Source organism: Butyrivibrio sp. AE2015 (assembly GCF_000420825.1).
Taxonomy (GTDB): domain Bacteria; phylum Bacillota; class Clostridia; order Lachnospirales; family Lachnospiraceae; genus Butyrivibrio.
Genome location: NZ_ATVR01000001.1, coordinates 115,343 through 173,013, shown reverse-complemented (window position 1 = coordinate 173,013; position 57,671 = coordinate 115,343). Strand labels below are relative to the sequence as shown.

52 protein-coding genes, 3 tRNA genes and 1 other annotated feature (2 of these 56 running past the window's edge) are annotated in these 57,671 nt (G+C 41.0%); of the genes, 13 read left to right on the top strand and 42 right to left on the bottom strand.

What is annotated here, in order from left to right; all coding sequences use genetic code 11:
• Nucleotides 1–876: the 3' portion of a glycoside hydrolase family 28 protein gene (locus tag G585_RS0100805; protein WP_022772292.1), read on the top strand. The gene continues 690 nt to the left of window position 1, outside the view; 876 of the gene's 1,566 nt are visible here — the last part of the coding sequence; the start codon falls outside the window, past its left edge; its stop codon occupies nt 874–876.
• Nucleotides 877–932: 56 nt separating this feature from the next.
• On the opposite strand, the gene G585_RS0100800 is transcribed toward G585_RS0100805, so the two are convergent.
• Both G585_RS0100800 and G585_RS0100795 read right to left on the bottom strand, forming a co-directional pair.
• On the bottom strand, nt 933–2,018 hold the full coding sequence (locus G585_RS0100800; protein WP_022772291.1) for a threonine aldolase family protein: 1,086 nt from the start codon (nt 2,016–2,018) through the stop codon (nt 933–935).
• A gap of 70 nt (nt 2,019–2,088) precedes the next feature.
• Nucleotides 2,089–2,559 carry a GAF domain-containing protein gene (locus tag G585_RS0100795; RefSeq protein ID WP_022772289.1) on the bottom strand — a complete coding sequence of 157 codons (471 nt, stop codon included), beginning with the start codon at nt 2,557–2,559 and terminating at the stop codon, nt 2,089–2,091.
• 165 nt (nt 2,560–2,724) lie between these two features.
• Here G585_RS0100795 and G585_RS0100790 point away from each other — a divergent pair, with 165 nt between their 5' ends.
• Complete coding sequence (locus G585_RS0100790) at nt 2,725–3,432, top strand: YoaK family protein (protein ID WP_022772288.1); 708 nt, start codon at nt 2,725–2,727, stop codon at nt 3,430–3,432.
• Between the two features lie 20 nt (nt 3,433–3,452).
• Entirely contained in the window at nt 3,453–3,914 is a 462-nt protein-coding gene (locus tag G585_RS0100785) for an RpiB/LacA/LacB family sugar-phosphate isomerase (protein WP_022772287.1), read from the top strand.
• A gap of 47 nt (nt 3,915–3,961) precedes the next feature.
• Here the strand turns inward: G585_RS0100785 and G585_RS0100780 are convergent.
• The 3 genes from G585_RS0100780 to G585_RS0100770 all read right to left on the bottom strand — a co-directional run bounded on the left by G585_RS0100780 (nt 3,962) and on the right by G585_RS0100770 (nt 7,670).
• Nucleotides 3,962–4,034 (bottom strand) — tRNA-Gly (locus tag G585_RS0100780).
• Between the two features lie 100 nt (nt 4,035–4,134).
• Entirely contained in the window at nt 4,135–6,405 is a 2,271-nt protein-coding gene (locus tag G585_RS0100775; RefSeq protein WP_022772285.1) for a glycoside hydrolase family 3 C-terminal domain-containing protein, read from the bottom strand.
• A gap of 29 nt (nt 6,406–6,434) precedes the next feature.
• The gene (locus G585_RS0100770) at nt 6,435–7,670 is read right to left on the bottom strand and encodes a class I SAM-dependent rRNA methyltransferase (protein ID WP_022772284.1); all 1,236 of its coding nucleotides are present in this window, start codon (nt 7,668–7,670) and stop codon (nt 6,435–6,437) included.
• Between the two features lie 101 nt (nt 7,671–7,771).
• Here G585_RS0100770 and G585_RS0100765 point away from each other — a divergent pair.
• Nucleotides 7,772–7,844: transfer RNA gene (locus G585_RS0100765), tRNA-Gly, on the top strand.
• A 124-nt stretch (nt 7,845–7,968) separates the two neighbouring features.
• Here the strand turns inward: G585_RS0100765 and G585_RS16625 are convergent.
• Nucleotides 7,969–9,129: a GTPase domain-containing protein gene (locus tag G585_RS16625; RefSeq protein WP_022772283.1), complete on the bottom strand. Its 1,161-nt coding sequence runs from the start codon at nt 9,127–9,129 to the stop codon at nt 7,969–7,971.
• A 284-nt stretch (nt 9,130–9,413) separates the two neighbouring features.
• Between G585_RS16625 and G585_RS0100755 the strand changes: the two genes are divergently transcribed.
• Nucleotides 9,414–9,487, top strand: a tRNA-Pro gene (locus G585_RS0100755).
• 144 nt (nt 9,488–9,631) lie between these two features.
• Complete coding sequence (locus G585_RS0100750; protein ID WP_022772281.1) at nt 9,632–10,489, top strand: CPBP family intramembrane glutamic endopeptidase; 858 nt, start codon at nt 9,632–9,634, stop codon at nt 10,487–10,489.
• 68 nt (nt 10,490–10,557) lie between these two features.
• Here G585_RS0100750 and G585_RS0100745 read toward each other — a convergent pair whose 3' ends face one another.
• The 3 genes from G585_RS0100745 to pdxR all read right to left on the bottom strand — a co-directional run bounded on the left by G585_RS0100745 (nt 10,558) and on the right by pdxR (nt 12,426).
• Nucleotides 10,558–10,749, bottom strand: a complete 192-nt coding sequence (locus tag G585_RS0100745; RefSeq protein WP_022772280.1) for a helix-turn-helix transcriptional regulator — start codon at nt 10,747–10,749, stop codon at nt 10,558–10,560.
• Nucleotides 10,736–11,266: a hypothetical protein gene (locus G585_RS0100740; protein WP_022772279.1), complete on the bottom strand. Its 531-nt coding sequence runs from the start codon at nt 11,264–11,266 to the stop codon at nt 10,736–10,738. Before G585_RS0100740 ends, G585_RS0100745 begins: the two co-directional genes overlap by 14 nt.
• A 92-nt stretch (nt 11,267–11,358) precedes the next feature.
• On the bottom strand, nt 11,359–12,426 hold the full coding sequence (pdxR, locus tag G585_RS0100735; RefSeq protein WP_022772277.1) for a MocR-like pyridoxine biosynthesis transcription factor PdxR: 1,068 nt from the start codon (nt 12,424–12,426) through the stop codon (nt 11,359–11,361).
• 88 nt (nt 12,427–12,514) lie between these two features.
• Between pdxR and G585_RS0100730 the strand changes: the two genes are divergently transcribed.
• Complete coding sequence (locus G585_RS0100730; RefSeq protein ID WP_022772276.1) at nt 12,515–13,135, top strand: ECF transporter S component; 621 nt, start codon at nt 12,515–12,517, stop codon at nt 13,133–13,135.
• Nucleotides 13,136–13,195: 60 nt separating this feature from the next.
• Here the strand turns inward: G585_RS0100730 and G585_RS16620 are convergent, their stop codons facing one another.
• From G585_RS16620 to G585_RS16610, 16 genes are all read right to left on the bottom strand, one after another.
• The gene (locus G585_RS16620; RefSeq protein ID WP_022772275.1) at nt 13,196–14,215 is read right to left on the bottom strand and encodes an AAA family ATPase; all 1,020 of its coding nucleotides are present in this window, start codon (nt 14,213–14,215) and stop codon (nt 13,196–13,198) included.
• 72 nt (nt 14,216–14,287) lie between these two features.
• Complete coding sequence (locus G585_RS0100720; protein WP_022772273.1) at nt 14,288–15,940, bottom strand: DUF5722 domain-containing protein; 1,653 nt, start codon at nt 15,938–15,940, stop codon at nt 14,288–14,290.
• 78 nt (nt 15,941–16,018) lie between these two features.
• A complete protein-coding gene (locus tag G585_RS0100715; RefSeq protein ID WP_022772272.1) occupies nt 16,019–17,212 on the bottom strand; it encodes an FprA family A-type flavoprotein in 1,194 nt (397 codons plus the stop codon).
• 67 nt (nt 17,213–17,279) lie between these two features.
• Nucleotides 17,280–20,372, bottom strand: coding sequence for an ATP-binding protein (locus G585_RS18610; RefSeq protein ID WP_022772271.1), 3,093 nt, complete (start codon nt 20,370–20,372; stop codon nt 17,280–17,282).
• 24 nt (nt 20,373–20,396) lie between these two features.
• Complete coding sequence (locus G585_RS0100705) at nt 20,397–21,734, bottom strand: ABC transporter substrate-binding protein (protein ID WP_022772269.1); 1,338 nt, start codon at nt 21,732–21,734, stop codon at nt 20,397–20,399.
• A gap of 40 nt (nt 21,735–21,774) precedes the next feature.
• The gene (locus tag G585_RS0100700; RefSeq protein ID WP_022772268.1) at nt 21,775–22,290 is read right to left on the bottom strand and encodes a flavin reductase family protein; all 516 of its coding nucleotides are present in this window, start codon (nt 22,288–22,290) and stop codon (nt 21,775–21,777) included.
• Between the two features lie 11 nt (nt 22,291–22,301).
• Nucleotides 22,302–22,805 carry a transcription elongation factor GreA gene (gene greA / locus G585_RS0100695; protein ID WP_022772267.1) on the bottom strand — a complete coding sequence of 168 codons (504 nt, stop codon included), beginning with the start codon at nt 22,803–22,805 and terminating at the stop codon, nt 22,302–22,304.
• A gap of 81 nt (nt 22,806–22,886) precedes the next feature.
• Nucleotides 22,887–23,750: a class II fructose-1,6-bisphosphate aldolase gene (gene fba, locus G585_RS0100690; protein WP_022772265.1), complete on the bottom strand. Its 864-nt coding sequence runs from the start codon at nt 23,748–23,750 to the stop codon at nt 22,887–22,889.
• Nucleotides 23,751–23,840: 90 nt separating this feature from the next.
• Entirely contained in the window at nt 23,841–25,934 is a 2,094-nt protein-coding gene (locus G585_RS0100685) for an alpha-glycosidase (RefSeq protein WP_022772264.1), read from the bottom strand.
• A 213-nt stretch (nt 25,935–26,147) separates the two neighbouring features.
• A complete protein-coding gene (gene ftsH, locus G585_RS0100680; protein WP_022772263.1) occupies nt 26,148–28,007 on the bottom strand; it encodes an ATP-dependent zinc metalloprotease FtsH in 1,860 nt (619 codons plus the stop codon).
• Between the two features lie 24 nt (nt 28,008–28,031).
• Nucleotides 28,032–28,556 carry a hypoxanthine phosphoribosyltransferase gene (gene hpt, locus G585_RS0100675; protein WP_022772261.1) on the bottom strand — a complete coding sequence of 175 codons (525 nt, stop codon included), beginning with the start codon at nt 28,554–28,556 and terminating at the stop codon, nt 28,032–28,034.
• Nucleotide 28,557: 1 nt separating this feature from the next.
• On the bottom strand, nt 28,558–29,976 hold the full coding sequence (gene tilS / locus G585_RS0100670; protein ID WP_022772260.1) for a tRNA lysidine(34) synthetase TilS: 1,419 nt from the start codon (nt 29,974–29,976) through the stop codon (nt 28,558–28,560).
• A gap of 72 nt (nt 29,977–30,048) precedes the next feature.
• Entirely contained in the window at nt 30,049–30,360 is a 312-nt protein-coding gene (locus G585_RS0100665) for an FtsB family cell division protein (protein WP_022772259.1), read from the bottom strand.
• A gap of 71 nt (nt 30,361–30,431) precedes the next feature.
• Nucleotides 30,432–30,671: an RNA-binding S4 domain-containing protein gene (locus tag G585_RS0100660; protein WP_022772257.1), complete on the bottom strand. Its 240-nt coding sequence runs from the start codon at nt 30,669–30,671 to the stop codon at nt 30,432–30,434.
• Complete coding sequence (locus G585_RS0100655) at nt 30,672–32,483, bottom strand: PEGA domain-containing protein (protein WP_022772256.1); 1,812 nt, start codon at nt 32,481–32,483, stop codon at nt 30,672–30,674.
• Nucleotides 32,484–32,497: 14 nt separating this feature from the next.
• Complete coding sequence (locus G585_RS16610; protein ID WP_022772255.1) at nt 32,498–33,841, bottom strand: CCA tRNA nucleotidyltransferase; 1,344 nt, start codon at nt 33,839–33,841, stop codon at nt 32,498–32,500.
• A 97-nt stretch (nt 33,842–33,938) separates the two neighbouring features.
• Between G585_RS16610 and G585_RS0100645 the strand changes: the two genes are divergently transcribed.
• A complete protein-coding gene (locus G585_RS0100645) occupies nt 33,939–35,660 on the top strand; it encodes a GGDEF domain-containing protein (protein ID WP_022772253.1) in 1,722 nt (573 codons plus the stop codon).
• Nucleotides 35,653–37,335 carry a GGDEF domain-containing protein gene (locus G585_RS0100640; RefSeq protein WP_022772252.1) on the top strand — a complete coding sequence of 561 codons (1,683 nt, stop codon included), beginning with the start codon at nt 35,653–35,655 and terminating at the stop codon, nt 37,333–37,335. The genes G585_RS0100645 and G585_RS0100640 overlap by 8 nt, the downstream gene beginning before the upstream one ends.
• A gap of 58 nt (nt 37,336–37,393) precedes the next feature.
• On the opposite strand, the gene G585_RS0100635 is transcribed toward G585_RS0100640, so the two are convergent.
• The 3 genes from G585_RS0100635 to G585_RS0100625 form a co-directional block, all read right to left on the bottom strand.
• Nucleotides 37,394–38,398, bottom strand: a complete 1,005-nt coding sequence (locus G585_RS0100635; protein ID WP_022772251.1) for a pectinesterase family protein — start codon at nt 38,396–38,398, stop codon at nt 37,394–37,396.
• 14 nt (nt 38,399–38,412) lie between these two features.
• Nucleotides 38,413–39,846, bottom strand: coding sequence for a proline--tRNA ligase (gene proS, locus G585_RS0100630; protein WP_022772249.1), 1,434 nt, complete (start codon nt 39,844–39,846; stop codon nt 38,413–38,415).
• Nucleotides 39,847–39,915: 69 nt separating this feature from the next.
• Nucleotides 39,916–40,147: a binding site (T-box leader), on the bottom strand.
• 45 nt (nt 40,148–40,192) lie between these two features.
• Complete coding sequence (locus G585_RS0100625) at nt 40,193–41,215, bottom strand: sugar kinase (RefSeq protein ID WP_022772248.1); 1,023 nt, start codon at nt 41,213–41,215, stop codon at nt 40,193–40,195.
• Between the two features lie 490 nt (nt 41,216–41,705).
• Here G585_RS0100625 and G585_RS0100620 point away from each other — a divergent pair, with 490 nt between their 5' ends.
• Nucleotides 41,706–42,662, top strand: coding sequence for a succinylglutamate desuccinylase/aspartoacylase family protein (locus tag G585_RS0100620; RefSeq protein ID WP_022772247.1), 957 nt, complete (start codon nt 41,706–41,708; stop codon nt 42,660–42,662).
• Between the two features lie 18 nt (nt 42,663–42,680).
• Here the strand turns inward: G585_RS0100620 and G585_RS0100615 are convergent, their stop codons facing one another.
• Genes G585_RS0100615 through G585_RS0100585 form a run of 7 tightly spaced genes read right to left on the bottom strand, consistent with a single transcriptional unit; the run spans nt 42,681 to nt 49,039 of the window.
• Nucleotides 42,681–43,421 carry a DUF4198 domain-containing protein gene (locus G585_RS0100615; protein WP_022772245.1) on the bottom strand — a complete coding sequence of 247 codons (741 nt, stop codon included), beginning with the start codon at nt 43,419–43,421 and terminating at the stop codon, nt 42,681–42,683.
• Between the two features lie 20 nt (nt 43,422–43,441).
• Entirely contained in the window at nt 43,442–44,203 is a 762-nt protein-coding gene (locus tag G585_RS0100610) for a class I SAM-dependent methyltransferase (protein ID WP_022772244.1), read from the bottom strand.
• A gap of 38 nt (nt 44,204–44,241) precedes the next feature.
• A complete protein-coding gene (locus G585_RS0100605; RefSeq protein ID WP_013282131.1) occupies nt 44,242–44,982 on the bottom strand; it encodes an ABC transporter ATP-binding protein in 741 nt (246 codons plus the stop codon).
• Between the two features lies 1 nt (nt 44,983).
• Nucleotides 44,984–45,706: an ATP-binding cassette domain-containing protein gene (locus G585_RS16605; RefSeq protein ID WP_022772243.1), complete on the bottom strand. Its 723-nt coding sequence runs from the start codon at nt 45,704–45,706 to the stop codon at nt 44,984–44,986.
• Between the two features lie 3 nt (nt 45,707–45,709).
• The gene (locus G585_RS0100595; RefSeq protein WP_022772241.1) at nt 45,710–46,528 is read right to left on the bottom strand and encodes an ABC transporter permease; all 819 of its coding nucleotides are present in this window, start codon (nt 46,526–46,528) and stop codon (nt 45,710–45,712) included.
• Complete coding sequence (locus G585_RS0100590) at nt 46,528–47,451, bottom strand: ABC transporter permease (RefSeq protein ID WP_022772240.1); 924 nt, start codon at nt 47,449–47,451, stop codon at nt 46,528–46,530. Before G585_RS0100590 ends, G585_RS0100595 begins: the two co-directional genes overlap by 1 nt.
• Nucleotides 47,444–49,039: an ABC transporter substrate-binding protein gene (locus G585_RS0100585; RefSeq protein WP_022772239.1), complete on the bottom strand. Its 1,596-nt coding sequence runs from the start codon at nt 49,037–49,039 to the stop codon at nt 47,444–47,446. Before G585_RS0100585 ends, G585_RS0100590 begins: the two co-directional genes overlap by 8 nt.
• A 266-nt stretch (nt 49,040–49,305) precedes the next feature.
• Here G585_RS0100585 and G585_RS0100580 point away from each other — a divergent pair, with 266 nt between their 5' ends.
• Nucleotides 49,306–49,653 (top strand): hypothetical protein, encoded by a 348-nt coding sequence (locus G585_RS0100580; RefSeq protein WP_022772237.1) that lies wholly within the window; start codon nt 49,306–49,308, stop codon nt 49,651–49,653.
• Nucleotides 49,654–49,743: 90 nt separating this feature from the next.
• On the opposite strand, the gene nrdG is transcribed toward G585_RS0100580, so the two are convergent.
• The 3 genes from nrdG to murI all read right to left on the bottom strand — a co-directional run bounded on the left by nrdG (nt 49,744) and on the right by murI (nt 53,593).
• Entirely contained in the window at nt 49,744–50,295 is a 552-nt protein-coding gene (gene nrdG / locus G585_RS0100575) for an anaerobic ribonucleoside-triphosphate reductase activating protein (protein WP_022772236.1), read from the bottom strand.
• A gap of 81 nt (nt 50,296–50,376) precedes the next feature.
• Nucleotides 50,377–52,611 carry an anaerobic ribonucleoside-triphosphate reductase gene (gene nrdD / locus G585_RS0100570; protein ID WP_022772235.1) on the bottom strand — a complete coding sequence of 745 codons (2,235 nt, stop codon included), beginning with the start codon at nt 52,609–52,611 and terminating at the stop codon, nt 50,377–50,379.
• A 160-nt stretch (nt 52,612–52,771) separates the two neighbouring features.
• Nucleotides 52,772–53,593: a glutamate racemase gene (gene murI, locus G585_RS0100565; RefSeq protein ID WP_022772233.1), complete on the bottom strand. Its 822-nt coding sequence runs from the start codon at nt 53,591–53,593 to the stop codon at nt 52,772–52,774.
• Between the two features lie 30 nt (nt 53,594–53,623).
• Here murI and G585_RS0100560 point away from each other — a divergent pair, with 30 nt between their 5' ends.
• Complete coding sequence (locus G585_RS0100560; protein WP_155827689.1) at nt 53,624–54,073, top strand: hypothetical protein; 450 nt, start codon at nt 53,624–53,626, stop codon at nt 54,071–54,073.
• Here G585_RS0100560 and G585_RS19645 read toward each other — a convergent pair.
• The 3 genes from G585_RS19645 to trmB all read right to left on the bottom strand — a co-directional run bounded on the left by G585_RS19645 (nt 54,059) and on the right by trmB (nt 55,866).
• A complete protein-coding gene (locus G585_RS19645) occupies nt 54,059–54,820 on the bottom strand; it encodes a hypothetical protein (RefSeq protein WP_022772231.1) in 762 nt (253 codons plus the stop codon). The two genes, G585_RS0100560 and G585_RS19645, sit on opposite strands and share 15 nt — an antisense overlap.
• 72 nt (nt 54,821–54,892) lie before the next feature.
• Nucleotides 54,893–55,213 (bottom strand): thioredoxin, encoded by a 321-nt coding sequence (gene trxA, locus G585_RS0100550; RefSeq protein WP_022772230.1) that lies wholly within the window; start codon nt 55,211–55,213, stop codon nt 54,893–54,895.
• Entirely contained in the window at nt 55,213–55,866 is a 654-nt protein-coding gene (gene trmB / locus G585_RS0100545) for a tRNA (guanosine(46)-N7)-methyltransferase TrmB (RefSeq protein WP_022772228.1), read from the bottom strand. The genes trxA and trmB overlap by 1 nt, the downstream gene beginning before the upstream one ends.
• Nucleotides 55,867–56,048: 182 nt before the next feature.
• Between trmB and G585_RS0100540 the strand changes: the two genes are divergently transcribed.
• Nucleotides 56,049–57,434, top strand: coding sequence for a D-alanyl-D-alanine carboxypeptidase family protein (locus G585_RS0100540; RefSeq protein WP_022772227.1), 1,386 nt, complete (start codon nt 56,049–56,051; stop codon nt 57,432–57,434).
• 53 nt (nt 57,435–57,487) lie between these two features.
• On the opposite strand, the gene G585_RS0100535 is transcribed toward G585_RS0100540, so the two are convergent.
• Nucleotides 57,488–57,671, bottom strand: the 3' portion of a protein-coding gene (locus G585_RS0100535) for a glutathione peroxidase (RefSeq protein ID WP_022772226.1). 359 nt of this gene lie beyond the right edge of the window; 184 of the gene's 543 nt are visible here — the last part of the coding sequence; its start codon lies beyond the right edge, outside the window; its stop codon occupies nt 57,488–57,490.

Below are 57,671 nucleotides of genomic sequence, written 5' to 3'. Positions count from 1 at the left end.
GGGGAGCGCTTAAAAGACTACATCGCATCTCTCGGAGATAAGATAAAAGAATATGAAAAGCCGGAGACCATTGCCAGCAGATTTCGCGGAAGACTCATCAACATGAGCAACTGTCAGAACATTTGGATCCATGGCCTCACCCTTGGATACGGACCTTCCTGGAATCTCCACTTCATCTATTCCGACAGAGTCGTAACTGACCACTGCATTTTGAAATCTGAAGGCGTCTGGAATGGAGATGGCTGGGACCCCGATTCATCAACAAACTCAACGCTATATGCCTGCGAGTTCTACACAGAGGATGATTCAGTAGCTATCAAATCAGGCAAAAATCCTGAAGGAAACGTAATAAACAGACCTACCAAACACATTCGAGTTTTTGACAGTATCTGTCACTTTGGCCATGGCCTTTGCATAGGAAGTGAAATGTCCGGAGGCGTTGAAGATGTAAGGCTTTGGGACTGCGATATGGGGCCCACCTGGTCTGGAATTGAGATTAAAGCCACAAAAAAGCGAGGCGGATATGTTAAAAATGTCCTTGTAAGAGATATAACTGCTTCTCACATTCAAATGCATTCTGTTGGCTACAACGATGATGGCGAAGGCTCAAAAGTACCTCCGGTACTAGGCTTTTGTCACTTTGAAAGACTCCATATCCTAGGGCGCTATCTCGACAACAATGCCGGCAAAAATGAGTGGCACGACTGCCCATCAATTCTCCTGTGTGGATTTGATGAGCCCGGTTACGAGATAAAAAATATCTCTTTCAAAAATATAACTATGGAAAATCCTGCAGAAGGTGCAGACAGCATTCATATGGAATACTGTGAGAATGTTTCTTTTGAAAATATAAAAAGCGTTCCACGCATTAAATAATAAATAGAAAAAAGCTTACCTATGTGACAAGGTAAGCTTTTTTATTTATTGACTCATCATAAATACTTAAAAAGTGTATCAATATCTTCTTCCGTTGTTGCCCAGTCTGTAGCAAATCTCGCAACGGTATGGGTATCATCAAGTTTCTCCCAGAATCCGTAACCTACATGCTCTGAAAGCTCTTTTAACTTATTATCTTCCATAACAACAAACTGCTGGTTTGTTGGGGAGTCGATATATATCTGATAACCTCTCTCAACAAGCTTTTTTCTGAGGATCTCAGCCATTTCTATTGCATTCTTGCTGATCTTCATGTAGAGATCATCTGTAAAAAGAGTGTCGAACTGAAGGCCAAGAAGCCAGCCCTTTGCAAGAAGCGCGCCGTGCTGCTTTATCACAGGAACAGGATGCTTAACAGGGACACCCTTTGGAAATACAACTGCTTCTCCAAACAATGCTCCAACCTTGGTTCCGCCCACATAGAAAACATCTACAAGTCTGGCTATGTCCTCTATTGTGACGTCAGTTCTTTTGCTCATAAGACCATAGCCAAGTCTTGCTCCGTCGAGGAACAGTGGGATTTTGTACTCTCTGCAGATTCCTGATATCTCCTCGAGTTCAGCCTTGGAGTACAATGTGCCATATTCCGTGGGATGGGAAATGTAAACTGCCCCTGGGAAAACCATGTGCTCATGATTGTCGTCGGCGTAAAAGTCCTCAATGAGTTTCTTTAGATCAACGCCTTTTATCTTGCCGACCTGGTCTGAATAACATGGCTTTTTCTTATCTGTAAACTGAGGCTCTTCATTAAAACTTGGAAGAGTCAGGACTTTATGCCCTGAAAATTCAATAGCTCCGGCTTCATGGGCGGCAACATGACCCGTCTGCGCAGCAACAACGCCCTCGTATGGCTCAAGAAGCATATCGATGACCGTTTGGTTTGTCTGAGTACCTCCGACTAAAAAGAACACATCTGCATCTTTTACATTGCAGCTCTTCTTGATTTTATCCGCTGCCTGCTTGCAATAATCATCTGTTCCATACCCAACAATCTGTTCAAAATTTGTCTCCTGCAAACGCTGCAAGATCAGTGGGTGAGCGCCCTTTGTGTAATCACTGGAAAAAGAAATCCTATCCTTCATATCGTTATTTTACCCCTTATTGTTCCTGCATTTTATGATTATAAACAAACAATTAAGCGTTTATAAACTGTTATTCAAAGGATACTCCACTAAAATCCACTACTTCTTCGAGCACCTTTACAAAGTCCTCAAGACCAGTTTTGTCTTCCTCTGTAAATCTGCCAAGGCTGGGGCTGTCGATATCAAGTACAGCTACCACCTTTCCATCTTTGTGGATCGGTACGACGATTTCAGAATTGGACGCGCTGTCACAGGCAATATGTCCAGCAAACTCATGAACATTTTTTACAAGCTGTGTCTCATCATTTCCTGCTGCTGTTCCGCAAACGCCTTTTCCAAGCTCGATTCTGATGCAGGCCACCTTTCCCTGGAATGGTCCCAGCAAAAGAGATCCTTTATCCATAAGGTAAAATCCCGCCCAGTTGAGGTCCTCCATGTTTTCATATAATAATGCTGATGCATTGGAAAAAACAGGTAAAAAATTGGGTTCATCCTCTGCCAGCACTTTGATCTGCTGTGCAAGTAAATTATAATCTGTCATAACTGTGCTCCTTAATGTTATTATCAAAATCTTTATGGGAAAGACTCCCACTGCTCATTAGCACGATTCTATCATCATTTTGTCTTGTGTACAATCTATTAATAATGGTGACCGGAACAAAAGTTTTCACATGAGTGCTATAATAGTGAATTATAGAGGAGCACTATGATTAACAGAAATAAGATCAAAAACAGGATCACCAACCAGGAACAAATCTCAAATTCTTTATTTTTAAACCTTATATTAGCCTTCAGCGGAGGTTTTCAAGACGCTTATACATATATAGTTCGTGATAAAGTCTTTGCCAATGCACAGACAGGAAACATCGTACTAATGAGCACTTATCTTATGGAAGGACACTTAGCCAGAGGTCTTAAATATCTTTTCCCACTTCTCTCTTTTGTGAGCGGAATATTTATTGCAGATATTGTGAAAAGCAAATATAAGAATGCAAAAGCGCTTCACTGGAGACAGGGTATCGTCCTTGCAGAAATCGCAATAATGATCGTGGTAGGTTTTCTTCCACAAAATACTAATACATTGGCAAGCTGTATGATCTCTTTTGCCTGCGCATTACAATTATATTCATTCCAAAAAGTTCATAAAAACCCTTACGCCAGCACCATGTGTATCGGTAATATGAAAAGTGGCACCACTGCTTTTGCAGCCTTTTTAAGAAGCAGAGATAAACAAGATCTGTTCAAAGCTTTTGATTATATGGCTGTGGTCTTTACCTTTGCTTGTGGAGCAGGCATCGGCGGTAATTTTTCGCAATTATTTGGTGAGGTAACAATATGGACATCTGCGGTACTGCTTTTTGTCTGCTTCCTTATAATGGATCTGGACAGAAAGGCCGGAGATAATGCATTTTAAAATTATATGAGGTAAGTACTATGAAAATTGCAATGGCTAATGATCATGCTGGAACCCAGATGAAAGAAGAGATAAAGGCATACCTTATCTCTCAGGGACACGAAGTTAAGGACTTTGGCACTTACGATAACAACTCATGTGATCTGTCCGACTTTGTTTATCCTGCTGCCCTGGCAGTTGCCAAAGGCGAATGCGACCGAGGTATTTTTTGCGACGGAGTAGGCTATGGCAGCGCTCTTATCGCCAATAAAATAAGCGGATGCTACGCAGCAGTTTGTCAGGATCCTCTTTGCGCCAAGCTCGCAAGAGAGCACACAGATTCTAACATCCTGTGCCTCGGAGCTAAGATCATCGGCGGCCTTATGTCCATGGAAATCGTTAAGACATGGCTGTCAACTGATCCTCTCATGGAGGAAAAATACAGAAGAAGAGTTCAGAAGGTCTGCGACATAAACGACAAGCACTGCGTCCCTTTAAAATAAAGAGCATAAAAAACCTCAGACATTGTCTGAGGTTTTTTTCTTACAAGAGCGATAGACGGGGCTCGAACCCGCGGTCTCGACCTTGGCAAGGTCGCGCGTTACCAACTACGCCACTATCGCATATATGTAAAGTCGCTTTCGCGACAGCAAAAATAATATTAAAGCATTATGCGATAGATGTCAATATTTTTTAACAAATTATATGAAAATTATTTCCTTCTTATTGATCTGCAGCCCTTTGCAGTGTCGCCACTAATGTCTCCAGATCTATGTCAACGCCAAAGCTTGCAAGACTCTTAAGCGGCATTCCTTTTATCATTTCAACAAGCATCATATCAGGATTTTCTTTGTCTGTAGCTGCAGCGAACATTCCGGACTTTTGGGCAAGTTCGTTCATCATCTTCTTATATGCCTTTGCAGTTCTCGGATCAGTAGCCAGTTCCTCAATAGTAGTTGCTCCATCAATCTTAAATGGTGGCAGTACTTTTGTTTCATTCTGCACAGAAGCGCTGCACACAATATGGTCGCTGGAATCTCCAACCAGGATTTCATAATCTCCTGAAGGCGCATACCATCCCTTCATATCACTGTTCCAGTAAGCCAGGCTGCGACTATCGATTGTTATACTAACCGTCTTTGTTTCTCCCGGATTTAAAGAAACTTTCTTAAAGCCCTTTAGCTCTTTTACCGGTCTACCGAAAGTACCTGTGTGGTCGCTTACATACAGCTGAACAACTTCTTTTCCTGCCATGTTTCCTGTATTTGTTACATCTACAGAAACTTCTATTTCAGAATTGTCAGTCATTGTGCTGCTGGAAAGCTTCAGATTATCAATCTTAAATGTTGTATAGGACAGACCATGCCCAAATGCCCATCTGACAGGCATTTTCTTGGTGTCGTAATATCTGTATCCGATGTATACACCCTCAGCGTAATCAATTGTTCTTCCATCTCCGGGGAAATTCAGATAACTTGGGTTATCCTCAAGATGGTAAGGAAAACTCTCTGCAAGGTGTCCGCTTGGACTTATCTCACCAAACAAAAGCTTGTCTGTAGCCACACCAACTCCCTGTCCACCAAGGTACATTTCAAGGATTGCTCCCACATTTTCTGCCCAATCTGCCTCGATAGGGCTTCCGTTATGAAGAACAACTACAGTATTCTTCTGAACTTTTGCTACCTCTTCGATAAGCTTTATCTGGACTGCAGGAAGCTTCATATCCGCTCTGTCATATCCTTCAGACTCTATATAGTCCGGAAGGCCTGCAAATATTACCGCAACATCTACAGATTTTGCCAGCTCAATTGCATCTGCCAGATCTTTGTCTGTTATGCTATCCGCATCAATTGGAAATGCAGGAGCAAATTCAACATTTCTGCTTCTTTTTGCCGCTTCATCAAGAGCACTTACTACTTTTGAAGAATTTATATGGCTGGAACCGCCGCCCTGGTATCTTGGTGTTTTGGCAAATCCGCCAATGTAGGCTACCTTTTTGTCTGCAGCAATAGGAAGTACTCCGTTATTCTGCAAAAGAACTGCACATTCACCTGCAATCCTGACAGCCTTATCATGATCTTTATCTCTGTCAAATACAGCGTCAGCGTATTTGCCATGGTTATCCACAAATCTGTAGACTATCTCCATTATCTTTTCCACAGCTGCATCAAGCTTGTCCTCTTCGAGCGCACCGCTCTTTACCGCTTCTACAATTTTTTTATCATTGAGCGTTCCTGGCCCCGGCATCTCAAGCTCAAGACCAGCCTTTATTCCCTGTACTCTATCATCTACAGCGCCCCAGTCAGTCATGACAAAGCCTTCAAAGCCCCACATATCTCTGAGGACATCTGTCAAAAGATATTTATTATCCGAAGCATATGTGCCATTTATCTTGTTATAGCTGCACATAACCGTCCAGGGCTGAGACTTCTTCACTGCTGTTTCAAAGGCAGGAAAATAAATCTCATGCAGCGCCCTTTCGGAAACCTCTGCTGAGGTGCTCATTCTACGATATTCCTGATTGTTAACTGCGAAATGTTTGATACTGGTTCCTACATCTTTTGACTGTACGCCATTTATATATGACGCAGCCATCTCACCAGCTAAAAATGGATCTTCAGAAAAGTATTCAAAATTACGCCCGCACAAAGGACTTCTTTTGATATTAACAGCAGGACCAAGGACGACACCTACATTTTCAGCCTGGCACTCATTGCCGATTGTTTCTCCCATCTCTCTGATAAGATCCACGTCGAAGCTTGCAGCTGTTGCACAAGCAGCAGGAAAACAAACGGCTGAGATACTGTCATTGATTCCAAGATGATCAGCTTCTTCTGCCTGTTTGCGCAGACCATGAGGTCCATCAGACACCATGATTGCAGGTACTCCCAAGCGTTCCACTGCCTTGGTATGCCAAAAATCAGCTCCTGAACACAGACTTGCCTTTTCCTCTAGTGTCATATCCTTGATTATATTTTTTATCGAATTAGACATTTTATTACCCCTACAATAAAAAAACGCTGTTACATCTCATCACAGACCTGATAGATTACGAATTTTAAATAATAAGATGAAGTTCCGCCAACCAAAATCGGGTGATCTGCCGCCTGCTGCCTGAACTCAACCTGCTTTATTCTCTTATGAGCATCATGGGCTGCATCAGCAATTGTCTTAAGGAACAACTCTTCATCCATAAAATGTGAGCATGAACATGTAGCCAAAAATCCGCCGTTTTTAACGAGCTTCATGCCACGCATATTTATCTCTTTATATCCTGTAGCTGCCTTTTTAATTGACGCTCTGGACTTTGTAAACGCCGGAGGATCAAGGATTACCACATCAAAGAGCTCTCCCTTTTTCTCAAGATCCGGCAAAAGTTCAAACACGTCCGCACACTGGAATTTTGCTATGTTTTCAAGGCCATTAAGAGCTGCGTTTTCTTCAGCCTGCTTGCAACCAAGGTCTGATGCATCTACTCCAAGCACAGACTCCGCGCCTGCTGCCGCACAGTTAAGTGCAAAAGATCCTGTGTGAGTAAAGCAGTCCAATACCTTTTTACCCTTACAAAAAGATGCAATTGCCTTTCTGTTGTTCTTCTGATCAAGGAAAAAGCCTGTCTTCTGGCCATTTTCTACATCTACGTAATACTTAACACCATTCTCTGTAATGATGACTTTTGTATCGAACTCTTTTCCGATAAAGCCTTTAGTTCTCTCAAGTCCCTCAAGTTCTCTTACCTTGGCATCACTTCTCTCATAGACGCCCTTAATCTCAATGCCATCTTCCCCCAGAACTTTCTTACAAAGATCAATTATGAGTTCTTTCATCCTGTCTGTTCCAAGCGCAAGTGACTCTATTACAAGAACATCTGAGAATTTATCAATTGTTATTCCAGGCAAAAAATCTGCCTCACCAAAAATAAGTCTGCATGAAAGCTCATTTATCGGCTCGTTGGTAGCAAGTACAGCTTTTCTGTACTCCCAGGCATCACGGATTCTCTTTTCTATGAGCTCTTTCGTGACAGGATTCTCTTTTCTGCGGGACATCATTCTGATCCTGATCTTGGACTTAACATTGATGAAACCATACCCCATAAAATATCCATCGAAATCATGAAGCTCAATAATATCTCCGTTTTCAAAAGAACCTTCTACCTTATCTATTTCATTGTCATAAACCCAGAGGCCGCCCTTTTTTAGTTCACGGCCCTGGCCCTTCTTTAATATTGCTACAGCATTTGAAATACTTATTTCTGACATTTTAATTCCTCTTTAAAATAAAAATTTGAATTATATGTTGACAATACACTAAATTTATTCTAAAATCAATTCGTTGTCACAGATGTGACACTCATATGAATGCGATAGTGGCGTAGTTGGTAACGCGCGACCTTGCCAAGGTCGAGACCGCGGGTTCGAGCCCCGTCTATCGCTCTAAAAAAGGACATCCGGTTGGATGTCCTTTTTTGTTGTGTGAAGACCGAAATGGTACTAGGGGACGGGGTTATAAGGCCACTTTTATTTACTGGTACAAACAACAAGGTTGAAGATCAAACACTTATGTCGCTGGAACTTTTTTGGAAAATGAAGATACTACAGCTTCCAGTATTTCCTTATTATCAGCATTTTTTGATATATTTTTTACCGAAAATGTCACCTTATCTAGCGCGGTACTTGTCAATTTGTCATCAAGGACTTTTTTTACCCATTCAAGATCATTGATAGTTTTTTTACCGGTATATATCTGTTCAAAAATATAGGATGATGCTTCACCTAACGCAAAGACAATAGTTCCGGAGATAAAAGCATTTATTAGTGCGGCTCCTATATTTATTCCGGGTATTAACTTTAAACTTGAAGCTATTGTTTTTCCAGTAATGCTTAAAGTACCAATGTCTAGCATGAGTTTTAATAGTTCTTTTGACTTCTTTGTTTTCTTTATACCCCAGATTTTGAAAATCGATTCGATTTCCAACGATTCCGTAGGCTTTAGTATCATGAGATCAACTACAGGCGTACCAACACTACCTACAGTAATTCCTGCGAGAGTGGCAACGCTGACAATTGCGTGGGACATAGCTCTTTTTCTTGCAAGATTATAACGCGCAATGTCTTTTTCTGCAGCCTGAAGCCCAACCGGTAAAAGATTATTCGTCAATTCGATCAGTTCTGTTATGCCCATCGGAGGCAGAATACTACCATCTTCGGTATTCTTTGGTTTTGCAATTACAGAGGCGATATCTGCAAGTCTTGTAACATATTTTTTCTTTGATAAAAATGCTTTTTCTACTATTTCTTTTGTCTGATTAGCTTCCTCTTCTGTGTAGGATTGAGTTATCACTACGACTATAGGCACGTTTTTCCAAATGCTTATGGCATCCATAAAGGAATCAATTGTTTTTGGGAAAAGCTTGGCTGTATAGCGATCAATGCAAAACCAGATAACGCTTATGTGATCTTCTTTTTTCCCCGCCTTAATAATGCTCCCGGACCATTTTCTTACTGCGTTTACGGCTTTCTGCTCTTTAAAGACACCGGGTTCTATGCCGGTTGTGTCTATAAGCCTGAAAGAGATATTGGGGTTTTCATATACTTGAAAATCCTGATTGGTACTTCCGCCAACAGGTTTTTTCATTGCTGTTTCACCCAGGACAGTTTTTATCAATGTGGATTTTCCAACCCCTGCATAACCAACTACCAAAACATTTCCCTTATCCATAATTTTCTCCTATAAAAAGAAGGAAACCATTTGCAGCATATTCATTATAACACCTGTAAATATACGCAACAACGAAAACTGTTGATAATAAAGGCACGAAATTATCAGAAAGTTGTACCAGGGAAAAGAAATTACAAAAAAGTATCGGTCAATTTATGTTGCATTTCCTTTATAGACAGCTTATAATTCTTATGTTGAGCAAGTATCAAATGGTTCTTTTTTATGAATCATTATTTCTCGATAGGCGGTTAATTCGCCTATATTTTTTTCGGTTTGTGATATATCGAGGCGTGGCTCAGTTTGGTAGAGCGCTGCGTTCGGGACGCAGAGGCCGCAAGTTCGAATCTTGTCGCCTCGACTCAGTATTTAAGCGGGTTTGAGAAATTCTCATACCCGCTTTTTCTATCTCAGTTCTACTTTTTTTCCATGCTACATCTTCATTTACCATTCTATTTTGTGATAACATTTATATAGAATAGCAATTATGGAGGTGAGCGCAATCATGAAAACAAGAGAAAAGAAAATCATAAATCATAAAATCCTCGATAAGCATTGGCTTATTGGAACAATAGGGCTTATGCTTTGGGGCGCGATCATAAGTAATGTTGTTGCATCGATAGCTTCTATCGTACTAAATAGAATCATTCCATTACCAACAGAAGATATTAATTATATTGGTTTAATAGTTGGTGCTTTCATTACACTATGTATTTATAAAAGATGGTTCTATCCCGAGTATGAGGGCACTCTTAAAACAATTAATCTTGGCAGATGGATCATTATTGGTTTTATCATAGTTATAATATGGCTTTTGCCGGATGTTATAACTTCCCTCATTCTAAAAACAAACTTTGCACCTCCCACATTGCACTCTGTCCTTATGGCCTGTGTCGCAGGAACTGTTGAAGAAACTATATTCAGAGGTCTTCCGGCTTCATACCTGATGAGACAGATAAAAAAGAAATCTCTAATACCATGGGTAGTCATAGCAACAGGATTAGTATTCGGCCTGGTACATGCTGCAAACATATTAGCAGGCGCAAGAATAGATTCTTCTATTTTACAAGTAGTTACCGCAACCTGTTCAGGCATCATGTTCGCGGCACTTTTCCTTCGAAGTGGAAGTCTTTTACCATCAATTATCGCTCATACAATTAACGATATATATGCTTTCATGAATGTTGATCTGGTATCAGAAGGAATACTGGATGGCGCTCTAAAAACTTCAGATATAGTTCTAAATCTTGTTCTTTCTGTAGTTGAACTTGTAATTGCCTATTTTATTTTGCGACCATCTGTATGGGACGAAGTTATGGAAACCTGGGATAGAAAATGGAACCGCCCCAATGAGTCAACTTAAAGATAAAAGCGGATTTGAGAATTTCTCAAATCCGCTTTTTGGTAAGCAAATGTATCCACCTTCTTTTGTTACTCCCAGAACAATTCATCAAGTGTTTTATCAAGAGCCTTGCATATAGCAATACAAAGGCTGATTGTGGGATTGTAGTCCCCCTTTTCTATGGCATTGATCGTCTGCCTTGATACCCCGCACAGATCGGCAAGTTGCTGCTGGGACAGATCCTTGCCGGCGCGGGCAGCTTTCATCTTAAGATTCTTCATCCGCAGCACCTCTCTTATCCAATAAATACTTGATCGCTATACCAACAAGAACTATCGCAAAAGAAACTGCAAACAAAATATTAAATGAAAAACTTGTTGCAAAACCTGCATCATTAAAGCCGCGGTCAAGACTTACTATTGCACAGTATGCATTGCTTATAGTAACTATAAGTAGAACTATTATCCATGTTTTTGCCTTCTGGCCAACCTGCAGATATGCATCGTTAAATATGCAGTACAATGTGTAAACAACTATACCGATATATGCTGATGCAAGTACCACAAACTGTGGAGAAACAAACTCTTTTGTTATCCCATAGAAGAAAATAGAATAAAATACATTTATACAGACAACTGTCATGAAGCTTATCTTATAACCCTTGCCTCTTATAAGTATCTGCCTTTCGTCGTAGTGCTCCTCTCCTGCATGATACCTTTTCCTAAGAAAAAATGATATCAGTAAAATCGCAAATGTAACTGCAAGTCCAACTATTACTCCCAATGAATAACTACTCATAACTAACCTCCAAAAAAGAATCAAATTTATAAACTACTTTCTCAGCTGATAGTTACATAATACACTTGCGATAGCATAATGTCAACTATATTTTACATTTTGTCATTATGATTTTCTCTTCTTTTTCTTCTGACTCTGTTGATATGCCTCACAAAGTCCCCATTTTCAATAAGTTCAGCCAAAATATACTGCTCAAGAGCCGGAACTGTACAGGAATAAAAACCAATCCTATCCCTAAACTGCTCTTCAAGCCTCTCAGGAATTACCATATAGGCAGTTCTCATAAAAGAGCCGATGGTTCTGCTAAAAGTATTAACATAGATAACTCTTCCACTGTCATCCCGTGAATACAGAGTCTCTTCAGGCTTTCTGCTCTCTGAAAACTCTGATTCAAAATCGTCCTCTATAATGATTCCATTCCGCTTCCGGCTCCATTTGATATACTCAGATTTCTTTGCTGCAGAGGCTGTAACTCCTGTTGGGAAGCTTCGGTAAGGGGTGACATGAAGGACTTCTGCGCTGCTTTCCCACAAGGATTCGCTGTTTATTCCATCTGCTACCAGCGGCAGTTTATCAGTAATTACTCCCTCAGCTTCATACACATTTAAAATTTTGTGATAAGACGGATCCTCAATAGCAAATATTTTTTCTCTTCCCAAAGCCCTTACTATAAGGCCATATAAATACTCTGCTCCGGAGCCTATGACAATTCTTCTATAATCCGCCTCTATCCCCCTGTTTTTGGCAAGATAATCCGATATGGCCATTCTTAAGTTTTCGCAGCCATAAGCGTCAGGCCTTACCTTGATCTCTTCCCCGTATTCTGACAGCACTCTTCGGGCGGTCTTGGCATATATGTTAAAAGAAATCTCTTCTGCCTTCTCGGCCACTTTAAAACTGCTTACCTTTCTAATTGGCTGCTCTGATTTATTACCGGAAAAGTATTCATTCTCCCTATAGCTTACAAAATACCCACTTTTTTCCCTGGTAAAAACATACCCCTCTTCCACAAGCAGCTCATAAGCATGCTCAACTGTGATCACGCTTACCCCATAGTTTTCCGCAGTCACACGTTTTGACGGAAGTTTTGTATTATAAGCATAAACACCTGATACTATTTTTTTCCTGACATCTTCATATATTTCTATATATCTGGTCATATAATTTTCTCCATTTTTGGTAATTTTAATAGTACCACCTTAATGTTATATTACACAGTATGAAAAAACAACACGGAGGAGCAATATTATGAACAATCGTGAAAAGAATCAGACTTTACTCAAGTTAACCTATTCAGGCCTCATGGCAGCTCTTTGCTACGTCGGATACGCAATCTTTCCTGCTATCAACGCTGCCGGAACCAAGATTCATGTAGGAAATGCATTTGTAGTCCTCGGGGCACTTTTACTTGGTGGCCCTTATGGCGGAATCGCCGGTGCTATCGGACTTTCTCTTGCTGATATCCTCGGAGGATATGCCCAGTCAGCTCCCAGAACATTTATCTGCAAGCTTGTTATTGGTCTTATAGCAGGTCTCGTTGCTCATAAGATTGCTAACATTTCACATAATCATCCAAAGACATACATTGTAAAATGGTCAATTATTTCAGCTGTAGCTGCACTTGGATTTAACTGCATTTTTGAGCCTTCACTAAAATATGTATGGTTCACACTTTTAACTCCTGATGCAGAAAAAGCTGCTTCTGCCATCAAGGCCCTTGTAGCAGTAACAACTTACACAACTATCATAAATGCCGTAATAAACTCAGCAATCGCAGTAGTTGCCTACATTGCACTTCGCCCGGCACTCTACAAGCTTGGCCTCTTTGGAGATATTGATTCCACTTCACTTCACGAGAGCAATGCTTGATAAAAGCTCTAATACAAACTCTTCGGTTCTATATTAAATTATGCAAGAAGGCTCAGGGTGTCACTCCCCTGAGCCTTCTTCAACCTTATCACTGAGATCTTCAAGCACAATCTTCATCATATCTTCACTTGAAGGATTCTCCAGTGTTGCAACTCTTCTGGCCTGATTGGTTATTATCTCTTCGAAAAGATTTCTGACCTCTCTGGCATTAGCAAAATTGTCGATGTTTTCGATCTTCTTGGCAGTAATAAGCGCCCTTATCTGATGCTTTGCATCCTCTTCCACAGTGTAATCGTATTTTTCACAATTCATATAGAATATTTTCTCAAGCTCATCTATGTTATAATCCGGGAATTCAATATACTTATTGAATCTGGACTTAAGTCCCGGATTGCTGTCGATGAACTTCTTCATAGGCCCTGTATATCCGGCAACAATGACAACAAAATCATCTCTGTTATCTTCCATTGCCTTAAGTATTGTATCTATTGCCTCCTGACCAAATGCATCATCTTTCTGAGCAAGGGAATACGCTTCATCAATAAAAAGAACTCCTCCCATTGCCTTTTTTATCTGCTCCTGAGTCTTTATGGCAGTCTGACCTACATATCCTGCAACAAGGCCTGATCTGTCAACCTCAACAAGCTGCCCCTTTGAAAGAACTCCGATCTGCTTATAAATCCTTGCAATGATCCTTGCTACAGTTGTCTTTCCTGTTCCGGGATTACCTGTAAAAACAAGGTGAAGTGAAACCGGTACAGATTTAAGTCCCTGTTCCTTTCTGGCCTTTTGAACCTTAACGAAAGAAGCCAGCTCTTTTACATCATCCTTTATTGTATCAAGGCCGATCAGCTTGTCTAAATCCTCCATTGGATCTGTTTCAGGCTCTGCTGGCTTTTCTTCCTCAGTTTTCTCAACAGTAGGTCCGGACTTTACCAGCTCTTTTGCCTCATCTATGGCATCTCTTGCCTGTTTTACAGCATCTGCCTCGCTCTTAACCTCAGGCTTTTTTACATCAGTTGTTTTCGGAATACTGGTAAAAAAGTCGTTATACATACTCCCTAACAAATCTCTATCCATTATTTCACCCCTAACACGTTTTTTACAAAAAGAAAAGCGGCAGCCCATCTGGTCTGCCGCAAAAATCTGCTATTAGTCGTTTAAGAACCATCCATTTCTTGAAAGGAATGTTCTGTTAGTTACAAGTGCATCAACGTCCTGTCCGATGATCTGAGAAGCCTGAGCCTTGTATGTAGCAGCCTGTGCAGTACCAAGGTACTTGTAAAAATCATAAGACATTTTCTTGCTGCCATCAAGATTTTTTAATCCCTGAGCGATATGGCTCTCGATCTCATGAGCGTTATCCGTCTCTCTGAAGAGGATAAAGCTTGAAATATAAGGATTATTCTCAGCCATTGTATATGCATAAGTAAGTGAAGCTGCCTGAGCATCCTCGCCAAAGCTTGATGTGAATCCAATCTCTGAAAGTGAGATGTTACGGACATTTCCGCTTGGTGCAAGGAATGAAGCCTGGCACATATAATCTGTAAGTATGTAAATATTCTCCATTGTTATATAAGGAGTATTAAGAGAAGGACTTACATACTGTGACTGCTGTTTCCAAGCATATGGGTCAAACAGTGGTGCATTGTAAGGGTGAACTGAAAGTGACCAGTCAACATTACCCTCACGGTTCATGTAATAGTTAAATCTATCAAGATACTCTTTTGACATGAAGCATCCGGGATTAGATTTTCTGCACCATTCCTGATCAAAAGAAGTATACACTCTTGCGTTGGCATTAACTGCCTTGATCTCATTGTAGAAAATACGGAAAGCCTTAACATACTCGCTTACATTGAGCTCAAGGTTGGTTGAGTTCATGTAATACCATTCTGTTCTGGCATTAACTTCGTTACCGATTACCCAGTTATCAACAGTTCCATAAGCTCCACCAGAATATCTCTGGGCAAGGAAAGCTGCAATAGCTTTAATATGCTGAGTTCCTGCATCTTCCTTGGTATTCATGGCATAGCCGGGACAAACATGCTCATCTCTTGAAAGTGGATGAATAAGATCAGCTGCTGCCTCTGTCTTGTTGTTAAGGATTGTCATTGTAAGCTGGAAGTTATTTAATGAACACCAGCGAACAAATCCATCATACTGAGCAAGAGCAGCTCCGTTAAACTGATAATCAGCACCATTGTAGCTAAAGTGAACAACGTTTGAACCATCGCCAGGTCCTACAATATCGCCCATGTAAAGGTTGTAGACCATCTGTGCGATTCCAAGGTCCTTGAAAGTAGCCTCATCAGCGCTGTTAGGAAGGATACCCTTCATACCGTGGTCATTACGTGCAACTGTCTTTGTTGCAATTGCTTCAGGGTTTGTGATGTAGTGCTCATCACTTACCTGAACCATTGAACCACCGCTCTTTACAGCTACCAAAAACTTTTTACTTAAATTAGACTCTGCTGAGTAGAAATTAAGTGGAAATGTAAAAGTAGCATTTCCTGCTCTCTCAGTTGTGGCAACTACAGTTCCTACTGTGCCATCCTGATATACTTCATCAGCATAAAGATAATACTTTCCATCATCTGAAGAAGGAAGTGTACCTGCTGAGACATTTACTACTACCTGATCACCGGCAATAGTACATGAATTAATACTTACTACTCTTCCTGCAGCCTGAGCTACTGCTCCATCATTATTTGTAACAAGGCTATGGCTTGAAACAGCTGCAAAAACAGTTACTGCTGTAAGCACTGCGCCAAGTGCCTTCTTAAAAAAAGATCCTTTTCTCACAACATTCCTCCAAAGTAATTCTTAATTTTGTTAGACCATTAATAATATAATTACTATCTGTACTTATGTCAAAAAAATTTACGCTTTTGCAATACTATCAACGAAAGCATCTACCTGCCCCTGATCTGCACTATGAAGCGCGCTCTTTATTGTCAGTGTGTTTTCCAGAATAGTAACATTCTTAAGCGCGGAGAGCTTGTCTGTCATGAGCTTAACAGTCATCGGCGCCCAGGTTCCGTTCTGTCCAAGGGCAAAAGTGCGGTTCTGAACTCCAAGGGCGATCATATCATTAAGAAATGCCTCCATTGGCGGATAAACGCCTCCATTGTAGGTTGGGCAGATAAGTACTATCGTCTTGCATCTCCAGACTTCCCCAATCAGATAGGAAACATCAGTGCCTGATACATCGTGCACTTTAACGGCTTTTCCTTTTTCTCTGAGCCCTGAAGCAACTGCCTCTGCTGCACTCTTTGTATGGCCATAAAGGCTTCCGTAAACAAGCGCTATTTCTTCTGTCTCAGGAGTATAAGTGCTCCACTTTTCATATTTTTCAAGCAGCCATTCTATATTCTTTCTCCAAACCGGGCCGTGAAGAGAAAGGATCATCTGAATATCAAGCCCTGCTGCCTTTTTCAGAGCAGCCTGCACCTGCATTCCGTATTTTCCAACTATATTTGCATAATATCTTCTTGAAGAATCCAAAAAAGCTTTTTCATAGTCATACTCATCAGCGAAGATTCCACCATCAAGCGCCCCGAAGGTGCCAAAAGCATCTGCAGAGAAAAGAGCTTTTGAAGCATCGTCATAGGCAAGCAGAACTTCAGGCCAGTGAACCATTGGCGCTGCAACAAAATGGAAAGTATGCTTACCTGTGGAAAGTGTGTCTCCCTCTTTTACTTCCAGCTTTTTAAATCCTGCTGCCGAAGGGAAAAACTGCTCCATAAATGTAAATGTCTTTGAATTACCTACGACAGTAACATCCGGATAATAAGCTGTAACTGTATCAATAAGTGAGCAGTGATCAGGCTCCATATGAAGAACAACGAGATAGTCAAGCTTCTTATCACCCAAAACTTCTTTCAGATTTTCTATATACTGATCAGATACAGAAATATCTGCTGTATCAAATACTACTGTCTTCTCATCATCAACAAAATAGCTGTTGTATGATACTCCCTCAGGAATTGGAAAAATATTCTCAAATCTCGACAGTCTCCTGTCACTTGCTCCAATCCAAAAAATATCTTCAGTAATCTTTTTTGTCCCTCTCACTGTCATTTCCTCCATTATGCTAGTTTTATATATATTGTCTCACACTTATGTGTCAAAAGACATTTAATTATTTCTTAAATTCTAAGATAGTTCTCTCCACAACCTTGATATCTATAGGCTTTGAAACATGTGCATTCATGCCGGCATCAAAGGCCTGCTGTACATCATCTGCATAGGCGTTGGCTGTCATGGCTATGATAGGTATCCTCTGCGCCCAGTCAGTTGGAATTGCCCTTATGGCTGCAGCTGCCTCATAACCGTTCATAACAGGCATCTGAATATCCATAAGTATCATGTCATAGTCGCCCTCTTTTGCCTCCTTAAACATTTCCACAACTTCCTGACCGTTGACGCCCCTTGTTACAGTTGCGCCTTCCATGCTCATGAGTTCAGTAAGGATATCAGCGTTAATATCATTGTCCTCTGCTGCCAGGAACTTCATGCCATCAAGAGGATTCTTTTCCTCCTTGGTCTCTTTTGCCGAAGCTCTGGATGTCATGTCCTCAACAATCTGCTTGAGAGTTGAGATAAAGACAGGCTTAGGAAGGATATCGTTGGCTCCTGCTTTCTTGAGCTCATCTTCCACATCCTCGTAAGAATCTGCCATAACAAGCACAAGGCTGTTATTTCTTCTGTCTTTTGATCTTACCATTCTCACGATCTCTGCGGCAGACATGGCTTCAACTTCATTGTCGATGAGGATCAGATCTATCAGCTTCTCTGCGCTGTTACAGTTTTCAATGACATGGACTGCCTCGAATCCTGTCTTGGACTCAAGCATTTCTACCTTATCAGCCTCAAGGGCTGTTCTGATCTGCTCATAGCTTTCAGGTTTTTCCGCAACAAGCATTACACAGCTGATTCCATGGGCTTTCCAGAAACCAACATCCTTTTCATCAACTGCTTTAAGCCTTAAGTTGACTATAAATGTACTTCCCTTACCTTCTTCACTTTCAACACGGATTGTGCCACCCATAAGTTCAACAAGACTCTTTGTAATAGCCATACCAAGGCCCGTTCCCTGGATTCCCTTGGTTGCTCCCTTGTCTTCTCTTGTGAAAGCGTCAAATATCTTGTCTTTATACTCAGGCTTCATGCCTATACCATTATCTCTTATGGTGAATCTGACATTTTGGAAGCCTTCGGATGATGATGGTGACTCATTTATAAGGAACTCGATTTTTCCGCCCTCAGGCGTGTATTTTATAGCATTTCCCAAAATATTCATGAGGATTTCATTTATTCTCTGTTTATCACCCATGAATGTGTCATGTTCCATCTCCTCGATTCTTACTATGTACTCCTGATTCTTGGCCTTGGCCTGGAAGCTTATAACAGAATTGATTTCTTCCAAAAGAAGGCCTATAGCTACTTCCTTTATATCAAGAGTGGTCTTTCCGCTCTCGATCTTACTCATATCAAGAACGTCATTAAGAAGCGAAAGAAGATTCTGAGATGCCAGACTTATCTTATGCGTATATTCTTTTACCTTATCAGGTTCTTCTGCGTGTTTATCAATAAGCAGGTTAAACCCGGTGATAGCATTCATAGGTGTTCTGAAATCATGTGACATATTGGCCAAAAAGCTTGTCTTTGCCTTATTGGCTGTTTCAGCAGCATTAAGAGCTTCCTGAAGCTGATGATTTCTTCTAATTTCCTGTGTTATATCATACAGGGCAATGGCCATTCTTTTTCCGCCGTCATCGATAGTACAGATAACAGCGCCACGGTAGTATAGATGCTCCCCTGTCTTAATATTCTCAAATCTTATCTCATCAATAATCCTTGCAGCGCCTTTTTCATTGCAATCTTCGATAATGTCTTTTAATCTTTCCTCTTTGCCCTCTCTCTGTGCCTTTGTCAGGACTCGGATATCTTCCTTCATATCTTCCAAAGATATTCCAAGAATTGATTCTGCATTAGACGTAAGGAAATTACATGAGAAATCATCCTCATTTACAACCGCAAGAATGTCGTTATTCTTTTCAACTACGAAGTCAAAGAGCCATTCTCTGTAATGAATGTCACTTTCTTTTACCAGTAGATCTTCCTGATTTCTCTGATTGATCTCATCAACCATGGATTTGAGCTTGTGAGCCATATCCTCCATGGAGCTTGAAAGCTGCGCTATTTCATCCTTACCATTGTCACGTATCTCAATCTCAAAATCTCCATTACGGATCAGGTTTGCCGCATCATTGAGTTTACTTACTCTATTGCTCATCCTGTTAGAGATTAGTGTCGCAATAATCAAGCCAACGACAAAAATAACTCCTGCAATCAGCATGACAGAAGATAAAATTGACAAAACCTCTACGCCAATCTCGCTTCTATCGACGTAGTAAAAGAGACGCCATCCATTAGCCATTTTTCCTGCAGCCATAAGGAAAAACTCATCTGTAGTGATAAATGATTCTTTTTCACCTTCAATGCTGCCGCTGAATATCGTTTCCTTTATCTGCTCATTTAAATTCTTATCAGCTATTTCTTTTTCCGTTATTATGGTGCCATTCTCATCGCTTATGATAATTCCGTTGTTGAGATAGCTCGATTGATTAGTAATGGAAAAGAAAAATTCATTATTTACCTTAAGGACTACAATACCTATGACCTTAGAAGACGTGCTGACATCCAAAAGAGATTTTATAATATAGATTCCTCCTGCATCATCAGCAACCCACTGAGCCCCATAATCATTTTTACAAAGCTCGTACCACTTTTCTTCAAGCTCACTCTTTGGAATGCTCAAAAACTCTCCGATGTGGTCCTGTCCCAGAAGGTCAGAGTAGAAATGTATAGATTCAATGCTCATGTCACTTCCGATGTAATACCAGATAAGGGGCTCTATATTCTCGGTAAGCTCCTCAGTCAATGAGAACGGATCTTCCTTAACATATTCAAGTCTGCTTCTGAAACTCTCTTCGTATGAAAAGAACTTGATAACATCATTTTCTCTTTTGGCATTATTCTCAATACCATAGGCTATAACATTGGCACTTCCACGCATTGCCACCTTTGTCTGCTCTATGAGGTTCTTTTTGGCAATAAAGTAGGAATATACTCCCAGAAAAATAACCGGTATTACAATAAGCACTATAAATGTTAATCGCAGTTGTAATTTAAAACTATAGAAATTCAGTTTTCTCTTGTTCTCAACCATATCTCGCCCTCAGATTAAACGTGGTTACTTATCATACATATTGTTGACTTTAATATCCACTTGCATCAGTGCCATATTGATTGGCTCTTTTCCCAGCAGAACCTGCTGCAGCTCTTTTCCAAAGATCATATTAATGTCAGGTCCTGAATCCCCCCATCCAAGTACCGGCATATATAATTGATTCTTTTCAAAAACTTCTTCTATTCCCTCAAAGGCTACAGGATTATCAAAAGTTGTCTTTCTCAAATAACTCCTGCTGCCAACTCTGTCTTTCCATATTGCAAACTGCCCTTCGTAATTTGAAAGAGAAGCCACTATTTCTTTTGCTGCATCTATATTTACGCTGCTTGCATTAACTGCAAATCCGCAGTTACAGCCACCTATCATAATAGGGCCATTTCTTCCCCATCCTGTGGGCAATGTCCCCAGCTCCATTTCGGGATTTGCAACTCGTATCCGGTTATAATCCTCTGGCCCACCTATGAGCATAAAACTCTCTTCTGCTACAAATTCCGCAATTGCCGCTTGTTTATCCATGGTGTACATATCCGCTGTAAATATCTGATGCTTTAATAGTCTTTCCCATTCCACAAGATATTCATTGAGATCATTATAAAAAATAGATCTGCCATCCTTTATCCTTGCACCGAATCCACTTCCATACTCCGTTACAAAGAAATTCATCTGCAAAATACACTGGGCACTACTGGATACTGCCTCATAATCTATCATTCCTGCGGAAAGTGGCTTCATCTTCTTACCCAACCGGATAAAGTCGCACATTTCAATAAATTCATCATTGTTATGAGGCTCTTTTATCCCGTATTTATCAAACAGGCCTTTATTCAGATATATACACTCAAAACAGCTTGTACTGGGCACTGCATAGGTATCCTTGTCATACCAGAAGGCTTCTAGGCTTTCTGTCTCAAAATTACTGCAATAAGCCGTCAATGGTATGATATTCCCGTTCCTGGCATTCTTTCTTGCCATTACCTGATCCACATAAATAATGTCAGGTGCACCCTTAAAGGTGAACTGAGCATCTATTATTGGCTCATAATGGGCTTTGTCAATATAAACAAATTCAATTTTATAGTTTGGAAACCTGCGGGCAAGATATGCCCTAAGATTAGAAGTATAAGAATTGTCATACCAGGTTGCTACCCTGATTGTTTCCAGATTTTGGTCGGTTCTTTTTTCTGTAACGTTTCCAGTAACGCCTTCCGTAGCTGACTCTGTTACAGCCTCACTTTTATCAGGCTGTGGATTTTGTACACCGCAGCCTAACAAGGCGCTTATTACAAGCGCCATATCCAAAACTACACTAACTAAGGTTTTTTTCAGCCTTTTGCTACCCATATTTCCCTCATAAAAATATGATATGCATCTGTCGTTAGTTTTATCTGAGTAAAATTGTCTTCACTTCTCCAATAAAGAGAATGTGATAGTCTCCATTCGCATAGAATTTTTCTTTTATGGCATCATCTATCAGAGCGTCTTCATCAAATTCCCTCTGATAAAGCACTCTGCAGATAATTATTTCCCTCGCCTCGTCAATAAAAGGAACTCCATCATGGTAATTGATATTGAGTCTGGAATTGGCGATCTTGTCCTCATCCCTGCCCGATACCATAGACAGATATTTGAGCGTACCACGATATTTCTCCTGATTCATGAAACTGATTGAATACTCACCGGAAGCATTGATGAACTCACTGGTATATCTGCCTTTTCTGGCAAATATAAATGTTACCCTTTTGTCCCAGATATAACCTACGCCTCCCCATGTTGCGCACATAGTGTTGACCTTACTGCCATCAGCAGCTGTGATGAGAATCTTGTCGCCTACAAATTTGTATGGCCCTGTTTCGAGATCATTTGGATTAACTGGTTGAAATACGTGTAATTCGCCCATATGGTCCTCCTTTAAAAGTCCCTAATTCTATCCTCGTCTGTCAGTCCTGTATTTTCGATACTAATTATCGTTACACCGTAACTATAATCGTCGCTTACTTTAATAGTAACATGGTCTCCTACTTTATGTCCAAGTAATTGTTTTCCAAGCGGGGACTCAACACTGATAAGTCCCTTCAAAGAATTTTGACGCATTGTTGTAACAATTTTGTATGTTTCTTCGGAACCATCCTCATCTAGTTTTACTACTACAGTTTTGTTCATTCCAACTTGGTCATATTTAGTATTATCGTCAATTACTGTCGCAGTCTTAATCATTCTTTCCAAAAATCTTATACGACTTTCATTCTGATTCTTGGCTTTTTTGGCTGCATAGTACTCAAAGTTCTCTGAAAGATCGCCCTGAGCTCTCGCTTCCTTTACATGTTCAAGCAGTTCTTTTCTCACAACGACTTTACGATGTTCGATCTCTGCCTCCATATCCTCTATATCTTTTTTGGTCAATTCGTTATGCATTTTAATATATCCCCCTGATCTGGTGATTTATTGTAAGAAAAAAGCGAAGCCAAAGGGCTTCGCTTTTTAATAGTACTATTATCAAGCCTTTCCAACTGATCCGAAGAGCTCCATCTTTTCCTTAACTGTAGCCTTGATAGCTTCAGCACCAGGAGCAAGAAGCTTACGAGGGTCAAATCCCTTACCTTCAAGATCCTTACCTGCTTCAATATACTTACGTGTTGCATCAGCAAATGAAAGCTGGCACTCTGTATTTACATTGATCTTAGATACACCAAGTGAAATAGCCTTCTTGATCATGTCTGCAGGAATTCCTGTACCACCATGAAGAACGAGAGGCATAACACCTGTCTTCTGCTGGATAGCATCAAGAACGTCGAATCTAAGTCCTGGCCATCCTTCTGGGTATTTACCGTGAATGTTACCGATACCAGCTGCAAGCATATCTACGCCAAGATCAGCGATTCTCTTGCACTCATCTGGATCAGCGCACTCGCCCATTCCTACAACTCCGTCTTCTTCTCCACCGATTGAACCAACTTCAGCTTCGATTGAAAGACCAAGCTGATGAGCAACGTTTACAAGCTCTGAAGTCTTAGCAACATTCTCTTCGATGTTATAGTGTGAGCCGTCGAACATGATTGATGTGAAGCCGGCTTTGATGCACTTATAGCATCCATCGTATGTACCATGATCAAGGTGAAGTGCTACTGGAACTGTGATTCCAAGGCTCTTATCCATAGCCTTAACCATAGCTGCAACTGTCTCAAAACCTGTCATGTATTTACCAGCACCCTCAGATACACCAAGGATTACAGGAGACTTGAGTTCTTCTGCTGTTAAAAGAACTGACTTTGTCCACTCCAGGTTGTTGATGTTAAACTGGCCAACTGCATAGTGACCTTCTTTTGCTTTTACAAGCATGTCTTTTGCGGATACTAACATTTTGTTTTTCTCCCTTTGTATATGTAGTTATTGATGGTTAATAACATTATATACTCGTTGATATAAAAAATAAAGTTAAATAGTTCACAATCACCCGAAATCAAGTGTGTTATCTGCCCAGAATTCCTCAGCACTGATAGGCGCGTGGCTATCGTAGCGAAGCACCAGTCCAGATAATCTTGAAAGCGTGATTGTCAGGATATTATTTTTTACTCTCATTCCACCAATATCAGTTCTAAATCCGCTTCCATCACTTAAGATGAGCTGATTTAAAAATGCATCCTTTGGAATTCCAAGCGCACTTACATCTATATCCTTGGTAACTTCAAATTCATTGTTGTTGATAAACACTATTGTTGCTGCTTCTCTGTTAAAACGGGCAAAAGAAATAATATTATTATCGGCAAGCAGCTCCATAACAGAACCTGTTTTTAATTCACTGCATTCCTTATGGATCCTGATCATTTCCTTGTGGAAACGTATCATATCCATATCCTCTTTTCCCCAAGGATAAGTTCTTCTGTTATCAGGGTCAGTAAATCCGCAGACTCCCGCTTCGTCGCCATAATAAATTGTAGGTGCTCCCGGCCAGGTCATCTGAACCATTACAGCCTCTCTCATAACAGGCTTCTTAATACCTGTTTCTGCTGAAGCCGGCATAAGAGTGTCACATCTTCCGACCTTCTGACTTGTCCTTGTCAGAAATCTTGAATGATCGTGATTTGAGAGCTCATTCATGGCTGTATAAAGTGAAGGCATGCTAAAGTTCTCTCCACCTTCATAAAGCATGGTATCAAAAAACTCTCTTGCATTGCCGTATTTTAAAGGCTTAAATTCGTCACTATGTTTCTCCATGCCGGTAAGGAACCATGTTAGCGGCTCCATAAAGGCATCATAGTTCATGACTGTATCCCACTCATCACCCTGCAACCAGTCCTTAGCCTTTCCATAGTGTTCAGCAAGAATAATAGCTTCAGGATTGGCCTTTTTTACTTCCTCCCTGAATCTCTTGAAGAAATAGTGGTTGTATTCGGGTGAATGCCCGATATCTGCCGCCACATCAAGTCTCCAGCCATCTGCGTTATATGGCTCAGAAACCCATTTTCTGGCAATTCCCAGGATGTACTCCTCAAGTTCTTTTGAACCCTCGTAATTCAGCTTTGGAAGTGTGTCATATCCCCACCATCCGTCATAGTTATTGTTATAAGGCCATTTTCCTCCGTTAAAAGAAAAGTAGTCATGATAAGGGCTGTTCTCTGAAATATACGCACCATAGTCATATTCGCTGTTTTCTTCGTAGATTCTGTCTTTATCCATCCACTTGTTAAAAGAGCCGCAGTGGTTGAAAACACCATCCAAAATGACCCTGATACCTCTTTTATGCGCCTCGCTTACAAGCATAGCAAAGAGTTTATCGCTCTCTTCCAGGTTCTTTTTGCTGGTAACTCTCTTTATATACTTGCTCGCATGAATATTCTCATGCTCGTTGTCATCAAGGAGCTTTCCGCCATCTTCCACGATCTTTCCAAAATGAGGATCGATATGATCATAATCCTGTGTATCATATTTGTGACATGAAGGAGAAACAAACAGGGGATTAAAGTAAATAACCTCTATTCCCAAATCTTTCAGATAATCAAGCTTGTCCATTACTCCCTGCAGATCTCCGCCATAGAACTCAGCATAATCCATCTTCGGATCCGGGTACTTCTCCCAGTCTTTGACCTGAACTGATCTGCTTCCGTTGTAATAATACTCGCCAGAGAGAACATCATTGCTGGCATCACCATTGCAAAATCTTTCCACAAAGATCTGGTACATAACTGCGCCTTTTGCCCATCCCGGTGTGGAAAAGCCAGGGAAGATTCTGAAAAGCATGCTGTCTTTTGGCTGGCTGACTACTCCTCTTTTGTCAAAAAAGCATCTGTCTCCGTCTTTTCCATCTATTTCAAAATAATAAGTGGCTGGTTTTTCTCCGACGTTGAAAGAAATATCGTAATAATCAAAATCCCCTTCTGACTCAGCGCGCTTCATGGAACGCTTCTCATTATTCCATATGATAAAGACTTCTGAAGCCTCATCCTTACCACATCTGAATCTGAAGTCAGTTTTTCTATTTTTATCCGGCTCAGTTGGCCTTAAATAGTCCATGGTCATATCATGGAATAATAGTTTTTTGTTCATAAATAAGTCCTAACTTTGTTATTAATGCAAAAAAGACAGCGGGTAGCTGTCTTTTTTAGAGAAGGTATTTCTTTCTTATGGGGTATAGCAAAAAACTATATAATGTATTGGGGGGTTACGCATATTATACTAACACCCACACCCCTTAGCGTAAAGACCAATACTCCACAAATATACTAAAAACAGCTCTTGGTTTTTGTGCATTTTGTACAATTAGATATCCAACTCTATGGCTTCAGGGAGTTTCTTGCCTTCAAATAAAGCCTCGAACTCTTCCCTTCCGATCTTTTCCTTCTCGATAAGAAGCGCTGAGCTCTGGTGCAATACATCTTCATACTGAAGAATTATTTCCTTAGCCTTTGCATAGCACTTATCGATAATAGCCTTTACTTCTTTATCAATTTCACCGGCAATAAGTTCACTGTGATTTTTCTTATGAGAAATATCATACCCAATGAATACGTCTTCCTCATTCTCATCATAGTTGATCACGCCGATATTGCTTGACATACCATACTTGGTAACCATGCTTCTTGCTTCCTGTGTTGCTTTTCTGATGTCGCTTGAAGCACCTGTTGTAATATCTCCAAAAATAATTTCCTCAGCAATTCTTCCACCAAGAGAAACCATAATATCCTGAAGCATTTTCTTTTTGGAAAGGAACATATCATCATTTTCCGGAAGTGGCATAGTATAACCTGCTGCCCCAAGTCCTGTAGGAATGATCGAAATTGTATGAACAGGTCCCACATCAGGAAGCACATGGAAAAGAATCGCATGTCCTGTCTCGTGGTAAGCAGTGATTTTTTTCTCTTTTTCTGAGATTATCTTGCTACGCTTTTCTGTTCCGATACCTACTTTAGTGAATGAAGAATTGATATCTTCCTGATTGATGAACTGTCGGTTCTCTGTAGCCGCTTTAATTGCAGACTCGTTTAAGAGGTTTTCAAGATCAGCTCCTGTAAATCCAGCTGTTGTCTGGGCAACCTGCTTAAGATTCACATCATCTGAAAGAGGCTTGTTCTTGGCATGTACCTTTAGAATAGCTTCTCTCTCACCAATATCAGGTCTTGTAACAGTGATCTTTCTGTCAAAACGACCTGGTCTCATGATAGCCGGATCAAGAATATCTACTCTGTTAGTTGCTGCCATAACGATGATTCCTTCATTTACCCCAAAACCATCCATTTCAACAAGCATCTGGTTTAGTGTCTGCTCTCTTTCATCGTGGCCGCCGCCCATACCTGTGCCTCGTCTTCTGGCTACAGCATCTATTTCATCGATAAAGATTATACATGGAGCATTCTTTTTAGCTTCAGCAAAAAGATCTCTGACTCTGGAAGCACCAACACCTACAAACATCTCAACGAAATCAGAACCTGAAATTGTAAAGAATGGAACTCCGGCTTCACCGGCTACTGCTCTTGCAAGAAGAGTCTTACCTGTACCTGGTGCACCTTCAAGAAGTACACCCTTGGGGATTCTTGCTCCTACTTGCGTGAATTTTCCAGGATCTTTTAAAAATTCAATGATCTCTGTAAGCTGTTCTTTTTCCTCTTTAAGGCCGGCAACATCATCAAGTTTTATCTTGTTGTCATCGGCGCTCTGGAGCTTAGCACGGCTCTTTCCAAAATTCATCATTCTGTTATTTCCTGAACCGGAAGCCTGCATATTGGTAAACATTGAGAAAATAAAGACCATAAGAATCAGTCCTACAACAACCGGGATTATACCGGTTATAAGGACGTTTTCAGACGGCACATCTTTGACTTCATAGTTTATGCCGTTATCTGCAACCAGCGTTTCGATAGCTGTCACATCTGTAGAATAAAAGGTCACATCATCAAGTCCGCCATTAAAGCTAACACGGACGGCACCTGTCGGTGTCTCTGTGTTAGGCATAATGACTACCCTTCTTACTGTACCTTCCTGTATATCTGCCTCTAACTGTGTTCGTGAATATGCCCCGGTATCTGATGTCATAAATCCCTTAGCATACTCAACAAACACTACCATTATCAGTAAAACTACCACAATGGCAAAAATTGAATTATAACCCTTTGTACGATTCAACTTCTGAATTCCCCCTTTTAGAAGTTAATTAAACTCAACCACTCCGATATATGGTAAGTTTCTGTATCTCTGATCATAGTCAAGGCCGTAACCAACTACAAACTCATCAGGAATCTCAAATCCTGTGTAATCAACCTTAACATCTGTAACTCTGCGCTCAGGCTTATCAAGAAGTGTGCAAAGCTTAATGCTTGCAGGCTCTCTGTCTCCGAGCATCTTTATAAGGTAAGAAAGTGTTCTTCCTGAATCAACGATATCTTCAACAATAAGAACGTGTCTGTCCTTAAGTGGCTCATCAAGGTCCTTAACGATCTTAACAACACCGCTTGATTTTGTTGAACTTCCATAACTTGAAGCTGACATAAAGTCCATTGTTACAGGAACTGTAATTCTCTTTGCGAGTTCACACATAAAGAATACACCACCTTTTAAAACACAGACAAGATGCACTGTCTCTCCCTGATAATCTCTGCTGATTGCCTCTCCAAGCTCCTTTATACGCTTATCTACCTCTTCTTCTGTAAGTAGTACACGAACTGACTCAGCCACTTTAATTACCTCCATTATCTATAGCTACAGCTAGTATTTTTTTAGTATTGTCACTAATTTTATAGGAACAACTGATTCTATATCCGGGAACCCATAAACAATGGTTTCCATCTGCAAGAATCCACAAGTCATCTCTTATATTCACAGGTATTTTTTCATCTGTCATAAATTTGGATAATTTCTTCTTTTTGACAGCGCCGTTTTGCTCTATACAGATATAGTCATCCGGCTTCCTGTGCCTAAAAATAACTTCTTGTATTCTATCACAATCAAACCATTTAGTATATGTATCTCTCGGAATAGATGTTTCTCCATTATACGACATTATGTCAATTGTTGCGACACCAAATCGGGGAATGTTCAGTTTGTATCTTTCGCCAATTTCAAGTTTCTTAATAACAAGCTGATCATCCTCTTTTTCAGACTCGTTACAATCTTTATTTTCCGCCAAAAACATTATTTCATAACTTCGAATAGCAGTGAGATTATATGGCAAATCCACCCTTGAAGTCCCTTCTTTGCTGCTTATCAGTGACATTACCGCATCAACATGCCTTGCCGTAATATCTTTCCTATTAGGCGTAAGTATCTCAAAGCATCTAAGAACAACGTACTTCTTTATAATTTCAGGCGTATTAGCGAGTTTTTTTAGATCAATCCTAATTCCATTATTGTCTTTTTCTGACACTTCTTCAAACACTTTGACTGCCTGGTCTCTGATATAGTCCTCAGCCATGGCAAAATCTTTTGTCGCCCTGTAAATATGCTCAACAGCTGAGCTATTAATTTCTTTTTCCACATATGGAATAACCTTATTTCTAAGCTTGTTTCTTGTGTGGATATTTTCAAGGTTTGTGGCATCTGTGCAAAAAGAAATCTCTTTTTCCTTAAGGTAATCCTCGATTTCATCTCTTGTCACACACAGCAGGGGCCTTATTATGTTATCTCTGACAGGCCTTATTCCACCGCCGCCACGAAGTCCGCTCCCCCTGAAAATATTGTGGAGAAAGGTTTCAGCTACATCGTTTTGGTGATGAGCAATAGCAATCTTGGCTGCGCCTTCACGTCTCACTAATTGAGAAAAAAAGTCATAACGAACTATTCTTCCGGCTTCCTCCTCGGAAAGCCTGTTATCCTCTGCAATCTGCGGAACATCTTCTTCCAAAAGGTGATATCTGATTCCTCGCTCTTCGCAAAATCTTCGGGTAAAGTCCGCATCCTCTCCGGCTTCTTCTCTGATTCCGTGATTTACATGGGCCGCGATAAGCTCAATCTTCAGTATCTCTTTTAATATAAAAAGAACTGTGATAAGAGCAGTTGAATCCGCACCTCCTGAAAAGCCAACGATCACCTTATCGCCGGCCTCTACCATCTCATTGTCCCTTATGAAGTTTAGTACTTTGTTCTCAAAATTATTCATTCTTTTCTCAAATTAAAACGCAGACCCCTTACGAATCTACGTAACGATGTCTGCGCTGGTTTCAATAATTAATTATTTGCCTTCATTTCTAAAGATTATTTCTCCTGGATAAACAAGTCCAAGCTTGTCTTTAGCGGTATCTTCTATATATTTACGCGTCTGTGTATATCTCTCGAACTCCTGAATCTCTTCTGCTCTGGTATACTCTGCATCGATCTGCGCCTGGAGCTCCATCTCCCTCGCCTGATACTCGCCAGCTTTCTGCATAAGTCCAATACTCTTGATAGAAACTACGGTCACAAGAATAAGGACTACAAAACTAGCCCAGAGAATACCAACTCTGTTCTGAGAACGACGCCTCTTATAGCGTGCTCTGGTTGCCATATCGTACCCCCACATAATGCGGAATCACATAAATTCTCTAAATACATTCTAATACACTATTAAATCGACTGTCAAATATATCGATACAGGTTTGTTACATCCTCTTTGTGGATTGTTTCCTGGACGTCGAGCACTTCTACGCTGACGTCCTTGTTTCCAAAGTTGATGGTTATCTTGTCGCCGACCTTTACATCTACTGATGCTTTGGCAGGCTTTCCGTTTATCTGAACTCTTCCCGCATCGCAGGCTTCATTTGCTACGGTGCGTCTTTTTATTAATCTTGTTACTTTTAAATATTTATCTAGTCTCATTTAATTTTCTCCTGATGCCTCACTAGCTGCGTCGCTGGCTTTTTCTGAATCATTTGTTGTCTTACCTGTACTTGAAGAGTCGGTCTGTGAACTATCGATATCCTCTTTTGAGGTTTCTGTCGTATTTGTTGTTCCTTCAGTAGAAGTTTCTTTTGTGGTTTCTTCTGTCGCTGCGCTCTTACTCTCTGACCCCTTATCCGAAGTAGAACTTGTAGAAGCACTTGATGCTCCTGAAGAACCGCTCGAACCGGATGAACTTCCTGAAGAGCTACTAGAACTTGCATCCGAACTTGATGAACTGCTTGAGGATGAGCTTGAAGATGAACTGCTGCTCGATGAAGAACTACTTGATGAGCTGCTTGCAGAAGTTGCTGAAGCGCTGCTGTCTTCGCTCTTCTTTTTCACCATATCAGCAAATCCATAGGATACATTATCTTCGCTCTTATCAATCTTGATCCTGTAGCTTATTGTCTCATATCCGTTTCTTTTTAGTATAACTTCATGATTGCCTGATACTTTCTGAACTCTTGTAGGAATCACGCCCACATAATATCCATCAAAATAAAGCTCTGCATCAACAGGTTTATCAAAGTAGATATAATATCCATTGATAACCTTATTTGAAGAATCACTTGAGCTGTTACTGCTGACAGTTGAAGCCTTGGATGCCGAAGCAGATTTCTTTGATATAAGTTCATTGGCATTTGCCTTCTTTACGGCCAGACTTGATTTGGCTGTGCTGTTATTCACAGTAGCATTGTTTATAGATAAAGAATTGGTTGAAGCTTCCTCACTATCTGAATCTTTTTCAAGTTCTATGCTTACGATAGACTTGGCTGTACCAACTTTAAGGTATCTGTTCTGTGTTATATAGCCCTCAGCCATGATCTTGAGATTGTGGTAACCATACTGAATAGTCTGTGGCACACCTGTAAGGACCTTCTGCCCATCTACAAAAACTTCAGCCGTTTCCGGAACTATTTCGAAGGTTACAAGGCCCTCTTTTGGCTTATTTATGGTTATATCACTGGTATCAACTACGGTTTCCTGATTTCTTGTAATGTTTACTTCAGACTGGTAATTGGCTCCATTTCCAAGTATCTGAAGATTATATTGCCCTTCAGGTGCACTTAGCAGCATGTTGGGGGATATCTTGTGTATCACCTCATTGTCCAGCTCTATCCATGCACCCACAAGGCTCTGCTCTTCAACTACGTCTGAGGAAAGTCTCACGTAACCATGTCCTCCGGTTACTACTACGCTGTATATTTCGCGGCCTATGCCAGATACTTTTATCTTATCGGTAGAAAGAATATTCTCTGCAATAGCAAGCTCTCCATCCGCCAACACAAGAGCTTTGTTATCTATTCTGTAGATCTCATCCTTGATACGGGCTGTTCCGTCATTTCTGACAAGCTCATGATCTTTGGTGCTGTCAACTACCCATGCATCTTTTGACACATTGAGCGTTGTGATGTGCTTGGTACTCTTCAAAAAAGTAACATCAACGATCTGTCCGACCTCCAGCATCTGCGCCGAAAGAACTGTTCCTCTGGCATCATACATCATGCTGGTGTTGTCATAATCAAGCGTATAGGTCTTTCCAGTCGCATGATTTCTCAAACGGATCTGCTTCTTTTCAGTGTCTATTGACCTTATGGCCGCAGTATCCGCAGAATCGTATTTACCAACCATTGATATGGTTACTTTATTTGTAGTCACAGCTAGTACGCTTGTTGATGATGACAGCATTACTGCCACTGCCATACATAAAGCTGTACCTATCCTGACTGCACATCCAAAGCTTCTCATGATCTACCCCTCATTTATTCTGATCCTTCAAGAAAACTTTTTAGGCGCTCCGGCTCTAACAAATAGTCCTTGCTGTTATGTTCTGGATTATCGAGAACGTCCTCCAGCATTGCTTTGAGAACAGTTCCAATGGCCTTTCCCTGAGAAACACCTGCTCCCATAAGGTCTTTTCCGTTAACAGCAAGATCCTTAATATATATTGGTTCCTTTTTTGCCAGTATCTCTTTATAGATGCTATTTGTGTCGTCTATCAGTTTAAGCTTCTCTTCTCTATAAAGCTCACTCTGTGCAAGTGTATCTGCATATCTGACTTCTATGAACCTCGGAAAATCATCTCCGATCCTATTCATAGCTCTTCTGACATTTCGCGGCGTAGCAGGAAATCTGTCGTCGTGATATCTGATCAGATTACAGGTCCTGTCCATTGTATCCCTGTCAAATTTTAGCCGTTTAAAAATCTCTTTTGCCATGGATACACCGACTTCGGCATGGCCCTTAAAATGTGATATTCCGTCACTATCTATACTCATTGTAGCAGGTTTTCCCATATCATGCATCAGCATTGTGAGCCTCAGAATCCTGTCAGAGCGCACATTCTGTACTGACTTCATGATGTGTTCTCCCACATTATACATGTGATGCGGGTTATTCTGGGGTGTTTCCATACACCTGTCAAACTCAGGAAGTATCACCTTCGTGATGCCAAGTTCATAGGCTGTCATTAGCCTCTCAGGATGATCGGATAAAAGAAGTTTCACAAGCTCTGTCTGTATTCGTTCTGCACTAATGTTTTTTAACGTATCAGCCAGTTCGGAAATCGCATTTTGGGTCTCATCCTCTATTGAATAGTTCAGCTGAGCCGCAAATCTTACAGCTCTCATGATCCTGAGAGCATCTTCAGAAAATCTCTCTTTGGGATTTCCAACGCATCGGATAAGACCTTTCTCTATATCCTCCATTCCTCCGAAGCGATCGATTATGCCTTCCTCATCATTATAGGCCATGGCATTTATCGTGAAATCTCTTCTTTTCATATCCTCAGTGAGGTTTTTGGTAAAAGTCACTTCACTTGGATGTCTGGAATCCTCATATTTCCCATCTATTCTGTATGTAGTCACCTCATAGCCTTCTTTTCCAACCATGATAGTGACAGTACCGTGCTCGATTCCTGTGTCTATAGTTCTTTTAAATAGCTTTTTTGTATCCTGGGGAAGCGCATTGGTCGTAATATCCCAGTCACCGGGAATCCTCCCCAATATGCTGTCTCTTACGCATCCGCCAACTGCATAGGCCTCAAATCCTGCCTCATGAAGCCTGTCCAATATCATTTTTACATTATCCGGTAATTTGATCTTCATACCTTCATAATAGCTTAATAAACTGAAATTGTGAAGAATTCACTGGGATTTTTAGTCGGTTGGTTATATACTTGTCTTATAACTATGAGGACACAAAATGAAGTACAAATATGATCGTAAATTGTTCGTTGCCGCGGCTTTTGCCCTTCTATTTGCTTTGCTTATTCTCATGGGGTCCTTTTCAAATATCGAGACTCCATTTTTAAACACCATAATAGACCTTAATGATAACTGGCAGATTTCTTTAAACGGCAACGTTTTAGATTCACATAATCCATCCAAGACAAATATCGGCGTTATAGATGAGGGTGATGTTGTTGAACTGACAACTACTTTACCCTCTATTTCTGATTACGCGGATCCTTGTCTTTCTTTTTATGCAATTCACTCGCTTATCGAGGTCAGTATAGATGATGAAGTCATCTATTCCTTCGGGCATGAGGCCTATGAAGCAGGCAGAACTGTTCCTAAGACCCACACTGCTATTCCATTAAAAAGAGAATACGGCGGTAAAACCTTAAAAATATCCCTGACAGGCGCGAAGGCTTCTGCATTTTCAGGATTATCTTCAATTTTTATAGGTGAAAGAAAAGACACTTTTGTCGGTGGTATCATTGTGAGAAGGCTCAGCATCCTGTCGGGAATTTTCCTGATATCTCTTGGCTTTTTGCTTATTATTCTTTCTCCTTATCTTTTGTTTTATCACAATAACGACACCAGACTTGTCTTTAGCGGCTTTATTTCTCTATTTCTGGGATTTTATATAATGTCCTATTACGGCCTTATAGACCTTCTTATTGGGAATCCAACTCTCAACACTATATGCGAATATGTATCACTTTATAATATCCCGACCTGCATATTGGGCTATTTGATGTCGGTCTTTTCCGGTAAAAAGAAACAGCTTTTCCGTTTTATGTTTATCACGAACCTGACTTTATTCATTATAATAATTATTCTTCACATCTCACAGGCTGTGCGTTTTACAGACTTCACCATGCCTCTGCACACTTTAGCAGCCGTCGAAAGCTCTATTGCTATGTACCTCATAGCCAAGAATCTTATCAATAAAAAGACATCTTCAGATAAAAAATTTCTTTTGTCTGATTCTATATTCCTGTTAGGGCTCTCGATCTTCATGATCGCATCCCTGATAGACATTGTGATCTACAACTATAACAAGTACTTCTCTGCTGCAGGTGAAGCTAATTCTGATATAACCATAACCACAATAGGCGCACTGATCTTTGTGTCCTGCCTGCTTATCAGTTACCTTTACTACAATATCTACAGCAGTAACTTTGAAACCATGCAGAGTCATATTGTCAATCTCGCTTACACCGATGCACTGACAGGACTTGCCAACAGAGCACGCTGCGAACAGGTAATGGCTATTCTTTCAGAAGACCGCGGCACATATACCATCGTGAGCCTTGACCTTAATAAGCTAAAGCAGGTAAATGATACTCTTGGCCACCATGAAGGCGATCGCCTTATCGTTGGTTTTGCAACTATTCTTTCCGAATGTTTCTGGGATGCAAATCTTATAGGTAGAATGGGCGGTGACGAGTTCATAGTTGTAATGACTGATGAACACGCACTTAATTGTACAAAGAGAATACATGAACTTTACAATATAATCTCAGAGTGGAACAGCAAGGAACAGTCCTTCCAATACAGCACTTCTTATGGCTATGCTTACAGCTACGAAGTGCCAAACGGACTTGCCAGCGAAGTATACATGCTTGCTGACTCCAGAATGTATGAGATGAAAAAAGAACATAGAAGTGACAACAGTAAGGAGGTAGAAAATGCGTAAACTTCTATCCTTCTTGGGACTTGCAATCGCAATACTGGTGCTAATCACAGTCTTCTCACTCCAGTTTTTCAAGATCACTCCACAATCCAAAATGGAAACGCTTGAAAACGGGTGGGTTGTAATGTACCGAGGTCAGCGCTACATCAATACTAACCTTGAACGGCTGAGTGAACAGGTAGGCTACACTTTTTCAAGAGGTGACATAATAACGCTTAACATGAACAGGCCTCTTCAGAATCTTGAATGCGATTTTCCTTATCTGTTCTTCAAAACGCAGTTTTGCGCCTATGAAGTATTTCTAAACGACCAGCTGATCGAAGCCTCAGACCTTGATGCTCTGGACTCAAATAGATTCGTAGGCACCGGTTACAATATGGTCCCCCTCGGAGAAGACTATGTTGGAAAAAAACTAAGTATTAAACTCTACGTTACAGAAAACAGCACCCGAGTAGATATGGTAAGTCCCACTATAGGAAGCTTTGATGATCTGGCCAGACGACTAATCTATGGTGCATTGTTCCCTCTTTTCACCGGAATTTTCCTGATTCTTTTTGGCCAGGTGTTCTTAGTTATTTCTCTTACATTTTACCTTAGAACTTCAGGTGTAAGAGTACAGATCATCAGCTCTATCATCAGTGTATTATTGGGATTTTGGATAGTTACAGCCTTTGATGTGTCCGATTTTATGATAAAAAAATCCGCAGCGACGCTTATTTCCTACGGTTCCATCTATCTCATAATACCTTGCATCTATCTTTTGCTTAATGAGCTGCACAGAAGGCAGGACAATACCCTTCTTCGAATAATGGGCTTCTCAACCCTTGGCTTTTCCGCGCTGTTTATTATTCTGCACATACTGGGATTAGTACATATAAATCACTTTATCTATCCATATTATGTACTGTCCTTTGCCGGGATACTGATATTTCTTTATTATGTTTGGACTGACATCCGCAGTCGCAAAAGAAATGCCTCTGTAAACATTATAATGCTGGGCTTATTCGTCCTTAGTATGTGCCTTGTTTTGTATGTTGGAATCGCCCTTTCCATGAAACTTGTTGATTACAGACAGAGCTTTTTAGCCACTATATCTATCCCTACAGGCGCCATATTTTTTGTGATTACTCAGCTCCTCAACTACTTTATTTTCATGACTCATTCTTTTGCTCAGAGAAAAGAATATGCTTCTCTTTCTCAGATTGCTTTTGAAGACACCCTCACAGGCCTCTTTAACAGAGTAAAAAGTGATGAGAAAATGGCTGAACTGGACAAAACTGGTGATGATTTCTGTTTGATTAGTCTTGATCTAAATGGACTTAAAGCGGTAAATGATAACGCCGGGCACCCTACAGGAGACAGACTCTTAAGGTCTTTTGCCAATGCTCTTTATACAACATTTAATTCTATAGGAACCTGCTACAGAATTGGCGGCGATGAATTTCTTGTTATTACAAGTACTACAGATAAGGCAACCATAGATTCACTTCTTCAGCAGCTTGATAAGAAACTGTTAGATCTCGATGAAAGCGATCCTGAGATCAACCACAGCGTCTCCTATGGCTATGCCTTCCGTTCAGAGACTTCAGAAAATGAGGCCCATGCGGCATTCATGCTGGCCGACAAGAAAATGTACAATTATAAAAGAAAGTATTATTCTCATATGATGAAAAGATAAAAATAAGCATACAAGATCAGCAAAACGCTAATCCTGTATGCTCATTTTTACTTATAGATCAATTAAACAGTTTTACAATCTGGTCTGCCTTATTCATAAGGTCTTTGTATTTTTCACTGTCTATATCCTTCATCCAGCTATTTTTCTGGGATAAAGAGATCTCGCTGTCATCAGCAATTTCTCTGGAATTATACTCTCCGTAAGCTACTGTAGGCTCATCTTTTGTGATGCCGCCCCAACCAGAGAAACGCTCAGGAGCAACTGTCTTATCCATCCTGCAGTCAAGAAATACTGTCTTCGCCTCATCTCTCCAGGGTCTTCCAAGAAATACCGAAGCTTCATCGCAGCCATCTTCGCCTTTTACAGTGCAGTTCCTGAATACAAATCCAAGACCATCCTTACTTCCACATGCTGCTGTAACATAGCCATTAATGAATCTGTCGCCCTTATCTTCGCCGTGAGGCTGAAGCTTTCTGTTATTGCACTGAATGAAGCAGTCATCAAATACTGCATCCGCTCCACCAAAGATAAAGTCCACGTCACCGTAGATCTCGCAATTCTTGTAATACTGCTTTGTCTTTTTTCTGGGATTTAAAACTCTTGGTCCCATAAAGCCATTTTTTTGTCTCTCAGTAAGTGGAAGCGGCGCACAGAACAGTGTATCCTGGCAACCAGTCATCTTCACATTTTCAAAATAACACTCATCTGCATCGGCATAAACAGCAAGCGCCTGGCCATGTGTATAACCATCTCCAACCGTGTTCTTTATGGTCATATTTTTTACAACAACTCTTTTGCCTCCAAAAAAGGCTGTTGCTGTACGAAACGTACCACGTTTGGAGCCATCTTCCATCTCTTCAAAGGCACCATCGTCAAACTCAATGATTGTCTTATCAATGCCTTCTCCGATGAACGTTATGTCTGCTTTTTCGCAAAAGATCTTTTCGTGAAAAACTCCCTCTCCAATATGTATGAGAGTCTTTTCCTCATAAATAGCTGCCTGTATAGCCTCTGTAAACGTGGAATAATCTCCACCCTGTTTTTTTACGTTAATCTCAAGCATAGCTGCTCCCCGGATTAATATGCTCTTCCCCAATAAACCATCTTTGTAGCAGGTTTTCCACAAACCACGCAGGTTTCTGAAAGGTTTTCCTGCTCAAATGGGATACAACGGCTGGTTACGTTATAATCTTCTTTGATCTTGTCTTCACACTCGCGGCATCCACACCACATAGCTTTTACAAAGCCCTTTGTCTCTTTGAAGGCTTCAGCAAACTCTTCTTTGTTGTGTGCAGCAAATGTGTGTGCCTCAAGGTGCTTTTTAGCTCTGTCGAACATATCCTTCTGGATCTGATCAAGGAGCTCGCCTACCTTTGCAGGAACATCGCTAATAGCACATTCGATCTTTTCTCTTGTATCACGACGAACAAGTACGCACTTTCCTGCTTCAAGGTCCTTAGGTCCGATCTCGATACGAACCGGAATACCTCTCATCTCCTGCTCAGAGAACTTGTAGCCAGGAGTTCTGTCTGTATCGTCTGTCTTTACTCTGAATGCTGAAAGGCTCTTTGCAATATCGTAAGCTGCATCTAAAACGCCTTCCTTCTTCTGCTGGATAGGAATAACAACAACCTGGATTGGAGCGATCTTAGGAGGTACTACAAGTCCTGAGTTGTCTCCGTGAACCATGATCATAGCGCCGATTGTACGTGTTGTAAGTCCCCATGATGTCTGGTTTACATAATGAAGCTGGTTATCTTTTCCTGCGTACTGGATTCCAAATGCCTTGGCAAATCCATCACCGAAGTTGTGGCTTGTAGCACTCTGAAGTGCTCTACCATCATGCATAAGAGCTTCTACTGTATATGTAGCCTCAGCTCCTGCGAACTTCTCTTTGTCAGTCTTCTGTCCCTTGATAACAGGAATAGCCATATCGTTCTCAAGGAAATCAGCATATACGTTAAGCATCTGCTGTGTGCGCTCTTCAGCCTCTTCGAATGTTGCGTGAGCTGTGTGTCCTTCCTGCCAGAGGAACTCTCTGCTTCTAAGGAAAGGTCTTGTCTCTTTTTCCCAACGAACAACGCTGCACCACTGGTTTAATACCTGTGGAAGGTCTTTATATGAATGAATCTCTCCCTTGTAATAGTCACAGAAAAGCGTTTCTGATGTAGGTCTTACGCAGAATCTCTCTGCAAGTGGCTCAAGTCCGCCATGTGTAACCCATGCTACTTCAGGAGCAAATCCTTCAACGTGATCCTTTTCCTTCTGAAGAAGTGACTCAGGAATGAACATTGGAAGGTATGCATTCTGAACTCCTGTCTCCTTAAATCTTGCATCAAGGTGCTTCTGAATAAGCTCCCAGATTGCGTATCCTGCAGGCTTGATTACCATACATCCCTTAATGTTAGAGTAGCTAACCAGGTCAGCCTTGATACATACGTCTGTGTACCATTGTGTGAAATCCTCATCCATAGATGTGATTTCAGCTACAAGTTTCTTGTTGTCTGCCATTTTTCTTTCTCCTTTTAATCTATGAAGTGGATACGAAAAATAATGAAAAAAAGCCTTCGCATCCCTATAAACAGGGACCGAAGGCTAGTCGGCGGTACCACCCTATTTAAATCTGCATTCAAAAGCAGATTTCACTTCATTGACACCCTTAACGCGGGAAACGCTGTGTTTACGCATCATCGCAAAAATGTTTTCACACAGGACTCCAAGGCAGGTTCACTTAGCTATCGTAAGAGCTCGCACCATCCGCTCTCTCTCTGAAACGCTTTGCTAAATTACTATTCCTCTTCAACGTCTATAAATATGTTTAAAAATGATTTTATTAACATTTAACTTCATTGTCAAGTTATCTGTTAAGCTCGCTGGTAGGCCCAACTGCTTTATGATTCTTAATAATACTGTCAATTTCTCTAAGGTCACTTGCAGGAAGATCTCCGGGAATTGTGTTCTTTACACTAGATGTAGCATTACCATATTCAAGAGCTTTTTCTACATCATCATACTTAAGAAGTCCATAGAGAACACCTGAAACATAGGCATCACCTGAACCAATTCTGTCGATAACATCGATGTCCTTATAAGGCTGCTCTGTGTAGAACTTATCCTTTGGTGCATCGTATATTGTAGAAGTAAAGTTATGCTTTCTAGGACTGATTACTTCTCTCTGAGTTGTGCACACTACCTTAACAGGATATTCAGTTGTGTAGCTCTTCATGATGTCTGCAAGGTCGCCCTCTTTCTGCATCATGCGGCGTGATGTCTCCTCAGAAACAAAGAGAATATCTACATATGGCAATATGTGCTTAATGGCTGCTCTTGCCTCTTCTTCGCTCCAGAGATTAGCTCTGTAATTGCAGTCAAAAGAAACCAAGGCTCCGCCCTTTTTAAATCTCTTAATAAGTTCTGTTGTAACCTCGCAGGTATTCTTATTAAGCGCAAGTGTAATTCCACTGGTGTGGAACATTCTTGTTGAAGTATAAACATCCTCAGGAATCTCATCTAAAGAAATCTTTGTCATAGAGGAATTTTTTCTGTCATATACAATAGAAGGCTTACGTGGAGCTGCGCCGTTCTCATAGTAGTAGATTCCAAGTCTGGCATCATCAGATTCATCGTAGATCAGATAGTCATCAGAAACGCCCTCAAATCTGATTCTGTTCTTAATGAATGTTCCCAATGCATTCTGGGGAAGCTTGGAAATTACGCCGGTACGAAGTCCCAAGAGAGCAACTCCGGACGCAACATTCAGCTCTGAGCCACCGGCTCTTTTATCAAAAACATCGCCTCTTGTCATTCTCTCGTAATTAGGCGGTGACAATCTAAGCATTATCTCGCCAAGTGTTATCAGATCAAAATTTTTTTCTCCCATTTCAAAAGCCCTCCTTACTATATTTTAAATCATAAATCCTGAACTCCAAAAATGAAAGTGCTTACATCTTGTAAATCTTGCAAATACTGAATGTTTAGAGTCGTTCATTTTTTTCCACTTTTTGTATCATGTAAGCACTTACATGGCGCACAATATTAATGTATCATTGCATCATCAGCTGAGAGCTGATACTTAATAAGCCGATTTACGTTCGCCATAACGTATTTCCTTTATAAAAACCTCTAACACAAAAAGAAGACTGTCCCCAACAGTCTTCTTTTACATTATGTAAAAATATACTTTCTTGCGAGACTTTTAATACATCCTCATTATTATACTTCATACATGTATCCTCACAAATTTATGTTCGTTAGTTATGGTACTGATGTTTATGGTTTTTTGTGTACGCGTGAGCTATGTAACCCCCCAGGGGGCTTGAAAGTCCCTGTCCTAACATGATAACCTTGGCTATGAAGCGAGGGTTAATACAATGGCGAAAATAAATATAGCCGGACACGAGCTTAGGTCCGGCAAGACGATAAAAGACCATATACATGTAGATGGAACTGAGATACACATTCCACATATCATCATCTGTGGCGAAAAGCCGGGCAAAACCGTACTAGTTACAGCAGGTATCCATAATGCGGAATATGTCGGCATTCAGGCAGCTATTGAGCTCTCTAATGAGATTTCTCCCAAAGACCTTTCAGGAAATCTTATCATCATCCCCTTAGCCAATAGGTCAGGTTTTGAAAACAGAACAATGTCCCTTGTTTACGAGGATGGCAAGAATCTCAACAGGGTCTTCCCGGGAGACAAGGATGGTTCAGCCGCCGATCGCCTGGCAAGCCTTCTGTTTGATGTTTTTATCAAAAACGCTGATGCTTACATTGACCTGCATAGCGGAGACGGATACGAGACTCTTATCCCCTACGCATACTACGTGGGAGCTTCTCCTGCCAGCGATATTGCAAAAAAGATGGTAGACTGCGTCAACGCCTCCTACTGCGTAAAGAGTACCTGTACCACCGAAGGCGCCTACAACACAGCATCCATGGCCGGAATCCCCAGTGTTCTCATAGAGCGCGGTCAGTTAAGCCTGCTTCCAAAGGATGAGGTACAGGCAGACAAAGAGGATGTGCTGAACATTTTGAAATTCCTTGGTCTTATTGAAGGAGAGTACAAGACATATCCCAAGACAGAACTCAGAGAATTCAGTGATGATGCCCCATTCACCGGCTGCTGGTATCCGGAGAAAAAGGTGGGAGAGAAATTTTCAAAAGGTGATAAATTTGGCGAGATAAGGGATTACTTTGGAAGACCCCTTCACACAGCCATTGCCGATACTGACGGAGTTCTGATCCACCAGTGCTCATCTCTTAGCATAATAAAGAATGGTCCCATGGTGACCTACGGAGTAATACAAAAACAGGATGCATGTTGAATGCATCCTGTTTTTGTATTACCTTTTAACGTATGTGAATGTTGAAGCTATCTCTTTGCTGTCATAGATTTCGGGAATTCCTTCCGCCAGCGGAGTTCTTGTAACGGCCATATACACACCCTTTTTCTCCACTGAGAAGAATATCCTGCCTTCCTCATCTGTGTTCAGGATTCTCTCAAAATACTCTTTTCCATCATAGAACACAACAACTACCGTGGATCCCTTAAGCGGGAATTTGTCGTGAATAAGCTTTAAATGAAGTACGTCGGTGTCTGCTTCCCAGGGATCGGGAACGAAGCTTACTCTGGACTCATGGATAAATTCGGGAGTCCCCTTCTTATCTCCAACAGTTATGTTTGTCACATATATCTGAGGATAGTTCTTGGCATCAAGAATATCAGGATATGTCCTTCTGTCGCCCTCATAATACACGTCTTTTTCATCTCTTACATAATTGTTGTCATAGATACACATAAGGGTGTAAATGCCCTCAGAAACTGGCGTAAAGCGAAGCTCATAGTAGTCTCCCTGCTCATCGCCCGGACCCTTAACCGGTGTTATTGCTATTCTGTTTCCTTTTTCATCTGTGGCGAAGGCTCTTATCTCATCAAGACGAAAGAATCCGTCCGGCCTCATGTGATGTCCCCACCTCATTATTCCGCAGACTTCTTCCCCCGGCTCATATACACTCTTGTCAGTGATTATCCAGGCTTCGTGGCCATATACCATCATATCTGTAGTATCAATTCCTCTTCTCATTTCAAACTCCATTCATATTATTAGACTATTGCTTTCTGAGCCTTTACCAGAAACATCCTGTCAGGCATATAAAACTGGTCTTTCTCGCTATAGAGTCTATCTCCCGCTCCAAGATCAGTAACTATATTTTCATAACCGATTTTTTCAAGACAAGCCTTGTCCCACTCCGGTCTGTCCAAAGTGCTGATAGATAACATGTGGTAAATATCGTGGCACTCCTCTACCATGGCGTCGGTCACATTTTTGTGGGCAAGGTTCTGCATCTGATCATAGTGATGAAATCCCTTTGCATACTCCGCATCATACACAAGCAGCATTCCTCCCGGCTTTAACACTCTGTGCCACTCCATGTAGGCTTCCACCGGATGCGGAAGTGTCCATACAAGATTTCTATTTATCACCAGATCAAAAGAGCTATCGGCAAAATCCAGTTTCTCGGCGTCCATAACCATAAGGCGCGCCTTTGCTCCATGGCGTGAAAGCAGCTCTTTTCCCTTCTCTATCATCTCAGGCGTAAGATCCACGCCCGTCACCTCAAACCCGAAATCCGACAACACCATTTCAAAAAAACCGGCTCCGCATCCAACATCCAGAACAGACAGCTTATCATCAGCTGAAAAGTGCCTTAAAAACTCCGCCTGCCACAGCTGTTTTTTCCTGCTGTGGATCTCCTCGTGCTTATGCTCACTAAAGCTCTCAGCTCTCTTGGACCAATAGGTCACTACTTTATCTTTGATATCTTCAGCTTCCTCCTCAAAAGGAATCTGCATAAGTTTAGTCATATTACTACGTATACCTCAATTATTTTTCTAAAAGTTTGTTACTCAATAAGATTATCAAGCAGTTCTTTCGTGTACTCATGTTGTGGATTTCCAAGAACTTTACCGGTCTCTCCCTCTTCCACACACTCGCCGTTTTTCATTACCATTATCCTGTCGCACAGCATGCTCACCAGAGCAATGTCATGGGAGACAAATATGATCGACACCCCTTCTTTTTCCCTCAGCTGCTGCAAAAGAGCTACTACCTGGGCCTGAGTTGTAACATCCAGCGCACTTGTTGCCTCATCGCACAAAAGAATCCCGGCATCAGAACACAGCGCCCTTGCAATTGACATTCGCTGGCACTGTCCTCCGGACATGCTTCCTGCCTTTTTCTCCAAAAGACTCTCATCAAGCCCAACGGCCTCAAGGATTCGTGACAGTTTTTCATGGCCACAGCCCTTTGCAGCTTCCACAACGGCTTTTTTCATCTTCATTCTTGGGTCAAAAGACATCTGGGCATCCTGAAATATCATCTGCAGAAAAGTTCCGGCAAAGGCCGGCGACTTACCTGTATACTCTGTTCCCTTATAATAAAGATTTCCACTATCAGGCTTTTCCAGGCAGCTGACATGACGAAGAAGGGTGCTCTTTCCACTTCCGCTCTCGCCGACGATTCCAAGGATCTCTCCATTTTTCAGGAAGAAACTCACATCCTTTAAAGCCTGCAATTTTTTGCCTTTATCAACGTAACTTTTATTTAGATTTTTTCCTTCTAAAATTATATCTGAATCCGGCATATCAGCTCACCTTCAGTCTTGGTACGGCCTTCAAGAGATTCTTTGTGTAATCGTTTTGCGGATTCTCCAGGATCTCTTTTGCAGGGCCACACTCAAGCATCCTGCCATTTTTCATGATTCCAATGTAATCAGCCATTTTAGATGCAATACCCAAATGGTGGGTAACCATCAGAATAGTAGTGCCCTTTAGTTTGTTGATCTCAAGAAGCTGCTCCACAACCATACCTGCAGTTTTAACATCCAGGGCGCTTGTAACTTCATCGCACAATAAAATCCCCGGTTCCAGGAGCATTGTTGTGGCAATGGCCATACGCTGGTTCATGCCTCCTGACAGCTCATAAGGCCTTGATGCAAGCGCTCTTTTAGCATCATTAAGTCCCAGGATCCGGAGCGTCTTCTCAACTTCATCTATTTTAAAATCAATGTCATTGCTCTTTAGCGCCTCCATGATCTGTGCCTTGTAAGTCCTTATGGGATTAAAAGATCCCCCGGGATTCTGAGGCACAACGCCAAGCAAAATGTCTTTTGGGGTCTCTATACTGCCGTTTGTTACAGTCACACCTCCAAAGCCATGAATAGCCTTCAGAAGCGTAGATTTACCGCTTCCGCTCTCACCGACGATGCAGACTCTTTTACCTGCTTCCACCTCAAAAGAGATATCATTTATAACATTCTCATCACCGTAACCGGCAGAGAGATTGCTTATCCTAAGTATTGTATCCATGCATTAGTCCTCATCTCTGTATTCCATGACGCAGTCCCCAAGATAGTTAAATACTATGATGGTGACTATGGTGGCAATTGCCGGATACAGCACAGCCCAAGGTGCAATCTGTATATACGCCCTGGATTCATTGATCATTGATCCCCACTCAGCAGTGGGTGGAACAACTCCAAGCCCCAAAAAGGACAGGCCCGAGATACCTATCATTGTGGTTCCTATCTGCGTAAGGGCGTTTGTAAGAAGTGGTGCTATTATATTGGGAAGTATGTGGGCCATCATTATAGCCGGTCCACTCTTTCCCGCCAGTTTTGCAGCTTGCACGTAGGGGCAATTCTTTATGGCGAAAGTATGACTCCGTGCAAGTCTGGCAAACCCGGTCCACATAGTTATTCCCAGCGCGATCATGGCACTTGAAAGTCCTCCTCCAAGAATGCCCGCAACCGCGATGGCTACTACCATCTGAGGAAATGCCAGCATAATATCGGCAATCCTCATCATAATTTCATCCAATATTCCGCCATAATATCCGCCAAGGATTCCAATAATGCTTCCCAGGATGAAAGAAATCGCAACCAATATAAATGTAGCTGCTATAGTTGTCCTTGCTCCATATAAAACTCTTGAAAATACGCATCTTCCCAGGTTATCTGTTCCAAACAGAAATTCCCCGGACGGAGCTGACCTTATGGCTGATGCGCTTGTTGCATATGGGTCATTAGGTGCGATAACACTTGCGAAAAGAGCTATAAGCACCAAAAGAAGTGCAACACCTGCAGATATTATTACTTTTATTCTGTTAATCTTTTTCCGTTTATGGTTCATTAAAAAGACCTCGGATCCAAAAGCCTGTAGGTAATATCAACTATCAGATTTATAACAACATAGATTGTTCCCATAATAAGCACAAAGCCCATGATCACAGGGTAGTCCCTGGCTGTTATGGAATCCATCACAAGTTTGCCGATACCCGGCCATCTGAAAATATTCTCAATAACAACGCTGCCTCCCATCAGGGTTCCGATCTGAAGGCCGATTATTGTAAGTATGTGTCCAAGGCTGTTTCTAAGGACATTGTTGATAAGAATAAATCTGCCCTTTACCTTTCTGGACTTCATTCCCACAACATACTCTTCCCCAAGCTGATCTAAGAGTTCGCTCCTAATCTGTCTTGTAAACCTTCCTGCCATGGGTATTGCCAGAGAAAGCGCAGGGAGCATAAGTCCTTTGATGCTTCCATCTGCAATTACGGGAAAGACCTTGATATGTATGCAAAACAGATACATCAAAAGTACTGATATCAGGAAATTCGGAAGAGAATTACCTATAAATGAAAAGAGCCTGACAATATGGTCTACCAATTTTCCTTTTTTGACCGCTGACACTATTCCCAGTGGAAAAGAGATTATAAGCGCCAAAAGCAGACTGGTTAAAGCCAGTCCACATGTGTTCTTAAGCCCTTTTATCAGTTTTGGCGCGACCGGAAGATCATCCTTAAAGGAAACGCCAAAATCTCCCCTAAGAACATTCGAAAGCCACTCCGCGTACCTAACGATAAAGGGGCGGAGGAGGCCAAGCCTCTCCCGCTCCGCTTGCAGTATTTCTTTTGTGACCACCACACCCTGGGAGGTGAGTCTCTTTTCCGCAGGGTCACCGGGAGCCAGATACATTATGCCAAACACAAGAAAGCTCAGCACTAAAAGTATCAGGGCAAGTCCCAGGATCCTTTTAAGTATTTGTTTAGCCATTAATGTCAGTCTCTGCGTCTACTCCATAGAAATCGAAAGGAACATACTCAGCAAATCCGCTTACGCCCTTACGAAGAACTGTAGTGTTATTGAAAAGTCCAACATATCCAAATGCATTGTCATCTATAGCAATCTGAACGATCTTGTTGGCAAGCTCTGCTCTCTTTGCAGTATCTGTCTCAATTCTGAGCTGCTCAATCATGCTCTGGCATTCAGCACTCTCAAATCCACCTACATTGTAGTAAGCTCCGTCTGCAAGAGTTGAGTCGATGAAGTAAAGAGGATCACCTGACTTATCAGCGATCATGCAGTAAAGAGCAAGATCAAAATCAGCGTTTGCAATGTAAGTAGCATCCGGATCTTCCTCAACTCTAAGTGTTGAATCAATACCAACAGCCTTAAGCTGCTCCTGGATTAGGATTGCAAGAGTATCAAGAGATCTTGCTGCATAGTATGCAATGCTGATGCTGAGCTTATTACCATCCTTCTCATAGATGCCGTCAGCTCCAAGTGTATAACCATCGGCCTCCAAAAGCTCTTTTGCCTTGGCAGTATCTACTGCAGGAACATTTACCTTGCCATAAGCAGCTGATGTTGAGAATGGTCCAACTGCTGCAGATACTGTACCTGAAAGGTACTCTGCAATCTTGTCCTTATCAACAGTGAGATTGATTGCTTCTCTCACAGAATCATCAAGTGTATTCTCATTGAGAATGTAGAACTGAAGACGTGCACCTGGAATTGAAACTACATCGTACAGATCAGGGCTCTGGTTATAAACCTCAAGAGCTGCTGATGAAACGCTGTTGTAGCAGTCGATCTCGCCGCTCTGCATAGCAAGGAGCTTGGGATCATCCTCCTGCATGTAGTAGAATACAGCGCCGTCGAGCTTAACATCGCCGCCCCAGTAGTTTTCGTTCTTTGCTACTGTTACGTCTCCCTCAGGGATAAACTCTGTAATAACAAATGGTCCTGTGCATACAGGTGCGTTGTCAAAATCTGTTGTTGCATCAAGATCGATCATTCCGCACTCAGGGCTTGCCAGATCGTTCTTAAGAGTAGGATAAACTTCCTTTGTATCGATAACGATTGTCTTGTCATCTGTAGCAGTCATTTCAAAATCGCCAAGATAAGCAAATCTGCTGTTCTCTGCAGCAAGACGCTGAAGGTTTCTGATGACCATATCAGCTGTCAGAGGGTTTCCGTTTGAGAACTGAACTCCATCATTAAGTGTAATTGTCCATGTGCTGCCATCAGCTACTGCGTCTTTGGCAAGGCATGGTACTGCGCTCATGGTCTCATCAAGCTTAAACAGTGCCTCTGAAACACCATAAATTGATGTGTACCATCCATAATACTCTTTGTGTACGTCAAGACTTGGATAAGCAAAAGATGCTGCAGTGTGAAGAATCTTTTCACCTGTAGCCGTAGACTGGCTTGCGTCAGCTGTCTGATTCTCAGATGTTGTTGCCTGTGTATCAGCAGGTGTCTGCGTTTCTGTTGTATGTGTGTCTGCACCTGAACCACAAGCTACCATTGATAATGCCATGGTTGCAGCAAGAAGCGCTGCTAAAAATTTACTCTTCATAATTTAGTAACCTCCACTGTGTTTATATTGACTCACACAAATGAAAGGATAACATTGTCATATCCGCCCCACAAGCCCCCCGGGGGGTTCCTGACACACTTAACTTGGCACAATACATGCCTCCATGAAATGGTCTTTCATCACAACTTTCATCACAAAAATTTTATAATCTGTTCGATTGAAACATTCGTTCGACAAGTGTATTATATGTAATACACAAACAGTTGTTCGGAACATATATTCGGTATTTGTTATGAGGAAATGCTATGGAAACAGATTATAAGATCATTGCGGTGGACTTTGATGGAACGCTTTGCTATAGCAACTGGCCGGATCTGGGCGCACCTAATAAGACACTAATAGAATATCTGATTAAAGAAAAAGCTGCCGGAAATAAGCTCATCCTCTGGACCTGCCGTGCGGGGCAGGCGCTGATGGACGCCACAAGATGGTGTGAGGACCACGGTCTGTCTTTTGATGCGGTCAATGACAACCTGCCTGAGATAGTAGAGCTTTATGGAAACAATAGTAGGAAGATCACCTGTGACCTGTATATTGACGACAGAAGTGTCTATATCGATGCTATGGGAAATCTCCAAGGAGCTGCATTATGAGTAGTCTTAATAAGTGTAGTAAACCATAAATCCAAAGTTATGGGCACTTCTAGATTTTATGCCACTCGCGAGAAAGTATAGTTTAAGATGTCATGCTTTTCTCGATTCGTCTCTGTCATTATATTTGGATAAGACTATGTTTCCTGTTTTTAGTGTCTCTTGAACATCAATGACTCGCTGGTTAGAAGATCCTCTGAATCTAAGCATAAGATCTTTTTTATCAAGAATAAACTCACCGTCAACAAGAATATCTGTCATTGAAAGAATTGCATCTGTATCTTCCCCGTGACAACGCTTATTATTGGGATCAGTAAGTTCTTCCCATACGTATCCTGAGTAAATCCATATTGTTTTTCCCGGGCATTCATCTTTTATACGCTTGATAAATGGAGATAGTACCTTTTGGTTAGCCACCTCCATAGGCTCACCTCCAAGAATAGTTATCCCATTGATGTAGGCCGGTTTCAATGACTCAATTATTTCATCTTCTACTGCCTTGGTGAACAATTCACCATAATTAAAGTCCCAGGTCATCTCGTTAAAGCATCCCTTGCAATGATGCGTACAACCAGATACAAATAATGATGTCCTGCACCCAATACCATTTGCAACATCTGTATATATAATCTGCCCGTAATTCATAATATACCTCTCTGATAAGCGATAAGCCGGGATTTCTCCCGGCTCTTCACTTTTTATGTAATAAACTTTTTCATACACGTATTAACTGCATTTTGGGTTTGACATATGAAGAACTCGCTCTTTGATCTCCTGTGTACGTCCCTGGTTCCAGAACTGTGTTCCAATGTAGCCGCATGTACGTCTTGCAACGTTCATCTTGTTCTGGTCACGGTTTCCACAGTTAGGGCACTCCCAAATAAGCTTTCCATCTGTATCTGTAACGATCTTGATCTCTCCGTCGTAACCACAGCACTGGCAGTAATCTGACTTTGTGTTGAGCTCAGCGTACATGATGTTTTCATAGATGTACTTCATAACTGAGATAACTGCCTCGATATTGTTGTTCATGTCAGGAACTTCAACATAGCTGATAGCTCCGCCAGGTGAAAGGGCCTGGAACTCAGATTCGAATTTAAGCTTTGTGAAAGCATCGATCTGCTCTGTTACATGAACATGATAGCTGTTTGTAATATAGTTCTTATCTGTTACTTCAGGAATGATACCAAATCTCTTCTGAAGGCACTTAGCAAACTTATATGTTGTTGACTCAAGTGGTGTTCCATAAAGTGAGAAAGAAATATTTGTATCAGCTCTCCACTTTGCACACTTGTCATTAAGGAACTGCATTACCTTAAGTGCAAAGTCTTTTCCTCTAGGATCTGTATGAGATACACCCTTCATGTATTTTGTACATTCGCAAAGACCTGCATATCCAAGAGAAATTGTTGAATAGTTGCCAAAGAGCAGAGGATCAATTGTCTCTCCCTTAGCAAGTCTTGCCAAAGCTCCGTTCTGCCAGAGGATTGGTGCTACATCTGAAGGTGTTCCAAGAAGTCTGTTATGTCTGCACATAAGTGCTCGTTTGCAGAGCTCTGTTCTCTCTTCCATAAGCTGCCAGAACTTCTCTTCATCCTTATTGGATGAGCAAGCTACATCAACAAGGTTGATTGTAACTACGCCCTGGTTGAAACGACCATAATACTTGTGATCGCCTTCTTTGTAATTCAAAGCATGTGCCTTATTATCTTTGTTGCAAAGACCTTCTGCTACATTCTCGTTATCAGGTGTAAGGAAGCTTCTGCATCCCATGCAAGGATATACATCGCCGCCCTTTAATTCTTTCATTTTCTTAGCTGAAATGTAATCAGGAACAAGTCTCTTTGCTGTACACTTAGCAGCAAGTTCTGTCAAATACCAGTACTTTGAATCCTCGTGGATATTGTCCTCATCAAGAACGTAGATAAGCTTAGGGAATGCTGGTGTAATAAGCTGTCCCTTCTCGTTCTTAACACCAAGGATACGCTGCTTGAGCATCTCTTCGATAACCATTGCAAGGTCTTCTCTTTCCTGACCTTCCGGTACTTCGTCAAGATACATGTAAACTGTAATAAATGGAGCCTGTCCATTTGTTGTCATAAGAGTGATGACCTGGTACTGAATTACCTGGCATCCTCTTTCGATCTCTTTTTTAACTCGCATCTCTGCGATCTCGTTTACCTGCTTCTTGTTGATCTTCATTCCGGCAGTTTCAAACTCAAGAGCAACTTCTTTTCTGAATTTCTGTCTTGAAACATCAACAAATGGTACAAGATGTGAAAGAGTAATACTCTGTCCGCCGTACTGTGAGCTTGCGATCTGAGCGATTGCCTGTGTTGCAATGTTGCAGGCAGTTGAGAAGCTCTTTGGTCTCTCGATCATTGTTTCAGAAATAACTGTTCCGTTCTGAAGCATATCCTCGAGGTTTACAAGACAACAGTTGTGCATATGCTGTGCAAAGTAATCTGAATCATGGAAGTGGATAAGTCCCTCTTCATGTGCCTTTACAACATCTTCAGGAAGAAGGAATCTTCTTGTGATATCCTTAGATACCTCACCTGCCATGTAATCTCTCTGCACGCTGTTAACAGTAGGGTTCTTGTTTGAGTTCTCCTGCTTAACTTCCTCATTGCTGCACTCAATAAGAGACATGATCTGCTCATCAGTAGTGTTGGACTTTCTGACAAGAGCATGCTTATAGCGGTATGTGATGTATTTTCTGGCAACCTCAAGTTTACCTGATTTCATGAGGCCATCCTCAACCATATCCTGGATTTCCTCAACGCTTGCTGCACGTGTAAGTGATGCGCACTGACTCTCTACAGCTCTCTCAATATCGCTTATCTGTCCAGCTGTAAGCTTTTTTTCGTCGGTAACTTCGTTGTTTGCCTTCTCAATAGCAGCTATGATCTTATCGCCATTAAAGATCACTTCCTTACCGCTTCTCTTAATTATTTTCATAAGAACCCCCTTCTAAAGTTTAAAAATTCTTGGTTTTTTCCCATAAATTAGACATGTCTATCATCTAGCAATAAACATGTCGGTCTTTTTAAAAAATCACTATATATTGTGGTCGTAACTATATAATAATACATTATATAGATTAATTCAAGGTCTGTTTTTAATCGATTTTTCGTACCTGTTCAAGCCTGTTATGCAGTCTTTTCAAGTGTTCTAACGTTTTTTCATCATTTACTTCATTTCCTGAAAAATAATATTTTGTTTTTGTATCATACAATATATTGTGGTGCTCATCAAAATAAACTACCCTATCTGGATCATCAGAAAGAGTAATTCCTGTAACATCAGCTAAATGCCTGATAGTTCCAAGGTTTCCGTCTATGAGCAGAGTATCATCGCCAAAGTATTCCTTATACAAAGGCTTGAAATAGTTAAAATGTGTACACCCAAGCACCAATGCAGAATAGTCATCTTTGTCATACTCTGAGAACTGGCTGTTTATGTAATCTCTAACTTGCGCTGACTCGAACTCTTCTCTCTCTGCAAACTCCACAAGTCTTGGCATTGGAAGAAGATCTACTCTATGGTCCTCATCTACCCTGTGAAGCAGATTTTTTAATTTATCTTCTCTGATCGTAACAGGCGTAGCGATAACCATTATACGCTTTTTATCTGTTCCTTCAACGGCAGGTTTTACGGCTGGCTCCATCCCCAGTATTGGCAGGCTATAACGCTTTCTAAGTTCCTTTACAGCCACACTGGTTGCGGTGTTGCAGGCTATGACTATAGCGTCAACGCCCTGTTTTATGAGAAACTCTGTTATCTCTATTGCGTAACCAAGTATCTGTTCCTTAGTTTTTAATCCATAAGGAACATGCTCTGTATCTGCATAAAAAATATATTCTTGTCCCGGCAACTGGTGGTAGGCTTCGTGAAGAACAGACAAACCTCCTATGCCAGAATCAAAAATGCCAATCTTCATTATTTTTTCCTCTTTTGTTATACTAATTATATGAGCGAAAAAAAATTTGACGAACTTCAAAAACTATATGATAGCACAAAGATAGGATCTCTTGTACAAGAGATCTGTGAGTATTACTCTACTCAGGATGGTTATGAGGATAACTCATATCAGGACGAGATTGAGCCTACTGAGATTGTTGAATCTATCTATGTTCTGTTCTGCCTTCAGAGCAGGGAACAGATATTGGATGAAATGGCTTTGGTTCAAAAGAAATACCCAACCATTTATTCATCAATTAAATCTCTGCATAATACTCTTTTGGTGAACATGGACTATCAGTCTTTAGAGGCAAGCTGCGCTAAAAAAATAGCAGCTTACGTCAAAGACACTTCCAGTAACGAAGTACTGTCTCATGCGGATATGTTCTCACGCTCAAGCAATAATCTCGCTGAAGCGGAGGACAAGTTTTACACATGGCTTCACTCAAGGAGTAGATAAGTACTTCATAGAAGCGTAAAGCTGCATGTTTTCATACTCTACCAAAGCCCAATAGCCATCACTACTTACAGCGATTCTCTTCAGTGTTGTTCCTTTTTGAGCTATTGCTTTGATAGTGCTCGAATCTTCAGAGCTTGGCACAGACCTAAGGTTAAGATCTGCCGTCAGCGTAACTGTGTCATTTGTCAGTGTATATCCCTCAGGAATCGCTGTCACAACTGTCTCCTGAGTATCTGGATCGTTCATATATCTATCAAATATTTTCATTTTGGCAAAAAAGACAAGCAAAGCAAGAATAAATACGCCGGTTATAACTGAGGCTACTCTTACGAGAAGCTCCGGTGTTATGCCTCTATGTGACTCTTCGTCTTCATCGTCGTCATCATAGTCATCTTCATCGTAATCTTCATCCTCATCCTCGTCTTCATCATAATCATCTTCTTCACGATCATCCTGGTAATCGCGCTCCCTGCGAGGCCTTGGACTTGGACCCTGCTTTTCTTCCTTTTCCTCAGGTTCCTCTTCAGGCCTGGATGATTGATTTTTAGCCTGCTCACGAAGGAACTCTTCGCGCTCTTCTGCCGTAAAAAATGAATAAGGATCTTCTATTTCAATATTGTTGATCTCTGTTGTGGCAAATAAATCCTTGGGCTCTTCTGCCTTGATATCTTTGCTATCTTTGATATCCTTGCCACCCTCAACTTCTCTTTTTTTGTAATCAGAAAAATTAGTAATCTTATCTCCCAAAACGTTTCTCCCAAATAATCAGCTCTTTTATCTGATCTCAAACCTTGGTCCCCTAACAGAAAGTGCTGACCCTTAGGCCAGCACCTTATCTATGATACCCTGAAGTTTTGTCTTATTTAATGCTCCAACAGCTGTCTCGATAACCTCTCCATCCTTAAAGAATGCAAACATTGGAATCGACATAACGTTATATTTCTGAGCAATGTCAGGTGACTGATCTACATTTATCTTTCCTACTTTAAGCTCCCCTTCGTACTCATCAGCAAATTCATCGATAAGTGGCGCCATCATCTTGCAAGGACCGCACCAGTCTGCAGAAAAATCAACAAGAACCGGTAATTTGCTTTTCAATACTTCTTCATCAAAGTTCTGACTGTTTAAATTATAGTCCATTATTTAATCCCCTTTCTGCTTACAATATATTTGTAAATTGGATTACCTAGTGATGAGAACTTCTCCTCATACTCTGTCATCACATTGCCCTCATTCATAACTGGGTCATGATGAAGATCGTATGTCACTGCATCTAAGTTCCAGCCTGCAGGTTCCACCTCATCAAGTGCGAACTGAAAAAGATCCTTATTATCAGTCTTGAACTCTACAACGCCATCCGGTCTTAAGATTTGGTCATATCTTCCAAGGAACTGCCTTGATGGAAGACGCCTTTTAGCGTGCCTGTCCTTAGGCCAAGGATCTGAGAAGTTAAGATAAATCTTATCTACCTCCGCCGGAGCAAATACTTCCGTTATATCTTCTGCATCCATTCGGATGAACTTAACATTTGGTAAAAGAAGCTGTTCCTGTTTCTGGATTGCTCTGAGAAGTACACTTGAATACTTTTCTATACCGACATAATTGATATTGGGATTCAGTGTAGCCAGATCCATGAGGAATCTGCCTTTTCCCATTCCAATCTCAATATGAAGTTCATTGTCATTGCCAAATACTTCTTTTTTCCAGAGACCTTTTAACTTCTCCGGATCCTTAACAGTAAAATTGCTATCAGCGATCACCTCACGTGATCCTGCGATGTTTCTTAAGCGCATTCCTTACCCTACCTGTAATTCTTATAAGAGAATTTTACAACATTTGAGGAAAGTTGAAAAGTTAGCTATTTGAGATTTTAATATTTCTTCAAATATTGTATTATTTACATACTATGGATAATTCATTTAATAGGAAAAGAAACAATTTCATATATAAGAGTTTTCTTTGCGCGATAGCTTTTTTGCTAACTGTTACATCTCTTTCTATAAGTGCTCACGCAGAAACAGTTGATTATGCCGCCCTTGCCCAGGAAAGAAAAGCACTTCCAATTCAGAGTAATGACATTGCAAACTGGCCTGAGGGGCCTGAAGTTTCTGCTGAGTCTGCAATTGTAATGGAAGCCGAGACAGGCACTATCCTCTACGCAAAAAATATTCACGAAGAGCTTTATCCTGCAAGTACTACCAAGATAATGACATGTCTTTTGGCTGCTGAAAATGCAAGTCTGAGCGATAATATTACCTTCTCAAACGATGCTGTTTTCAGCGTTCCAAACGACGGTTCAAGTATAGGAATGGATGTTGGTCAGTCCATCACTTTGGAGCAGGCGCTCTACGGAATAATGGTCGGTAGTGCCAATGAAGTTGCCAACGCCGTTGCAGAGCACGTAAGCGGCAGCATAGATGATTTTGTAAAACTCATGAATGATACGGCAAAGAGCCTTGGCTGCACCAACACTCATTTTGCCAACACTAACGGACTACAGGACGATAATCACTACACCAGCGTTTATGACCTTGCCCTTATCTCAAAAGAGTTCTTTAATAATGAACTTTTATGTAAAGTTGGAAATACGCCAAGATATCACTTCGAGCCTTCTGCTACTCAGCCCGATGACTTTTACCTGAATAACAAGCATAAACTTATTACAGGTGAGATAGCATACGATGGCATTGTGGGCGGTAAGACCGGATATACAGATCAGGCCCGTGAGACTCTTGTGACCTGCGCAGAAAAAAATGGAATGAAGCTCATTTGCGTTGTATTCATGGAGGAGTCCCCGACACAGTTTACAGATACGGTTACTCTTTTTGATTATGCATTTAATAACTTCCACCTGGTTAATGTTGCAGATGAAGAAACCCGCTATATGCCGGATGACTCGCTTTTCTTTGAATCAGATCACGATGTTTTCGGCAGATCAGGAACCATCCTAAAGCTTGATGACAGCAGCGTTATTGTGCTTCCCAAAACTTCTCAGATTACTGAAGCTGATTATGAAGTTACCTACGACTTAAGTGATGAGGAAAAAGATGCATATCCTACAGGAATTGCAAAGGTTAATTACACCTACCACGATGTAGATATTGGAAATGCCATTATCTGCTATTCCGAAAACGCTGCCGCAAAGAGCGATGAAACAAATACTCAAATGATAAAGCCTATCTATATAAATGTAAAAATACTCTTTATCATAGCTGCTGTATTCGTCCTGATCATGACTATAATAGGAACCTCTTCCTCGAAAACTGTTCGCAACCGCAAGGGAATCAGTAAGAGTGACAGGATCCGCTACAATAGAAGAAAACGAGAATTTAACAAAAGTAATAAAAAGATCAAATTTTAATTAATAAGAAAAGCTGTGAAGAATGATTGCATCCTTCACAGCTTTTTTATGTATTATATGAGCTTCTCTACACAAGCAGCAACATTTTCCATTTTCTCTGTAGGCTCAAAACGAGCAACAACATTTCCATCTCTATCAATTACAAACTTTGTGAAGTTCCACTTGATATCAGGATTATTCTTGTAATCCTTGTCGATCTTCTTAAGCATTACACTCATTGCAAGAGCTGAAGGGCTT

Bases quoted from the DNA above. Each gene is read 5' to 3' on its own strand.
- G585_RS0100800 (WP_022772291.1), bottom strand. From the start codon at position 2,018: ATGAAGGATAGGATTTCTTTTTCCAGTGATTACACAAAGGGCGCTCAC.
- G585_RS0100795 (WP_022772289.1), bottom strand. From the start codon at position 2,559: ATGACAGATTATAATTTACTTGCACAGCAGATCAAAGTGCTGGCAGAG.
- G585_RS0100790 (WP_022772288.1), top strand. From the start codon at position 2,725: ATGATTAACAGAAATAAGATCAAAAACAGGATCACCAACCAGGAACAA.
- G585_RS0100785 (WP_022772287.1), top strand. From the start codon at position 3,453: ATGAAAATTGCAATGGCTAATGATCATGCTGGAACCCAGATGAAAGAA.
- G585_RS0100775 (WP_022772285.1), bottom strand. From the start codon at position 6,405: ATGTCTAATTCGATAAAAAATATAATCAAGGATATGACACTAGAGGAA.
- G585_RS0100770 (WP_022772284.1), bottom strand. From the start codon at position 7,670: ATGTCAGAAATAAGTATTTCAAATGCTGTAGCAATATTAAAGAAGGGC.
- G585_RS16625 (WP_022772283.1), bottom strand. From the start codon at position 9,129: ATGGATAAGGGAAATGTTTTGGTAGTTGGTTATGCAGGGGTTGGAAAA.
- G585_RS0100750 (WP_022772281.1), top strand. From the start codon at position 9,632: ATGAAAACAAGAGAAAAGAAAATCATAAATCATAAAATCCTCGATAAG.
- G585_RS0100745 (WP_022772280.1), bottom strand. From the start codon at position 10,749: ATGAAGAATCTTAAGATGAAAGCTGCCCGCGCCGGCAAGGATCTGTCC.
- G585_RS0100740 (WP_022772279.1), bottom strand. From the start codon at position 11,266: ATGAGTAGTTATTCATTGGGAGTAATAGTTGGACTTGCAGTTACATTT.
- pdxR (WP_022772277.1), bottom strand. From the start codon at position 12,426: ATGACCAGATATATAGAAATATATGAAGATGTCAGGAAAAAAATAGTA.
- G585_RS0100730 (WP_022772276.1), top strand. From the start codon at position 12,515: ATGAACAATCGTGAAAAGAATCAGACTTTACTCAAGTTAACCTATTCA.
- G585_RS16620 (WP_022772275.1), bottom strand. From the start codon at position 14,215: ATGGATAGAGATTTGTTAGGGAGTATGTATAACGACTTTTTTACCAGT.
- G585_RS18610 (WP_022772271.1), bottom strand. From the start codon at position 20,372: ATGGTTGAGAACAAGAGAAAACTGAATTTCTATAGTTTTAAATTACAA.
- G585_RS0100705 (WP_022772269.1), bottom strand. From the start codon at position 21,734: ATGGGTAGCAAAAGGCTGAAAAAAACCTTAGTTAGTGTAGTTTTGGAT.
- G585_RS0100700 (WP_022772268.1), bottom strand. From the start codon at position 22,290: ATGGGCGAATTACACGTATTTCAACCAGTTAATCCAAATGATCTCGAA.
- greA (WP_022772267.1), bottom strand. From the start codon at position 22,805: ATGCATAACGAATTGACCAAAAAAGATATAGAGGATATGGAGGCAGAG.
- fba (WP_022772265.1), bottom strand. From the start codon at position 23,750: ATGTTAGTATCCGCAAAAGACATGCTTGTAAAAGCAAAAGAAGGTCAC.
- G585_RS0100685 (WP_022772264.1), bottom strand. From the start codon at position 25,934: ATGAACAAAAAACTATTATTCCATGATATGACCATGGACTATTTAAGG.
- tilS (WP_022772260.1), bottom strand. From the start codon at position 29,976: ATGAATAATTTTGAGAACAAAGTACTAAACTTCATAAGGGACAATGAG.
- G585_RS0100665 (WP_022772259.1), bottom strand. From the start codon at position 30,360: ATGGCAACCAGAGCACGCTATAAGAGGCGTCGTTCTCAGAACAGAGTT.
- G585_RS0100660 (WP_022772257.1), bottom strand. From the start codon at position 30,671: ATGAGACTAGATAAATATTTAAAAGTAACAAGATTAATAAAAAGACGC.
- G585_RS0100655 (WP_022772256.1), bottom strand. From the start codon at position 32,483: ATGAGAAGCTTTGGATGTGCAGTCAGGATAGGTACAGCTTTATGTATG.
- G585_RS16610 (WP_022772255.1), bottom strand. From the start codon at position 33,841: ATGAAGATCAAATTACCGGATAATGTAAAAATGATATTGGACAGGCTT.
- G585_RS0100645 (WP_022772253.1), top strand. From the start codon at position 33,939: ATGAAGTACAAATATGATCGTAAATTGTTCGTTGCCGCGGCTTTTGCC.
- G585_RS0100640 (WP_022772252.1), top strand. From the start codon at position 35,653: ATGCGTAAACTTCTATCCTTCTTGGGACTTGCAATCGCAATACTGGTG.
- G585_RS0100635 (WP_022772251.1), bottom strand. From the start codon at position 38,398: ATGCTTGAGATTAACGTAAAAAAACAGGGTGGAGATTATTCCACGTTT.
- proS (WP_022772249.1), bottom strand. From the start codon at position 39,846: ATGGCAGACAACAAGAAACTTGTAGCTGAAATCACATCTATGGATGAG.
- G585_RS0100625 (WP_022772248.1), bottom strand. From the start codon at position 41,215: ATGGGAGAAAAAAATTTTGATCTGATAACACTTGGCGAGATAATGCTT.
- G585_RS0100620 (WP_022772247.1), top strand. From the start codon at position 41,706: ATGGCGAAAATAAATATAGCCGGACACGAGCTTAGGTCCGGCAAGACG.
- G585_RS0100615 (WP_022772245.1), bottom strand. From the start codon at position 43,421: ATGAGAAGAGGAATTGATACTACAGATATGATGGTATATGGCCACGAA.
- G585_RS0100610 (WP_022772244.1), bottom strand. From the start codon at position 44,203: ATGACTAAACTTATGCAGATTCCTTTTGAGGAGGAAGCTGAAGATATC.
- G585_RS0100605 (WP_013282131.1), bottom strand. From the start codon at position 44,982: ATGCCGGATTCAGATATAATTTTAGAAGGAAAAAATCTAAATAAAAGT.
- G585_RS16605 (WP_022772243.1), bottom strand. From the start codon at position 45,706: ATGGATACAATACTTAGGATAAGCAATCTCTCTGCCGGTTACGGTGAT.
- G585_RS0100595 (WP_022772241.1), bottom strand. From the start codon at position 46,528: ATGAACCATAAACGGAAAAAGATTAACAGAATAAAAGTAATAATATCT.
- G585_RS0100590 (WP_022772240.1), bottom strand. From the start codon at position 47,451: ATGGCTAAACAAATACTTAAAAGGATCCTGGGACTTGCCCTGATACTT.
- G585_RS0100585 (WP_022772239.1), bottom strand. From the start codon at position 49,039: ATGAAGAGTAAATTTTTAGCAGCGCTTCTTGCTGCAACCATGGCATTA.
- G585_RS0100580 (WP_022772237.1), top strand. From the start codon at position 49,306: ATGGAAACAGATTATAAGATCATTGCGGTGGACTTTGATGGAACGCTT.
- nrdG (WP_022772236.1), bottom strand. From the start codon at position 50,295: ATGAATTACGGGCAGATTATATATACAGATGTTGCAAATGGTATTGGG.
- nrdD (WP_022772235.1), bottom strand. From the start codon at position 52,611: ATGAAAATAATTAAGAGAAGCGGTAAGGAAGTGATCTTTAATGGCGAT.
- murI (WP_022772233.1), bottom strand. From the start codon at position 53,593: ATGAAGATTGGCATTTTTGATTCTGGCATAGGAGGTTTGTCTGTTCTT.
- G585_RS0100560 (WP_155827689.1), top strand. From the start codon at position 53,624: ATGAGCGAAAAAAAATTTGACGAACTTCAAAAACTATATGATAGCACA.
- trxA (WP_022772230.1), bottom strand. From the start codon at position 55,213: ATGGACTATAATTTAAACAGTCAGAACTTTGATGAAGAAGTATTGAAA.
- trmB (WP_022772228.1), bottom strand. From the start codon at position 55,866: ATGCGCTTAAGAAACATCGCAGGATCACGTGAGGTGATCGCTGATAGC.